The following is a 55,903-nucleotide window of genomic DNA, read 5'->3' as shown; positions in this document are numbered from 1 at the left end:
TCCGGCTATCCGCCGGAGCTCAACCTGCTGGTCAAGGCGGTCGTGGTGCTCGCGGTGCTGCTGGCGCAATCGCCCCGGCTCGGCGATCTCTCGCGCTTCACGGCGCGCTGGCGGAGGACCAAGCCATGAGGGCATCAACCTCTATCGCCATCACCGCGTTCGTGCTGATTGCCGGCTTTGCGCTTTGCGCCCTGCAATTCCCGAACATCGCCTCGACGCGGGTCGTCGCCAATCTGCTCACCGACAACGCCTTCCTCGGTATCGTCGCGGCCGGCATGACCTTCGTCATCATCTCCGGCGGCATCGACCTGTCGGTCGGCTCGGTGATCGGCTTCACCACCGTGTTCGTGGCGCTTGCGGTCGAGCGCTGGGGCATCCCGCCGCTCGCCGCCTTCGCGCTGGTGCTCGTGCTGTGCGCGCTGTTCGGGGCGGCGATGGGCGCCGTCATCCACGTCTTCGACCTGCCGCCCTTCATCGTGACGCTCGCGGGCATGTTTTTGGCGCGCGGGGTCAGCTTCCTGCTGTCGACCGAGTCGATTCCGATCACGGCGCCGATCTACAGCGCCGTCTCGGATTTCGCGATCAGGCTTCCAGGCGGCGGGCGGCTGACCGCGGTCGCGATCGCGATGCTGGCGGTCCTGGTGCTCAGCGCCTTCCTGCTGCACCTGACCCGGTTCGGCGCCAACGTCTATGCGCTCGGTGGCAGCCGCGCGGCGACGGCCCTGATGGGCATTCCCGTGGGACCGATGACGGTCCGCATCTATATGCTGTCGAGCGTGCTCGCAGGGTTCGCCGGCATCGTCTTCTCCTTCTATACGGCGGCCGGCTATTCCCTTTCGGCGGTCGGAGTCGAGCTCGACACCATCGCGGCGGTGGTGATCGGCGGAACCTTGTTGACGGGCGGGCAGGGCTCCGTCATCGGCACCTTCCTCGGCGTGCTGATCCAGGGCATGATCCAGACCTACATCAATTTCGACGGTACGCTGTCGAGCTGGTGGACCAAGATCGCCACGGGGGTTCTGTTGTTCGTTTTCATTGCGCTGCAGCAAGGTCTGATGGCGCTCGCGCGCCGCTCGTCCGTCAAGACGGTGGGGGCGAGGACATGACCTCGCACATCGTCGTCATTCCCACCCGGCGGGCCCACTCCAACCATGCCGAGGTTGCCCGCAGCATCGGTATCGACATCATCTCCGGTCGCTATGCGGCCGGCGCGCGGTTGCCGAGTGACGCCGAGATGACGGCGATGTTTGGCGTGTCGCGTCCGGTGCTGCGCGAGAGCGTCAAGACGCTGGTGGCCAAGGGGCTGCTGACGACCAAGGCACGGGTCGGCACGGTGGTGCGCGACCGCTCGGACTGGAACATGTTCGATCCGGACGTGCTGGCGTGGCATCTCGATGCTGGGATCGACAAGCGCTTCCTTGCCGATCTCGCCGAGATCAGGCTCGCAATCGAGCCGCGCGCTGCCGCGCTCGCCGCTGAACGGCGCAGCGAGGACGATCTCGTCGCCATGAGCAAGGCCATGGCGCTGATGGAGCGTGAGCCGTCGACCTCGGTCGCCTTCGCCGAAGCCGACCTCGCCCTGCACATCGCGATCGCCAACGCCTCGGGCAATCCCTTCATGCGCTCGATCGGCGCGGTGATCGAAGCCGCGCTGCGTGCCTCGTTCGTCCTGAGCGCGCCGGTCGAGACTGCCGATCGCGACACCGTGCTGGTCTGGCATCAGCGCATCATCGACGCGATCGCCGCTGGAGACCCCGAGGCCGCCTCCGAAGCCATGATTGAAGTCATCTACAACGGCCGGCGGCGCCACGCGCTATCGGCCGCACGATCGGACCAGAAATGAGCAACGACAACGAGAAGAAGGTGCTGCGCAGCCAGGCGTGGTTCGGCCGCCAGGACAAGATGGGCTTCTATTACCGCTCATTCTTGAAGAACAGCGGCACGCCGCAGGACCGGTTCGAGGGCCGTCCGGTCATCGGCATCTGCAACACCTGGTCGGAGCTGACGCCCTGCAACGGGCATTTCCGCGTCATTGCCGAACATGTCCGCCAGGGCGTGCTCGACGCCGGCGGCTACCCGCTCGAATTCCCGGTCTCCTCGCTCGGCGAGGTGACGATGCGCCCCACCGCGATGCTGTTCCGCAACCTCGCCTCGATGGATGTCGAGGAGGCGATCCGCGCGCATCCGCTCGATGGCGTCGTGCTGTTGATGGGCTGCGACAAGACCACGCCGGCGCTCTTGATGGGCGCGGCCTCGGCGGATCTTCCGACCATCGGCGTGTCGGGCGGGCCGCAGCTGCGCGGCGTCTATCGCGGCCAGATCATCGGCTCCGGCACCAACATCATCTCGATGAGCGAGCAACTGCGTGCCGGCGAGATCACGCTGGCCGAATTCCACGAGGCCGAAGCGGCGATGAACCGCTCCGCCGGCAGCTGCATGACGATGGGCACGGCGTCGACCATGGCTTCGATGGTCGAGGCGCTCGGCATCGGCCTGCCCGAGAACGCAGCGATCCCCGCCGCCGACGCGCGCCGCAATCTGCTCGCGCGCATGGCCGGGCGCCGCATCGTCGAGATGGTGGCCGAGGATCTCAAGCCGTCGGACATCCTGACGCGACATGCGTTCGAGAATGCGATCCGCACCTTGGCTGCGATCGGCGGCTCGACCAATGCGGTGGTGCATCTGCTCGCCATCGCCGGCCGCGTCGGCGTCGAACTGACATTGGACGATTTCGACCGGCTGTCCCGCGACGTGCATTGCCTGGTCGACCTGATGCCGTCTGGGCGCTTCCTGATGGAGGACTTCTACTACGCCGGTGGCCTGCCGGCGGTGCTGCGTGCGCTCGGCGAGCGCGGCCTGCTGCACAAGGAGGCCCGCACCATCAACGGCAAGAGCTTGTGGGACAACGTCGCCGCGGCGCCGAACTGGAACAAGGACGTCATCACGCCGTTCGAGACACCGTTCAAGCCGGAAGGCGGCATCGCGATCCTCTCCGGCAATCTCGCGCCGAATGGCGCCGTCATCAAGCCGTCGGCGGCCTCGCCGGAACTGATGAAGCACACCGGCCGCGCCGTCGTGTTCGAGAGCGTCGAGGAGATGCATGACGCGGTCGACGACGACACGCTCGACATCGACGCCTCCTGCATCATGGTGCTGAAGAACTGCGGGCCAAAGGGCTATCCCGGCATGGCCGAGGTCGGCAACATGCCGCTGCCGGCCAAGCTGCTGCGCCAGGGCGTGCGCGACATGATCCGCATCTCGGATGCGCGCATGTCGGGCACCGCCTATGGTACCGTCGTCCTGCATGTCGCCCCGGAAGCCACCGTCGGCGGGCCGCTGGCGCTGGTCAAGAACGGCGACATGATCACGCTCGACGTCGCCGCCCGCGCGCTGCATCTGCATGTCAGCGACGAGGAGCTGGCGACGCGCCGCGCCGCCTGGACGCCGCCCGAGCCGCATGCGGCGCGCGGCTATCAGAAGCTCTACATCGATCACGTGCTGCAGGCCGATCGTGGCGTCGATTTCGATTTTCTCGTTGGCCGCAGCGGCTCGCCCGTGCCGCGCGACAATCATTAGAGGTGCCGCATGACCGCTTCCTCCAGAAAGCTCTACAAGGGCGTCTTTCCGGTCGCGCCGACCGTCTTCGATGCTGACGGTCGCCTCGACCTCGAGGGCCAGAAGCGCGCGATCGACTTCATGATCGACGCCGGCTCGCACGGCATCTGTATCCTCGCCAACTTCTCCGAGCAGTTCGTGCTGACCGATGACGAGCGCGATCTGGTCATGACGACAGTGCTGGAGCATGTCGCCGGCCGCGTGCCGATCATCGTCACCACCACGCATTTCTCGACCTTCGTCTGCGCCGAGCGCTCGCGCCGGGCGCAGGACAAGGGCGCCGCCATGGTCATGGTGATGCCGCCCTATCACGGTGCCACCTTCCGGGTGCCGGACGCCTCGATCTACGAATTCTATCGCGGCGTCTCCGACGCGATCTCGATTCCGATCATGGTGCAGGACGCGCCGGTCGCGGGCACGCCGCTGTCGGTGCCGCTGCTTGTGCGCATGGCCAAGGAGATCGAGAACCTCGCTTATTTCAAGGTCGAGGTGCCGCGCGCGGCCGACAAGCTGCGCGCGCTGATCGAGGCCGGCGGTGCCGCGATCGAGGGGCCGTGGGACGGCGAGGAGGCGATCACCTTGATGGCCGATCTCGATGCCGGCGCCACCGGTGCGATGACCGGCGGCGGCTATCCCGACGGCATCCGCCAGATCATCGATCCCTATTTTGCGGGGGACCGTGACGCCGCGGCCGCGGCCTATGAGCGCTGGCTGCCGCTGATCAACTACGAGAACAGGCAGTGCGGCCTTGCGACCTGCAAGATCCTGATGAAGGAGGGCGGCGTGATCCGTCACGACACCTTGCGCAGCCCGCAGCCGGCGATCCATCCGGCGACGCAGAAGGGCCTGATCGACATTGCGCGCCGGCTCGATCCGGTCGTGCTGCGCTGGGGACGCTGAGATGAGCGAGCTTCGTGTCGCCATCGTCGGCTTCGGCAAGATCGCGCGGGATCAGCACGTCCCGGCGATCGCCGCCACCGATGGCGTGACCTTGACGGCGGTTGCGAGCCGCAACGCCTCGCTGCCCGGCCTGCCGCATTTCGGCACGATCGAGGAGCTGCTGCGCGACGGTCCCGAGATCGACGCGGTTGCTTTGTGCACGCCGCCGCAGGTGCGCCGCGCGCAGGCGCTCGCCGCGCTCGAGGCCGGCAAGCATGTGATGCTGGAGAAGCCGCCGGGTGCCGCCGTCAGCGAGCTCGATCCGCTGATTGCGCTCGCCGCCGCAAAGGGACGCACGCTGTTTGCGACCTGGCATTCGCGCTACGCGCCCGCGGTCGAGCCGGCACGGCAGTGGTTGTCGTCGCGCCACATCCGCAGCGTGCGGATCGACTGGAAGGAGGACGTGCGCGTCTGGCATCCGGGGCAGGGATGGATCTGGGAGCCGGGCGGTCTCGGCGTGTTCGATCCCGGCATCAACGCGCTGTCGATCCTGACCCGCATCCTGCCCGAGCCGGTGTTCGTGACCGAGGCGGAGCTGTCGTTTCCGTCCAACCGTCAGGCCCCGATCGCGGCCAACCTGTCGCTGACCACGGCGGGCGATCTGCCGATCGCGGCCGAATTCGACTTCCGCCAGACCGGGCCGCAGAGCTGGGACATCCGGATCGAGACCGACGCAGGGCAGCTGAAGCTGTCGCTGGGCGGCGCGCGCATGACCGCCGACGACCAGCTGATGGTCGACGAGAAGGAACGCGAATATCCCGGTCTCTATCGCCGCTTCGTCGAGCTCGCCGGGACCGGCGCGAGCGACGTCGATCTGGCGCCGCTACGGCTGGTGGCCGACGCCTTCCTGCTCGGCCGCCGCCAGTTCGTCGAGCCGTTCGAGGACTAAAGCCATGGCAGTCGAGGCGCGGATCATCAGGGACGTGTTTGGGAGCCTGCCGGACGGCCGCGAGGTCGAGCGCGTGACGTTGCTTGGCGCCGGTGGTTTCGAAGCGCGCATCATCACCTATGGCGCGGCGCTGCAGGCGTTGATGGTGCCGGACGCGCAGGGCGGCGTTGACGACGTCGTGCTCGGTCATGACGACCTGCTCAGCTATCTCAAGTTCCGCAACTATTTCGGCGCGACGGTCGGGCGCTACGCCAATCGCATCGCCAAGGCGCGCTTCGTGCTCGACGGCCAGGACGTGCGCCTGGAGGCCAATGACGGCGCGCACGCGCTGCATGGCGGCCCCGACGGCTTCGACCGCAAGCTCTGGCAGATCGTCGCCAGCGAGGGTGGTGCACAGCCTTCCGTCACGATGCTCTATGTCAGTCCGGACGGCGAGGCGAACTATCCGGGCCGGCTCGATGTCCGCGTCACCTACCAGGTGACCGGACCGACGGAATTGTCCGTCACCTTCAGCGCCCGGACGACGCGCGCGACGATCGTCAACCTGACCAATCACAGCTTCTTCAATCTCGACGGGCTCTCGGCCGGTACCGGCATTCTCGATCACCAGCTGACGCTCGCCGCCGACAGCTATCTCGCCATCGATGAGACGGCGATTCCGCTTCAAGGATCGCCGCATGCCGTTGCGGGCACGCCGTTCGATTTCTGCGAGGCGCATGCGGTCGGCGCGCGCATCCGGGCCGACGATCCGCAGATCAAATGCGGCCGCGGCTACGATCATAACTTCTGTCTGCGCGCGGGAGCAGGCGTGCGCCTCGCGGCACGGCTGGAATCGCCGCGCTCCGGCCGGGTCATGGAGCTGCTCACCGACCAGCCGGGCTTGCAGGTCTATACCGGCAACTATCTCGACGCGACGATCAGCGGCAAGGGACGGACCTACCGGCAATCCGACGCGATCTGCCTGGAACCGCAGGTGTGGCCGGATGCGCCGAATCGGCCGGATTTTCCGACCGCGCGCCTGTTGCCGGACGAGGTCTATCGCCACGAGACCGTATATCGCTTCTCGACCGCGGGAGGGGCTGCATGATGGAGCAGGTGCCGACCACGATCCTCTGCGCCGAGCGCTGCCATCTCGGCGAGGGGCCGACCTATGATCCCCAGACCGACTCCGCCTGGTGGTTCGACATCCGCGAAGGCCTGCTGTTCGAGGCCACCATCGCCAGCGGCGAGGTCCGCCGCCACGCCCTCGGGCGGATGGCGAGCGCGCTCGGCCGCATCGATGCCAACAGGCAGCTGATCGTGGCCGAGGATGGACTCTATATCCGCACCATCGCGGACGGCGCGCTGTCGCTGTATCTGCCGCTCGAGGCCGACAATCCGGCGACGCGGTCGAACGACTCGCGCGTCCATCCCTCCGGCACGTTCTGGATCGGCACCATGGGCCGCAAGGCCGAGTGCGGCCTGGGCGCGATCTACGCGCTGCATCGCGGCGAGATCATCAGGCTGTTCCCCAACGTCACCATTCCCAATGCAATCTGCTTCTCGCCGGATGGCTCTATCGGCTATTTCGCCGACACCGACGAGAACGTGCTCTACCGCGTCGCGCTCGACCCGGAGACGGGCTTGCCGCGCGGCGAGCCGGAGGTGCTGCTGCGCCATGCCGGCGTCGGCGGGCTCGACGGCGCCGTCGTCGATGCCGAGGGCCGGATCTGGAACGCGCGTTGGGGCGGTGGTTGCGTCGACGTCTATAGCCCGCAGGGCGAGCATCTGCGCTGCATCGCCGTGCCGGCCAGCCAGGCGAGTTGCCCGGCTTTCGTCGGCTCCGACCTGTCGCGCCTGCTCGTCACCTCGGCCTGGCAGGACATGGACGAGGCAGCCAAGGCGGCCGACCCCGGCCATGGCCAAACCTTTCTGCTGGATGTCGGATCCCGCGGCCGCGCTGAGCCCGACGTCAAGCTCTCCACCTGAGAGGAGGAACAATCAGTCAAGCGTCGTTCAGCCTAACAGCTATCTGGTATCGAGATACGCAATCGCGTATTCATTGTCCAAATTTGAAAATCCAAAGGGAGTGTAAACATGCTGAAGATGAAGACCATCATGGCCGCCGCACTGGCCGGCCTCGGCGCCGTGGCGCTGTCCGGCGCCGCAATGGCCCAGAGCAAGGGGGCCGTCGGCATCGCGATGCCGACCAAGTCCTCGGCGCGCTGGATCGATGACGGCAATAACATTGTGAAGGTGCTGAAGGATCGCGGCTACACCACCGACCTGCAATATGCCGAGGACGACATCCCGAACCAGCTCTCGCAGGTCGAGAACATGGTTACCAAGGGCGCCAAGGTGCTGGTCATCGCGGCGATCGACGGCACCACGCTGTCGGACGTGCTGAAGCAGGCCAAGGCCAAGGGCATCACCGTGATCGCCTATGACCGCCTGATCCGCGATACGCCGAACCTCGACTATTACGCGACCTTCGACAACTTCCAGGTCGGCGTGCTGCAGGCGCAATCGATCGTGGACAAGCTCGGCCTGAAGGACGGCAAGGGGCCGTTCAACATCGAACTGTTCGGCGGCTCGCCGGACGACAACAATGCCTACTTCTTCTACAACGGCGCGATGTCGGTGCTGCAGCCCTATCTCGACTCCGGCAAGCTCGTGGTCGCTTCCGGCCAGAAGGGCATGGACAAGGTCGCGACCCTGCGCTGGGACGGTGCGACCGCCCAGGCCCGCATGGACAACCTGCTCAGCGCCTATTACGGCAACAAGCGTGTCGACGCGGTGCTGTCGCCCTATGACGGCCTCTCGATCGGCATCATCTCGTCCCTGAAGGGCGTCGGCTATGGCAGCGGCAACCAGCCGATGCCGATCATCTCCGGCCAGGATGCCGAAGTGCCGTCGGTCAAGGCGATCCTGCGCGGCGACCAGTTCTCGACCATCTTCAAGGACACCCGCGACCTCGCCAAGGTGACCGCCGACATGGTCGATGCGTCGCTGAGCGGCAAGGAAGTGCAGGTCAACGATACCAAGACCTACAACAACGGCGTCAAGGTCGTCCCGGCCTATCTGCTGAAGCCGGTCGTGGTCGACAAGAGCAATTGGGAGAAGGTCCTGATCGAAGGCGGCTACTACAAGAAGTCGCAGGTCGAGTGAGCGCAATCGGCCGGCGAGCGCAGCCATGCGCTCGCCGGCCACTCTCATCCAGGACAGTTCCAGTGTTGCGGGATACAAGGCGATGACGGCAATCCTTGAGATGCGCAGCGTCAGCAAGAGCTTCGTGGGCGTGCAGGCGCTCCGCGACGTCAGCTTTACGGTCGCGGCGGGCGAGATCCACGCCCTCGTCGGTGAGAACGGCGCCGGCAAGTCGACCCTGATGAAGGTGCTGAGCGGCGTCTATCCGCACGGCCGCTACGAGGGCCAGATCATTTTCGAGGGCGAGGAGCGGCGCTTCCGCGACATCAATGATTCCGAGGCGCTCGGCATCATCATCATCCACCAGGAACTCGCGCTGATCCCGCTGATGTCGATCGCCGAGAACATCTTCCTGTCGCATGCGCCACAGCGCTTCGGCGTGATCGATCGCGACGAGGTCTATCGGCGAACGCAACAATTGCTGGCCCAGGTCGGCCTGAAGGAATCGCCGGATACCCTGATCACCGATCTCGGCGTCGGCAAGCAGCAACTGGTGGAGATCGCCAAGGCGCTGTCCAAGCGGGTCAAGCTCTTGATCCTGGACGAGCCGACCGCGAGCCTCAACGAGGCCGACAGCCAGGCGCTGCTCGATCGCCTCGTCACCTTCCGCGAACAAGGCATCTCCTCGATCCTGATCACCCACAAGCTCAATGAGGTGGCCCGCGTCGCTGACCGCATCACCGTGCTGCGCGACGGCCGCACGGTCGACAGCATCGACTGCCGCGCCGAGCCGGTCCTGGAGGATCGGATCATCAAGAGCATGGTCAATCGCGACATGGCGCACCGCTTCCCCGAACGGCAGCCGAAGATCGGCGAGCCCGTGTTCACGGTCGAAAACTGGTCGGTCTACCACCCGCAGCATTCCGACCGCCAAGTGATCAAGAACGTCGACTTCATGGTGCGCCGCGGCGAGATTGTCGGCATCGCCGGCTTGATGGGGGCGGGGCGCACCGAATTCGCCATGAGCCTGTTCGGCCGCTCCTGGGGCGTCAACATCACGGGTCGCGCGCGTCTCGAAGGCCATGACGTCCATCTCACCAGCGTGCCCGCCGCGATCGATGCCGGCCTCGCCTATGTCACCGAGGACCGCAAGCAGCTCGGCCTGATCCTGGCCGATGACGTCCGCAAGAACATCACGCTGGCGAGCCTGGCCCAGGTCGCTCCGAAAGGCGTGATCGACGACATCGCCGAGCTCAAGGCGGCGTCCGGTTACCGCGGCCGCATGCGGATCCGCTGCTCGGACGTCTACCAGGAGGCCGGCCAGCTCTCGGGCGGCAACCAGCAGAAGGTGGTGCTGTCGAAATGGCTGATGACCGATCCCAAGGTCTTGATCCTGGACGAGCCGACGCGCGGCATCGACGTTGGCGCAAAGTATGAGATTTACTGTATCATCCAGGAGCTCGCGGATGCCGGCCGGGGTGTTGTCGTGATCTCGTCCGAGATGCCGGAGCTGCTCGGGATCTGTGACCGCATCTGCGTGATGAATGACGGCGCCTTCGTCGGCGAGTTCGCCGGATCGGAGGCGACGCAGGAGAAGATCATGCGCGCCATCATGCGCAACGAAACCATCAAGAACCAGGAGACGGCCGCGTAAGCGGTCGGGAGGGCGCCAGCAATGACCGACAAGACGGTTTCACTCCCGGAGGAGAAGTCGCACGGCGGCTTCCTGAAGAACAATCTGCGCAGCTACGGCATGCTGCTGTCGCTGTTCGTCATCATGCTGTTCTTCCAGTTCATGACCGACGGCACCCTGCTGCAGCCGCTCAACCTCACCAACCTGGTGCTGCAGAACAGCTACATCGTCATCATGGCGCTGGGCATGCTTCTCGTGATCGTGACCGGCCATATCGACCTGTCGGTCGGCTCTGTTGCCGGCTTCGTGGGCGCCGTCGCGGCCGTGCTGATGGTGCGCTACCATATCGACTTTCCGCTCGCGATCATCGCCTGCCTGATCGTCGGCGGCGCGATCGGCGCCGCCCAGGGTTATTGGGTGGCGTATTTCGGCATTCCCTCCTTCATCGTCACGCTGGCCGGCATGCTTGTGTTCAAGGGGCTGGCGCTGGCGCTGCTGCAGGGACAGTCGGTCGGGCCGTTTCCGGGCACGTTCCAGAAGCTGTCCTCGGGCTTCATTCCGGAGCTGATTTCAGGCGCCGGCAATCTCAATCCGACGTCACTCGCGATTGGCGCGGTGCTGACCCTCATCCTGGTCTATGCCAGCATCAAGGGCCGTGCGCGCGAGGTGGAGCATGGCATCGAGGTCGAGCCCTTCGCCTTCTTCGCCGCGAAGAATGTCGTGCTCGCCGGCGCGCTGCTCTACTTCACCTATCTGATCGCGTCGCATCGCGGCCTGCCCAACGTGCTCGTCATCATGACCGCGCTGATCGCGCTCTACGGCTTCATGACGCGGCGCACCGTGGTGGGCCGGCAGATCTATGCCGTTGGCGGCAACGCCAAGGCCGCCAAGCTGTCGGGCATCAAGACCGAGCGACTCGTATTCCTGACCTTCGTCAACATGGGCGTGCTGGCCGCGCTGGCCGGGCTGATCTTCGCCGCACGCCTCAACACGGCCACGCCGAAAGCGGGCCTCGGCTTCGAGCTCGACGTCATCGCGGCCTGCTTCATCGGCGGCGCCTCCGCCTATGGCGGCGTCGGCCGCGTCGGTGGCGCTGTCATCGGCGCCATGATCATGGGCGTCATGAACAACGGCATGTCCATCCTCGGCATCGGCATCGACTACCAGCAGGTCATCAAGGGGCTGGTGCTGCTCGGGGCCGTCTGCATCGACGTCTACAACCAGCGCCGCTGAGTGCGGCGCGCAGCTCCCGGTGACGCTGTGAATTTCTTTGGCCGCGACTTTACGGCTCCCACCGCCGTCATTCCGGGCGCGCGTAGGGCGAGCCCGGAATCCATCTGTCGTCACGCTCTGCTGTAGAATGGATTCCGGGCTCGCCCTGCGGGTGCCCCGGAACGACGACGTCGAGTCCGTCCTCGACTACACCACGTGGAAATTCGACACGCTGTCATTGGCGAGCTGGGCGACCAGCTGCAGCTCCCAGTCGATATAGGCCTGCATCGCCGCGGTCGCGTTGTCGGTGCCTTCATAGGGCCGCTTGTAGACGTCGTCAGCAAGCGAGATCCACGCGTGCCGCTTCGTCTCCAACGCGTGGCCGGCAGCCGTCCACGCCCGCGTGCCGCCTGAGAGCACGCGAAGCTCGCGGCGCGTGGCAGTGCGCGCGTCAGTCAGCGCGAAGGCCGCCTCGGCACCGTCATCGCTGGTCAGCACGATTGCGCCATTGCCCGGCAGCTTGGCGAGATCGTCGGCAAAGCGCGACGCGAGCACGAAGTGTGCGCCCGGAATGTGCCCGGCCTTGTAGCCCGGACTGCGCGAGAGATCGAGGATCGTCCACGCGGCGGGATCAGCCGCGAGCTCCGCGACGCCGATCGCGGCGGCACCGACGTCGGGCAGCGGCGGCCGGCGCGGCGCGCGGCTCGCAGTCTCGGTCGGCGCCACCACGTCCGGGCCGACGATGGCGACATCCCAGCCCATCTGCTTCAGCCACGACGCCGTCATGCGCGCGCGCACGCCGTCGTCGTCGAACAGCACCAGGCGGGCGCCGCGGACGCCGACCCATTCGTCGGTCGCCTGCACCAGCTGGCCGCCCGGCGCCGACGCAAAGCCCGCGGGATGGCCGGCGGCATATTCCTCCGGCGTGCGCACGTCGAGGCAATACAGCGTGCGCGTCGCAGTTTCCGCCTGATATTGCGCCAACGTCGCATGGTCGAGCACGCCGACGCCGACACGCGCGGCCCACGCCTTGGCGTCGGCCAGCGCCGCCGCGTAGCTCGTCTGCGGTCGCTCCAGGACGCGTGCGGTCTTGCCACGCTCGACCTGGTGTCCGGCGAGCGTCCAGCCGATGGTGCCGTTGCGCAGCGCGTAGATCCGGTTCGGCAGCCCGGCATTAATCAGTGATTGCGTGCCGATGATCGAGCGCGTGCGTCCGGCGCAGTTGACGATGATCGTGGTGTCCGGCGACGGCGCGAGCTCGCGCGCCCGGAACGCCAGCTCGCCGCCGGGGACGCTGACCCCGCGCGGAATGCTCATGGTGCGGTATTCCTCGAAGCGGCGGGCATCGAGCACGACCAGATTGGACTCGCGCTCGATCAGCGCCTTGGCCTCATCCGCCGACAGCGACGGCGTGTGCCGGATCGCCTCCACCAGCTCACCGAACGCCTTGCTCGGCACGTTGACGTCGCGGAACACTTCGCCGACGCGGGCATAGCCCGACAGTCCGCCGTCGAGGATCGCGACGTCGGTATAGCCGAGTGCACGAATGCGCGGCACCGCGCGCGCGGCATGGCCCTCGCCGTCATCATAGACCACGACCGGAGCGGTCAGCCGTGGCACGAGGTCGAGGAGGCGTAGCTCGATCTGCGACAGCGGCAGCGACACGGCGAAGAACGGGTGCGACAGCGAGTAGGGCCCTTCCTCGCGGACGTCGAGCAGCGCCACTTCCTCGCCGGCGCGCCAGCGCCGCCGCAGCTCCGTCGGAGTCATGACGCGGAACTGGTCAGGCGGCGCCGCGGTCTGGCCAGAGGTTGGGGACGGTGTCATTCGAATATCCGGAGATGAAGTCCTTGGCGGTGCCGGTCTCCGAATCATACACCGCGCGGCGGATGCGGCCGATATTGCCGCCATAGACGTGGATGCTGATCGAGGAGCGGTCCGCCAGACCGTTGGAGATGGCGTGGATGTCGCCAATCTGTGGAGATACCGCCGCCGTTTGTCCAGCCCGGAGGCGCTCCGGCGGTGCTGCGTGCAACGTCCCGTCCGGTTGCCGCGCATGGCTGACCGAGAGTTCCTCGCCGCGCAGGACGCCGACGAGGCCCCAGACGCGATGATCGTGGATCGGCGTGCCCTGGCCAGGGCCCCACACGAAACTCACGATCGAGAAGCGCTCCAGCGGATCGGCATACAGCAGATATTGCCGGTAGCGGCCGCCGTCAGCCACGGCGTAGGCCTCGGGCAGCCAATCGTCATGCGCGACCAGCTCCTCGAGTTTCGGTGCGAGCGCGGCGAGCAGCACCGCCTCGCTGGTCGTGCTCGCGACCAGGCGTGCCGTCTCGGCGACGAAATCGCGCAGCCGTGCAATGTCAGTCATGTCGGGCTCGTGTCGGGATGCGAAGGATGCGGGTGGCGGACGGCGCCGACGTTTCGTTCACACGTGAGGACCGAGCATCGCGATATAGAACAGGTCCTCGTGCGACAGCTCGGCGGCCGGATGTTGGACGTCGATGTCGCGGGCGACTGTGCCGGCATCAGCACGCCGTTGCGGCAGCAAATGGCCGAGCCAGCCTCCGAACCACGAGACGTAGCGCACGATGACCTCCGCGCAGTTGCATCACGGCATGATTATCATGCCTCGACCGTCATCGAACAGAGCCGGGCGTGGCTGCGCATCAATTTGGCAGATCATGCCTGCTACAGCACGTCGTCGGCAAATTCCTTTTCCTTACCGTGCTGCGCGCGCGGCTCTGCTTCTCCAGCGCAAGCGCCGGCACCCGCTTCAGTGCCGTGCAGACGCTCCTGCCAGTGGGTGCGGAAGGCCATCCACGAGGCGTGATCCTGGAATGCGACCTCGGCGAACCACTCGACCGTGACGGCGCCGCTCGGCCAGTAGCGTTCCTGGTCATGCCAGCACACGACAGGCCAGCGCGGATTGCGGTAGGAGCGGCCGGTCTCGTCATGCAGCGACGGCCGGCCGAGATGATCGATCAGCCATGACATCACCTCGGGCAGGAACGTCGCCGCGAATGACACGCCGTGGCGGCCGAGGCGCTGCGGCATACGCATCACACGCTGGTCGATGATGGCGAAGGCCGGCGGCACCGCGCCGACATTGAACTGGCGGATCATCAGCAGGCGGAAGCCGCATTCGCAGAGCTCGGCGGGGACGGCATGGATCGCCGTCGGCTGAAGGGGAGCCGTCATGTTCATACCAGTGCTCCCTGCGCCTGTTCGAGCATGTGGTCGGTTGAAAGCGCCGCGCCGTCGCGCTGCACGATCGCGCCGAAATTCCCGGCAAGCGCGGCACACACCGCGAACGCGGCAGCCTCCTCGCGGGGATCGCCGCCCCATTTGAACGTCATCGCGACGTCGCGCGCGTCGGCCCGCGGCTCCGTGACGTCACTGAAGCGCAGGTCGAAGCCGGCGTCCTCGCCATCGAGCGTGCATGGCAGGTAGCCCGAGGTCCGCAGCGGCTGATAGGCGTCGTCGAGCGTCAGCGCGAAGGGGAGGCGGGCAATCGCCTGCTGCAACGCTGTGCGCGTCGGCACATCCGTGCGCTTCAGATAGGCGGTCAGAACGCGTGCCATCCCGTGTCTCCTCTCGGCATCTGCACGATGCTGGTCGCAGCGTGCAGATGGCCTGCGCGGAGACGGACATTTGGCCCGAATCCGACGCGACGAAAATCAACAATCTCCGACATTGCTGCCGGTCAGGGAGAGCAGATCAAATTTCGTGCCAGACGTGAGGAGATCAGTGGAGACTGTGGCCGTCCCGGTCGTCATCCGCAGACACGAGCTGCGCAATCGCACTGGATTGATGGTGGACCATCCGCCAGGCGCCGTCGACGCGCGTGAAGTGGTTGGCTGCGGCGAGCGCTGCGCCGTCCACCAGCTCGATGCACAGGACGTGGCCGTGGTCGCCGTCGACGATCGCGTGAGGCTCGGCGCAGACGATCTGCGGCCGCCCCGGATTGTTGAGGATGTCGCGCCAGCTGCCGATCACGGCGGCGCGGCCGACGATCGCCGACCAGCCCGGATGGATGCAGGAGATGCCGTCGCGATCCGCCCAGAGCGCCGCGAGCGCAGCGAAATCTCCTGCCGCGAAGGCTGCATAGAAGGCCGCATTGGCCGCCAGAATCTCGCTGTCGTCACTCATCGTGATGAGGTGAGCCAAGCCGGGGCGAAAATCAAGCAATGTTTGGAACCGCACATGTGGGGCGCTCGCGAAAGCTTGCAAGCTTCTTGCAAGAGCCATCCGAGGCGCCATCGCAACGCATCAGCCGAGGTCCTGTCATGCTCGAAACGGCCATTGTCGGAGGTGGATTGTGCGGAATAGCACTCGCGCGCAGCCTGCAGCAGCGCGGCGGCACGTTCGCCTTGTTCGAAGCCCGACATCGGCTGGGTGGGCGTGTCCTGTCGGCCAAGAGCACGGCCGGGCTCGCGCTCGACCTCGGCCCCACCTGGTTCTGGCCCGACACCCAGCCGCTGCTGGCGGGTCTGATCGCTGAGCTTGGCTTGCCTGATTTTGCCCAGCACGATGACGGCACGGTTCTTCACCTCAAAGAGGCGGACAAGACGGCCGAGCAGATCAGCGGCCCACCCATTCATCAGGGCGCGCGCCGGCTGTCAGGCGGCATGACGAAGTTGATCGAGACGTTGGCGCGCGACCTGCCGCAGTCGTTCATCCATCTCGGCCATGAGCTGACGCGCATCGTCGATTGCGGTACCCATGTGCGGCTGGTCTTCGCCACAGCCACGGAATCGGTCGCGATCGAGGTTAAGCGCGCCGTGCTCGCGCTGCCGCCGCGGTTGCTGCTCGATCACGTCGGCTTCTTTCCGGAGCTCGACGAGGCGACCTGCGAGGCGATGCGCAATGCCGAGACCTGGATGGCGGCGCAGGCCAAGGTCGTGATCGCCTATGACCAGGCGCATTGGCGCGACAAGGGCCAGTCCGGCAATGCCTTCGTCAGTCACGAGCAGGCCGTTGTCGGCGAGATCTTCGATGCCTGCGATGTCGGCGGCGACCGCGCCGCGCTCGGCGGTTTCCTCGCCTTCCCGCCGGATCTGCGCGAAGCCTTCACTGTCGGCCTGCCGTTGCTGATGGACAGCCAGATGGTGCAGCTGTTCGGCGCGGCGCTGGACGGCGGCGAGCAGCACTATCAGGATTGGGCGACCGAGCGCTTCACCTGCAGCGCGCTGGATCGCACCACGCCGCGCGGCGAGCACAGCGAGATCGCCAATCCGATGCTGCGGCGGGCGCTGTGGGACGGGCGGCTGCATCTCGGCGGTGCCGAGACCGCGAGCCACGCAGCCGGCTATCTCGAAGGTGCGCTCAATGCCGCCAGGCGCATCGAGCGCGCGCTCGCCCGCACGGCGACCGAGAGCACAGGGGCACGCGCAGCAACTTCGGTCGGCGAGGGACTGTCGGGCAATGACGCGAGCCTGGCCTGGTTCGGCTCCTGGGTCGCCGCCCAGCGCGATGCGGCGTTCGACGACTACCGGCATCGGCTGAACCGCAGTCTCGCCACCCAGCAGCGCGAGCAACTGACGCAGCTGGCCATTCTCGGCGCGACCGAGCAGGTGTTCGCTGCGGCGCTGCAGGTGCTGGATGCGCTGACCTTCGACATGCGCGACGTCGCCGTCGAGCGCGGGCGCTCCGCACTGACGCCGGAGATTCAGAAGCCGTTCCGCGATGTCATGCAGTCGCTGCTCGACGACGCCATCGCCTTCAACCGCACCTCCTGCGCGCTGTCGAACTTTCCGCACGAGCACAAGCCGTCGAAGGACTATGTGCAGACGATCCTGCGCGACATCGCCGCGGCCTGGCAGGAGTTCTCGCTTGCTGCCAACCGCATGCTGCTGGCCAAGGCGGACCCCGCGATGCGCCAGCCGACGGGGGTGTCGTAGTGAGGCGCGCGACAACGCCTTTTCGACGTCAGGTGGCCTCATGGTTCGAGACGCGCCGCATGCGGCGCTCCTCACCATGAGGGTCTTAGATCTTGCCGTTAATTCAGCCCTCATCCTGAGGAGCCCGCCTTTGGCGGGCGTCTCGAAGGATGGGCCAAGAAAAGATACAAGTGACGACCGATGAAGCTGCAGATCGAACGGCCGACCATCGAGGCGATGGCGGCAGCCTTCCCGCACCTCGCCTCGCTCAAGGAGCAACTCCGCTTCGGCGACAAGGTCGAGGTCAACCTCGCGCAACTCGCGAGCGCCGAGCTCGACTTCCTGCGCAATAGCTATCAGAAGGCCGGACCCGAATGGCATGCCCGCGCCGCCCATATCGCGACCCTGCAGCGCGCCTTCAACGACTCCGGTACGCGCTTTTCCGAGCATGAGCTGGAATCGGTGCTGCCGGCGATCGCGCGTTATCTGATCGCTGATGCCATCCGCGGCTGGATGTTCACCGCCAATGTCGCCAGCCGGCCGCTGCCTTATGTGGTGACCCGGCTCGACTACACCGCGCCGTCGAATGACGAGTCCGGCCGCGTCTTCATCGAGCTCAAGGCCAATGCCAAGGGCTCGATCACGACATCAACGCTGCGCATCTCCACAGGCGACATTGTCGGCAAGACCGTGGCCGAGATCTTCGCCGCCAAGGGCTTCCTGAAGGAGACGCCGGAGCTGATCTCAGCCTATGACGAGACCGCCGAGCGCTACTTCGCCTGGCGCGGCCGCTACGGTGCGCAGTTCTCCGGCCGCGGCATCGGCTTCTTCGCCGACGATCCGAACTCCTCGCATCGCGACATGGACTGGTCGCGCAAGGACGTCATCGTGCTGTCGTCGGGCGGCGGCAGCGCGCGCCTCGTCAACGACGAGGGCATTTTGACCGAGCGCGCGCTGACGCTCGAAGTCACCGGCGACATTCTCGGGCAGTATCTGCGCAAGGCGGCCAAGAGCAATCTCTACGACGCCGAGCAGGAGGTCGAGCAATCCAAGGCTGCGATCCCGAAGGGCATCTTCTGCCGTATCCCCGTGCATCCCTACATGCTGATGTTCCATCTCGACCTGCACCATTATTTGTGGGTGCATGCCGACGACATGATGCCCTATGCGTATCAGCCCGAGTTGAAGCAGAAGCTGGTCCTGCCCGAGGAGCAGACCGACCTGATCGATATCCTGACCGCCGAGATGGACCTGCTGATGGACGACATCGTCGCCGGCAAATCGGGCGGAACGACTGTGCTGTGCGCAGGTCCTCCGGGCGTCGGCAAGACGTTGACGGCGGAGGTCTATGCCGAGATCATCGGCCGGCCGCTCTACCGGGTGCATTCCGGCCAGCTCGGACTCAACGTCGCGGCGATGGAGAGCGCCTTGAAGGACGCGCTGACGCGGGCGCAGCGCTGGGGCGCGGTCATGCTGATCGACGAGGCGGATGTCTACATCAAGCGCCGCGAGGACGACATGACAATGAACGCCGTCGTCGGCGTGTTCCTGCGGGTGCTCGAATATTTCAACGGGCTGCTGTTCCTGACCACCAACCGCATCGACGACATCGATGAAGCCATCGTGTCGCGCTGCATCGCGCTGATCAAGTTCCAGGCGCCGGACGCCGCGGCGCGTGGGCGGATCTGGCGGGTGATGTGCGAGCAGTTCGGGCTGAAAGTCGAGGCGGCACTAGTTGAGCTGCTGGTGGAGACGTTTCCGGGCGCCTCGGGACGCGACATCAAGGGGCTGGCAAAGCTGGTCGCCAAATATTGTCACCACAAGAGTGTGCGGCCGACGATCGAGGTCTTCCGGCGCTGTGCGATCTTCCGCGGCATCGACCTCGGTGATCACGACCTGCTGCCGGAGGCGGCGGAGTAAAACCCATTAGTCGGCGGAGGTGAGTCGAATTCTATCCGCGCATCGCTCCTTGAGCGGTCGCGACGCATCTCTCCACACGTCATTCCGGGGCGCGCGAAGCGCGAGCCCGGAATCCATAACCACAGGCAGCCGTGATGCGGGAGGCATGGATTCCGGGCTCCCGCTCGGCACGACGCCGACGCGTGGCGTCGACGTCGCGCCTCCCGGGCCCCGGAATGACGATGGGGAAAGAGCGCGGCGGATCAATGGGCGCTGGAATGCGCAGAGCTATTCTCCCGCCTGTCCCAGCGTTGCTGGATTGTAGCCTTCCTCGCGCAGCACCCGTTGCACGACCGGCCGCGCCAGCATGCGGCGGTAGTGCGCGAGCAGGTTGGCCGGCATTGGAATGCCGATCTTGTCGGCCCAGAACTCGACATAGAACAGGATCGGATCGGCGACACTGAACTCGCCGCCGAGATAGGGCTGCTCACCGAGCATCTTGTTCAGGATCGCAAAGCCCTTCACGACGATGTTGCGGCCGAGCGCGCGGACGGACTCCTGATCGGCCTCATCGCGGCTGAAGGTCGGGGTGGCGAAGATGCGCGCGAAGCCGTGGCCGTGCACGGTGCCGGCGATGTAGGTCATGGTCTCGAGTAGCCGTGTCTCGGTCTCGACGTCATCAGGCCAGAGCTTCGCCCGCGGCCGCGAGCGGCCGAGCCAATAGGCGATCGCAGGCACCTCGGTCAGCACGCTGCCGTCGCCGCGCACCAACGCTGGGATCGTCGCTTTCGGGTTGATCGCGACATAGTCCGGCTTGAAATTGTCGCCGGCCGGGAGGTTGACGATGTACGCCTCGAACACCTCCTCGAGCTCTTCGAGAATGATGTGGATGCCGGTCGAGCACGATCCCGGCGTCATGTAGAACTTCATCGCGGCCATCATTGTCTCCAAGCCGACACTATGCGCACGCCGTCGCCGTACACGGCACACTTCATGCAAGGATCGGGACAGTTTCGAGAGTGACGCGCCGTGGCTCGACAATTCGGGCCGCTGCCGTCAGATTTGCGACAGGAGACGTCATCACGGTCCCGCTGCTCCCGTCGCGCTGTTGAGGGAGCGCCGCACATGACGGAACGTGAGCCGGAAGTCTTCGTGATCTGTCCGACCACGAGCATCGCGCCGGGGGAGGCGATGGCGTTCAGCCTGTCGCGGTTCGGTGACAATGGCGAGGCGCGGCCATTTCCGATCGTGATCATCCATACGGCGTCAGGCGGTTTCGCCGGCTACGTCAACAGCTGCCCTCACGAGGGCAAGTGGTTGAACATCGGCAGCGGCCAGTTCTTCAATGCCGACCGGACGCAGCTGCGCTGTGGCCGTCACGGGGCGACGTTCGAGATCGACACCGGCCTGTGCACCGGCGGCGCCTGCGAAGGCCAGAGTCTCGAGCCGATCGCGCTCGCCGTCATCGATGGCGAGATCTGCCTGTGCGGCGTCGCGCTGGTCGAGGACAACAGCTTTCCCGAGTCCTTCGATGATCTCGACGAGACCATGGAAATCATGATCCATCCGGATTGAGGGTGACGTTCATGATTCTGGAGCAGCCTGCCCGTTTCTCGTAGAGCTGCTCTCCTCCAAATAGGATGTAAGCTGCTGAGGCTCGGGCGCTCTGCTCCCTCTCCCCGTGAAGAACGGGGAGAGGGAGCGCAGCGTCTGTGCCGCGACGGTTCATGTGTTCTTCTCATCCACCGGCGCTGAATCAATCGAGACTTGTCGAGGAATTCTGGATCGCTTCGTTGCGCTCGCAATGACGCTGGCGCGATGACCTGTGCTTAGAACCCATCCGCCTTCTTGCCCCAGGGATGGCTGCCGGGGACCAGCGGCGCCTTGATGCCGGCCTTCTCGACATCGGCTGTGGTCTTGAATAGCGTCGCCTCGTGCACCAGCGCGCCGTTCTTGGTGGTCACCGCGACATAACGCGCGCCTGTGTCGATGTCGCACAGATAGCCGCCGCCGGGATCTCCGGCGCTGCGGAGATTGCCGTCCCAATCCACAAAGAAGCCTTCACTCGACATGTCGCTCTCCATCTTGTCGTTGATTCAGGTCTCGGGCTGATCGGCGACCAGCTGCGCGTAGGCGCTCTCGACGATGGCCCGGCAATGCAGCAGGCGTTGATGCTCGGCCTTGCCGATGCTGACCGTCTTGCCGCCATCGTCGGGGATGGCCGTCGCCGCCTGCAGTGCGTCGAACAGCGCCTTCTCGAGCTGATAGATGCGCTCGCTGGCACGCTCCAGATAGGGAATGGGATTGGCGCGGACATTGGCCTCGTGCAGCGCGTCGAGACTGAGCAGCGTGCGGAAGCGGCGCTCGACCTGGCGCTGCCGGATCCCGAAATCGTGCTCGATGATCGTCACGGCCGGATCTCGGGTGCCGGCGTGGTCGGGGCTGCCGCCTTGGCCGCGCGGCGCAGCAGCGTGAGGCATTCGAGCGAGGCGGCCATGTCGAGCGCGGTGAAGCCGTCGAGCGTTTCGGTGCTGATATCTGCGCCCTTGGCGAGCAGATGCGCGACGACCTCGGCCTTGCCGGATGAGGATGCGTACATCAGCGCGGTGGCGCCGTTGTCGTTGGGGTTGTCGATGTCGATGCCGGCCTCGACCAGCGCGTCGATGGCGTCGAGGTGATGGCCGACGCAGGCGAGCCACAGCGCATTGTTGCCGTCTGCGTTTCTTGCTGCGATCGCGGCGCCCGCAGCGAGCAGATCGCGGATCACGGTGACGTTGCCGAGATGCGCGGCCTTCATCAGCGGCGTGGTGCGGTTGGCGATGGTGGCGTCGAAATCATCGGCGGGAAAGCCCTGTATGGCGAGCCACGCCGCCAGCTCTGGACTGATTGCAGCCGAGCCGTTGCGTGCGGGAAATCGCTGTCGCCACGCCTCATAGCCGCCGTCCAGGCTGTACACCTCCGTGAAGCCCAAATCGGCGAACGTCTGTGCATATTCCTGGCTGGCATTACCGTGATAGCAGTAGATCAGGATCGCCGTCCGTCTGGTCGTACCAGTGATCAGCTCGGAGAGATTGCGCTGGGTGAGATGCTGCGCGCCGGCAATGTGCGCTTCGTTGAACGAAGCTTGATCGCGGACGTCGAAGCGCAGGACGTCGTCGCGCTGCAGGATGTCAGCGGCCCGACTGACGTCGATGCGCTGGAATGGGATGCGCGGTCTCATGGCAGGACTCCCGCTTCGTTGCGCGTACGGCCCGGATAGGCCGGTTGTGTCGTGATGCGATCATCGGTCAGCGGACGGCCGACGGTGAATTGATAAAGCGTCTGGAAATCGGCCGTGACGATACCGAGCATCTCATGCACGGACTCGTCGAAGAAGCAGCCAATGCCGGTGCCGCGCAGGCCCGAGGCCTCGGCCTCTAGGTAGAGCACCTGCCCGATCAGGCCGGCCTCCCAATGCAGCTGGCGATAGCGCCATGGATTGTCGCTGACGAGAGGCGCGAACTCGGCCAGCATCGCCACCGCAAAGCAGCTGTCGCCGGCGATCGCCTGGTGACAGCTCGCGGTGCGGATCACGCCGCGACTGTCGGTCGGGAGCAGATGAAACAATGGCAGATGATCAGGAGCGCCCTCGACCCGCTGCCAGTCGAAGTCGGGACGGAGTGCGCGCCGCAGGTCGGCCTCTGCATTGTCGCTGCGTGGCAGCGCATAAAGCCCGGGCGTGAGGCCGTCGATACGGTGGACGAACAGCAGCGGATGCAGCCGTGTTGCGAATGGCCACGTAGTCCAAGGCGTAGTGGTACGGGGCAACAGCGTGTCCAGCATCTGATGGAATGCGGTGCGATCCATCGTGAACTTGGCATCGAAGCGCTGCGCGCTGCGGCGATTGAGAATGAGTTCGGTCGCGCGCGCCTGTGATCGGGACGGCAGGGCTGGCGGGGATGGCGCGGCGGGAACGACGTCATGTCCTTCGCCGGCCGTCGCGGCGCTCACCTCGGAAATGACAGGCCAGCGATAGAGCGGATGGCGGTCGAGCCGGTTGGCCTGTCCCTTCCATTCGTCGGCGATCGTGGCGGGACGCGGCAGCTCCGGGCGTGTGGGCGTCGCGATATCACGCGGCGAGATCGCCAGCAGCACGTCGGCATCCTCGGCCTCGACACCGGCAAAGTCGCCCGTGCGGTCCAGGCCCATGATGGCCGCAAGCGCAGCGCTGTCGATGCCGTCGATGACACGGGCGTGCCAGCCCAGCGCGGCGGCGGCGTAGCTGATGGCGCCGAGCGCGTGACCGAGGTCGAGCTGGCAATAGCGGAATGCGCGCTCGCCATATTTCCAGGCCTCGCGCCAGTGGATCGAGGACAGGCCGAGCCACAGCAGCGGCTGCCCGGTTGGCGAGGCGTCGCGCCGGCAGCGCCGCTCCAACACGTGATCCCGGCTCAGGTAGTGATAGACGCCATCAGTGAGACCAGCGATGCTCTCGCTGATGACATAGGCCTCGGTCGGATGCAGATTGCCACTCGAGGGATTGCAGCGCAGCGCCCAGCGGTCCGGGCCGTATTCCTTCCAGGCTGCAAGCCCGAACGACAATTCCAGCAGCAGTGCGACATTGTCGATGGTGAACGGTTGGATTGGCGCCGTGCCGTCGCAGGCCTCGGCAAAACTCGCAGCGAGACGATCCGAGGTCAGAGGCAGATTGACGCGTGGGCTGCCCGCGAATTCGCGGAACGGATTGGGCTGCGCATCCCAGTCCAGCGTCTCCGGCCCGGCGGCATAGCGCTTCAGGCTATGCTTGGTGCGCACGTGATAGGCGAGTGCTATGTCGGCGGCGGCGGGGAGCTCTGCCGCGCTGGACGGTGACACGAACATGGTTCCTCACAAGGCGCGTGAGTTCGCGCATGTTGGATGGTCGCTTGGCGACCGGATGCGACTGAGCAAATTCCGTTCCGAAGAGCTGTGACTACCTGCCCAGCGTCATTCCGGGATGCGCCCACTTGGGCGCAGGCCCGGAATCCATGACCACGGCTGGTGGATATGGATTCCGGGCTCGCCGCTGCGCGTCGCCCCGGAATGACGCGTGGAAGCAGCTTGCGCGCTTCGTCGAATGTGGAGGCGGGCGGGCGGCGTGGCCGCGCAGATCGTGTGCGAATCCGGACAGAGCCATCCGACTCTGTCCGTTTTTCGACATCAATGCCGGTGCGCGCTGCGCGACGTATTGGTCTCGATCAGCGCGGCGACCTTGGCCGCGATCGAAACCCACGCCTGATGCGCGTCGATCTTGTGGCCCAATTTGAAGCTGTCCGCCATGCGCGCCGCGAATGCGGGCCCGTCGGTGCCGTGCTGCTCCGCGATGATCCACGCGGTCTGCCACAGATCGGTCTCGGTGGTCACGGCCAATCGCCTGTTACAAATCCAGCACCAGCCGGTCGCCCTTGGCGCGCGACACGCAGGGCAGGAAGTATCCTTCGCCGCGTTGCGCGGCAGACAGACGCTTGTCGCGATGATCGATCTCGCCGTCGACGACCCTGGTCTTGCAGGTGCCGCACATCCCCTGCTCGCAGGAGGTCGCGATCTTGACGCCATTCTCTTCGAGGAATGCGGTGACGGTCTTATCGCCGGGAATCTTGAAGGTCGCGCCGGTGCTCTTGATGGTGACGTCGAACACCTTGTCGAGCAGCGCGGCGGCGGCCTTCGCGGTGAAGCGCTCGACATGAACGCGCTCTTCCGCAAAGCCCTTCTGCTTGGCCAGCGCGAGGATCGGGTCCATCCACCAGTCGACGCCGCAGATGAACAGCTGGGTGTCGTCGGGCCGGTCGGCGAACAGATCTGCCGGCTTCAGCAACTGATTGTCCTCGCTGGATTCCTTATAGTACTTGGTGTTCTCGGCGAAGGACGAGGCCGCGATGGTGCCGCGGAATGAATCCGGCGACATCAGTGCGAACACGTAGTGCAGCTCGAACGGAATGTTCTTGGCCTTCAGCGTGTCGGCGATGGACAGGATCGGCGTGACGCCGATGCCGCGCGCCACGAGCAGCGCGCGCTTGGTGTCCTTTGGAATCTTGAAGCGGTTGCGCGGGCGGCTGACCTGCAGCCGATCGCCTTCATTGATGTCGAGATGCAGCGCCTTGGAGCCGCCGCGGCTGTTGCCGTCCTTCCACACGCCGATGCAGTAGCGGTTGCGCTCGGAGGCGCTGTTCAGCAGCGAATATTGCCGTGTCAGCCCGTTCGGCAGGGTGACATCGATATGGCTGCCGGGGGTGAATCCGGGCAGCGGCTGATCGTCTGCCGGGACGAGTTCGAATGAGGCCATGTTGTGGGCCTCGGTGGCCTTCCTGGCCACGACGACCGTGTGCAGGGCGTCGGACATCTGACAACTCCATCGTGCCAACCCGCTGAGACGGAGGCGATGCAAGGAGAGGGCCAGATCCGTGATGGCTCCTGTCGGAGCCGGCCCTTGGGCCGGCGCCTGATATCTGCAACGAGAGGCCGCCCCGCGGCGTCAGCCCCAGATATGTTGCATGGCGTGGTGGTGATGGTCGACCACGGTCGACGAATGCGATGCCGCCGTAGTGTGCGTGGACGCCGAGCTGTGGGCCGTGGCGGTTCCGTTGTGATGATGATGCGAGCTGTGCGTCGTCGTCTTCGTCGCCGTCGCTGTGGTGTTCGCAGCGGTACTCGCCGCTGTGGTCGTCGTCGTGCCACCCGTTGTTTTGGTCGTCCCCCCGCTGGAGGCCGTCGTGCCCGATGTCGTGGTGCTCGCGGTCGTCGCGCCTCCGGTGCCGTTGGCGATGTTGGGCGTGGCGGTGACCTTCGTCGTCCCCTGCGCGAGGCCGTTGACCGAGGTCGCGGTGGCGACGGTCGTCGCCGAGCCGACATAGGTGGCGCCGCCGATCGCGATGTTGTTGCCGCTGACGTCCATGGCGTCGGCTACGAAGCCTTGGCCTGCGGCCGTGAGCGCCGCGAGGTCCGACGTGAGCGTGGTGCCGGTGTCACCGTTGAGGATGCCCTGAAGCGCCTTGATGGCGGTGGTGGAGTCCGCCTGGAGCGTGCCGTTGTTCAATTCGTTGTCGAACCGACCCTGGAATACGGCGCCCTGGGCTGCGTCGAAGCTGGCGCCGAAATTGTTGTAGTTCTCGATCTGGGTGATCAGTGCCTGGCTGGCCGTCCCGGTTCCGTTGACGATCGCCGCCAGTTGCGCATTGATCGTGTTGGCCTCGGCGACGAAGGTGGCCCAGAAATTGGTCTGCGCCTGGTTGTCCTGAAATTTGGTGACGGTGCCCGAAAGGCCGCCTGCGTCCTCGGCGAAGCCGCCGGTGTGGCCCGGATTGCCGTTGCCGCCGGCGGCTGTGTTCAGCGCGGTGTCGTTCTGGACGATGTCGATGATGTCGAGCAGGTTGTCCGCGGTGCCGCGCAGGGCGGTGGTGTTTCCGGTCGCGGCGGCGGCGTCATATTTGGTGAGCTGCAGGTTGACCTGATTGAGCACAGTCTGGAGGTGGAGCGTGGTGGCCGCCGCAGCATTGGCGGTTTCGCCCGCTTCGATCTGCGCCAGCATGGTCTTGTTGTTGAGAATCGCGGTGATGCCGGATGCGACCGCCGTGAGATCCGTGGTGATTTCGGTCAGATTGGCCGCGTTGATGTCGCCGGAGGCCAGGGACACGACGGCGTTGAACACTTCGCCGACCGACTTCAGGCTCGTGCCGGCCGTGGCCGCGGCGAGCGTCGTCGCATCATCGGCGCCTGCCGGAAGGTTCTGGAAGGCGACGTCGGTGGCGCCGGTGTTGGCGGTGAAGGTGACGTTGTTGAGTGCGGCGGACAGATGGGCGTCGTTGTTGATCTCCGACAGGATCTCCGTCTGCAACGCATGAATCGTCTGCGAGGCAGCAGACATCGTCGTCGCATTCGTGGTCTGCGCTGCGGCCGTCAGCAGCGTGCTTAATTGAGTCTGGATGTTGGTCAGGACAGCCGTATCGGTCGAATTCAACGTGAAGGTCTGGCCTCCGATCGTCAGTTCGCCGGGATTGGCGAGGATCGCGGCGATATCGTTCTGCACGGCGTGGATGTCCGTCGTGTAGCTCGACAGGAACGTGTTCGAATTGCCGCTGCCCTGACCGCCGGAATAGAGTCCCAGCGAGATGCGGACCGCGTCGTTGAAGACGACGCCGGCCTGAACCAGATCGGTCGACAGGTTGAGCGCACTTGCGCGCGTGAGCAGGTTGGACGTGCCATTTGCAAGCGCAGTCGCATTGAAGTTGGTTGCCATTCGATCGTCTCCTCTGGCTCTACGGCTGTCGCGACGGGCCTTGCCGAGCAGGCAATGGATCGGCGAGCGCCTGCATCGAGCGGATGCGAGGACGCGTTCGCGGCGCGTGTCGTGACGTGCTGCAGCGTGTAGCGATGCAATCGGGCCGCGCGCCGCTGCGAAGTCGTCGTCGCGCGGGCAGGCGGCGCGCTTTCCAGTCTGTTTGTTTCTGCGGGGCGAGCAGAAATGTTTGTTGGCCGAGGAACGCTGCGGCGTTCTGTCGCAGGTTTGCCTAGCAGCGTTCGCGCATGAGGGAGCCGTGCTGCATGATGCAAATCGTTCGCAGAAATATTTCTTAACTAACAAGTCGAGCTGCGCGGTGATCGCGGCGTGATCGGTGCGGAACGTGAACTAACAGCCGTTCGCGGCGAGGCGGGCGCCGCCGTTACCCGGGCGCGCCAAGGCCGGATTTGCCGTGCAGCTATTGGCTGCTTGCATGGACCGCCGATTGGATGTATGAGCATCGCCCGTTTCAACCCAGCGCGTTCAACGCGAGAGGCCATCAGCCATGTCAAGTCCACTGTGCGCGACACGATCCGTGCCGACGCCCGCAGTGCGTCCGGCTGACCGTCACTCCATCATGTTGAACGACCATGGCCAAGTCATTGATCCATCGCCGGCAGGAGGCCGAGCGCGCGCGGGTTGAAGCCTATCAGCTGACGCTGCGCCGCGTCGCGCGGCCAACGCGTCCGCCGCCGGACCTGCACAATGCGATCCGCGAGGCCCAGGCCGGCTTCACCGCCGACATCATTCGTGCTCCCGAAGCGTGGAAGCCGCAGCTGAAGACGCGCGACGCCGCGCGCCTGCGCCTGGGGGCTGCGCGTCATCTGTTCGCGCGCTACAAGGTGGCCGCGCATCTCGAGCAGATCTGGATCGACGCGGTCGGGCTCGGCCACGACGAGATCAGCTTGCGCAAGCGCTGGTACATCGTGGCCGCCAGCGGCGGCTCGTTGTACAAGGCCGGCGCGTCGGCCTGGCTGTCGCGCAAGGAGGTTCATGCCTTCCTCAATCCGCTCGGTCAGGTCGGTTTCGACGAGGCGATCTGGCAGGCGATCGCGCGCTCCTACACGGACGATCCGGCCATCGTGACGCGGATCGCACGGTCCAGGATCGCGCGGACGCCGCGCGGCGAGCTCGCGTTCTGGCGAGAGGCGGCGCAGTTCTTCTGCGCGCAGCCGACGACAGGCGAGGAGATCGATGATCTCTGCGACTACATCGCCCACCGTCGCCGGCGCGAGCGAACGTTCAGCCTCAAGGGACGGTCGCTTGCGGCGCTGCGCCGGCTGATGAACGAGTGGCATCGCGACCTCGCGGTGATCGCCCGCATTGAAGCCGCGCGACGGCGGGCCGAGATGGCGCATCGCACGGAGACGCAGGCGGCCGTGGCCGCTGCGCATTGGCCGGGCGCATCGCTTGCGGAGTGGTCGTGGAGCCCGTCAGCCAAGGCGGGCGCGAAGCGTGACGACTATGTCATCACGCAGCTGCGGACCGCCGAGGACCTCGTCGCCGAGTCTCGGGCGATGCGCCACTGCGTCGCGAGCTATGCCAGCAGGTGCATCGCCGGCTACGCCTCGATCTGGTCGCTGCGGCACCAGCACGGCACCAGGACGGAGCGGCTGCTGACGATCGAGCTGGATCGCCAGCATCGTGCGGTGCAGGTGCGCGGCTTCGCCAACCGCGTGGCTCATCCTGACGAGCGCAAGATCCTGGAGCGCTGGGCCAAGGCGCGCGGGATCAACCTGCCGGAGATATGACCTGCGCCGCCCTTGTCGGCGGCGCAGGTCGCGACGTGTCCAGGGCGCGACCGCAACGACGTTTCGGCGGTTGGACAATGATGCTAGCGTGCACGGATCGTTTCCCGTGATGGACGAACGGCCCAAGATGAAATGGCGGATCGAGGACATTCCGGTATTCCATGCCGTGGTGGCGACCGGCGGCATGACCGGCGCGTCGCGATCCCTGGGCATGCCGAAATCCTCGGTCAGCAAGTCGGTTGCCAGGCTCGAGCAGGACCTCGGCCTCCGGCTGTTCGACCGCAACTCGCGGCGCGTCCGCGTCACGCGCGAGGGCGAGCTGTTCTTCCAGCAATGCCAGAAGATCCTCGACCAGGTGTCGGAGGCCGATGCGGTCATGACCGGGCTGGTTGGCGTTCCAAACGGCCGGCTGTCGGTGGCGCTGCCGCCGGCGTTCTGTGAGGAGATCCTGGCGCCCAAGCTTGCGGAATTCCATCGCCGCTATCCGCTCATCGAGCTCGACGTCGAGGCGACCACGCGCGCCATCGACATGCTCGCCGACCGCTTCGACATCGCTGTCGTCGTCGGCGTGCAGGAGGATTCCGAGCTGGCGCAGAAGGTGCTGATCGGCGGCCGCCTGATCTGGGTGACCAGCCCGGCCTATCTGTCAGCGCACGATATCGGCGACGACGTCCGAGCGCTCGAAAGTCATCTCATGATCTGCGAGCGACGCTACGGCGATCGGGCGCTGATGATCAAGCAGCATGGTCATCTCGTGCGCTTCGACGTCGGGCCACGCGTCGCCCGCATCAACAATCCGCTGGCGGTGCGCCGTGCCGTCGTGCACGGCGCCGGCGTCTCGTTCCTGCCGGAGCATTATTGCGCCGAGCTGCTCGGGGAAGGCCTGCTCGTCGAGATCGGCACGGAGGTCGTGTTCGACACCCGCGCCGCGCAACTGACCGCGATCTTCCCGAGCCGCAAGCTGATCTCGTCGCGGGCGCGCGCCTTCCTGGATTTTCTCGAGGAGATTTGCACCGGGCCGCGCGTACCCTGATCCGTCAGACGGTAAATGTGCCGTCCGCCAGGCTCAAGGGAGCCGATGGAACGATGGCGGCAATGGCTCTCGCACCAGTTTGCTCAGATCGAGGGTTTCGCCGCTGTCGGCAATGTCCGAGAACAGCACCTCGATGAAGGGATACTGACGGTTGGATGTGATCCCGCGCTGGTATTTCTTGCTCACGATCCGCTTGAGCGCTGCAAGGTTCAGTTTTCCCAGCGCATTGTACTGGCCGCGGAACAGGCTCTGCCGTCCGCCCGTATGTTCGATCGACTCGGCCCAGACGTCCATCACCTTCCGGCTGATGAATGCCTCGACGGCCAAAGCGCCATCCTGGGCGAGCAGGTGCAATCCGTCCATCGTATGCGGCTGCTCGTCGACGCGAAATTGGCTCAGTGACATCGGAGATCCTCCTCTGTTGTCGTGCATCGGCAGTCTCGTCGGAGCGTTGAGAGCGGCGATCGGTGCGTCCAACGTGTAGGAGAAGCCCGACGACGCATAGTTCAACTGCACCTTGCCCCTGATCTGTGTGCCGAGCGTTTCGATCAGCCGTGTCCCGAAGCTTCGGCTGGCGGGCTGTCGAACGGCCGGGCCGTGCTTTTCGGTCCAGGCGAAGTGCACGTTCTGCGTCTGTCGATCGACGGTCCAAAGCAGATCGACACGCCCCTCCGGCACGGAGAGCGCGCCGAATTTCAGGGCGTTCGTGCACAGCTCATTGAGTGTCATCGCAATGGCGACGACGGCATCCGGCGTCACCAGGACATCGGGTCCGGAGATCGAAAACCGTGATTCATCGGGAGTGTCGAAGGCCTGGATGGAACTGCGGATCACCGTGCCGAGATCGGCGCTGGACAATTTCGCCTGCAGGAGGAGATCGTGCGCATGTCCGAGCGCTAGCAGGCGGCCGGAGATGGCATGCCGCGCGCCCTCGGCTTCCGGCAGGTTGCGAAGGCTCTGGGAGACAATGGCGTTGACGGTCGCGAGCGTGTTCTTGATGCGGTGGTGCAGTTCCTCGAGAATCAGCTTCTGCAGCCTGCCGACCGCTTCGCGCTCTCTCGCTTCGATCTCAGCCTTCTTGGACCGTGTCTTTGCATCGCTCTCGGCCTCGGCGAGGAGACGTTTCAGGCTGCGAATCTCTGCAGTCAGAAAGTCCCCGTCCGTAACGGCGCCGTGCGGAGGCGGCTCTGTGGTGAGATGGACTTCGAGCATGTGCTGATTGTCCCTGCATCGGATGCCGCGATCGGAGCCTCGGCGGTCGCGTGAGAGCAGACCAGCGCCCGGCCGTCACTTCACCGGCAGGCTGAGCGTCCCGCTGAAGTGCGTGAGGAGCTCAGCGGCGTTCGCGAGGATCTTGGCCGCCTTCATCGCCGCTCCGCGTTCGCCGCCAGGTTGCATCCGCTCGGCTTTCTCCAGCGCGTTCTCCGCCTTGATGGTGAGCGCCGCGGCCAGCGACAACGGATCCCGCTGCGCCGGCTTGGAGGAACTGTTGGCCTGGACAGGCAGCGGCCCGCTGCGGGCGGCTACCATTGAACCAGCACCGCAGTGACGATCAGCAATCCAAAAGAGATCGGCACGAGAACAGGAGGCGCCATCCACTCGCGAGTACTGGATATCGCAGTCTCAGACTTGGAGGTGTCAGATTTCGAGCTATTCAACATGCGGTCCGCCTTCCTGATCGCGGCGGGAGCGCAATGCTCTCAGTCACCGATGGCAGCCGGGAGACGCGCGGTGATCATCAACATATGGTGCGCGCGGACGCATTTAGCGAGGCCGGCTGAAAACTATTTGCCAAACGAGAAGGTTGCATCCGCTTCCCGGTGTCGCCAGCTGCAGGCCGGCAGACCGGTCTGTCTCGACATCGACACTTTGAAGCGATCCTGCGCGAAACGGTTCGAAGGCCGCAGATTGCTCGGCGGCCTTCGAGGTGTCTGCCTCGATGTTTGGTCAGTAGCGGCCGGTCCCGATGCCGACGCTCACGCCGGGTGCGCGGATGCCGACGCCGCCGCGGTCGTCCCGATCGCGCCGCTCCATATGGCGCTCGCGAGGCCCATACCGATGCTCCTCGCGGATGACGACATGGCGGCCGCGGTCTTCGCGCCAGCAGCGGCCGTTCTCGTTGCAGACCATGCGAACCTGCTGAATATGGCTTTCGGGGACGATCGATGCACCGGCCGAGAGCGGGGCAGCGGAGGCCGCTGCAGCCATCAATGTGCTCGCTGCGGCTGCGAGAGTGATCGTAAGTGCCTTCATGGCCATGACATGTCTCCGTGTGGGGGGAATTGCGTCATGGAGCCAATCGGCTCGCAGTCCTATGGTTCCCTCGGCGGCGGCATTTCGTTTCAGCCCCAAGGCTCACCCCAAGGCTCCCATCAAGGCTCCCGCGCCGAACGGTCGCTCGCGGGGCCGCCTCGTCGAGATCGGCAGGAACGTCGTATTCGACCTGCGCGGACACGATTGAGCTTGCTCGTCCCGCGATTGCCAGGGTTGCCGATGACTCTTGCGAGGAAGCGGTCTAAGGAGCGCGGCTCGTGAATTGAAGCGTCAGGCGAGAGGTGGGCCGCCATGAGTTTACGTGAGCAGTGGGAAACGCAGGCCGGCCAGTGGCTCGCCTGGGCAAGGACGCCGGGTCACGACAGCTTCTGGCGTCACCATTGCGAGCAGTTCAGTCGATTGCTCCCGCCTGCTGGCGCGCTCACGCTCGACCTCGGCTGCGGCGAGGGCCGGCTGTCCCGGCACCTCACATCCGAGGGGCACAAGATGGTTGGCGTCGATGCGTCGCCGTTCCTGATCGCCGCGGCCCGAACGGCCGATCCCGCGATCGATGTTGTTCGCGCCGATGCGGCTGCGCTGCCGCTTGCCGATGGCTGCGTGGATCTGGCGATCGCCTTCATGGCGCTGCAGGACGTCGATGCGATGCCGGCCGCGGTGCGCGAGCTCGCGCGGGTGCTGAGGCCAGGCGGCCGATTCTGCATGGCGATCGTCCATCCGCTCAATTCTGCCGGACGGTTCGAAAGCCTGGCGTCGGATGCGCCTTTTGTCATCAAGGGGAGCTACCTGGAGTCCTTCATGTTCAGCGATGCGATCGAACGCGACGGGCTGAGCATGATCTTCCACAGCGCGCATCGCCCGCTGCGGAGCTATTTCGCCGCGTTGGAGGAAGCAGGATTCCTGATCGAGGCGCTGCGCGAGCCGACCATTCCCGAGGAGACCATCACCCGCGACAGCAGCCGGCGCTGGCTGCGCGTGCCGCTGTTCCTGCATCTGCGCTGCCTGCGCCCGTGACGCCGGAGCGCGGCGATGCTGCGCTCCGGCTGGCAAGGGTCATCCCCGCCGCGCGGCCTCGATCGCGGCGACGTCGATCTTCTTCATCGTCATCATCGCGGCGAAGGCGCGCTTGGCCTCGGCTCCGCCGGCGGCCATCGCGTCGGTCAGCGCGCGCGGCGTGATCTGCCAGGAGAGGCCCCATCTGTCCTTGCACCAGCCGCACTGGCTTTCCGTCCCGCCATTGCCGACGATGGCGTTCCAGTAGCGGTCGGTTTCGGCCTGGTCGTCAGTCGCGATCTGGAACGAGAAGGATTCGTTGTGGGAGAACACGGGGCCGCCATTGAGGCCGAGGCAGGGGATGCCACACACCGTGAATTGCACCGTCAGTACGTCACCTGCTTTGCCGGACGGATAGTCGCCCGGCGCGCGGTGCACGGCCGTCACGTGGCTGTCAGGAAACAACTCGGCATAGAACCGCGCGGCCGCCTCGGCGTCCTTGTCGAACCACAGACAGATCGTGTTCTTGTTCGTCGGCATCGCAGGGGTCCTCTCCAGTCCGGGTGCAGGCCACGCTTCAACCTTTGATAGGCGGCCATTTGGGTGTGCTCAAGCCGGCTCGTATCGATCCGGCTGACCCAAGGACGGTCCGCATGCGCACATCCCGACACGACGGTCGGCGTTTCCAGCAGATTTTTTTCAGGTGGTCTGCAGCGGTTCGGTTCCGTTACCAGTCAACGGTTGTGGTTTTGGCGCAGCCATATCGTATAGACTCGTCGTGAGGCTTGGCGCCGCGGGTCCAGCGGCTGGGGGAATTGCATGAAAGCCATGACGCGTGCTGCAGCACGTCCGTCCGTGAGAGCGGCGGCGCTCGTCCTGCTGGCATTCGTTTTCGCAGCCGGAAGCGCCGCCGAGGCGGCGTTCGATTACGCCCGCTACAAGGAAACCAGCCTCGACGATCTCATGGCGCTGCCTCGCCCGGCCAAGGGCGTCGATATCCGCGACGGTGCGCCGTTCAAGCTCGAGGTGACGCTTGCAGACGCCGGCGGTGCCTGTTCGGCTGATGTGCTGAAGAAATCGATGGTGATGTCCGGCTTCACCAAGGAGCAGATCGACGCGCTCGGCGTCTCCCATTGCATCAAGGTGCGCTCGGGCAAGGGGCAGGAGCTCAAGGTCTTCGTCCAGGACATCCTCTATGGCTTCCTGCCGCGCGAGGTCCCGGTCGGCGGCAAGCTGACGCTCTACGCCATCCACGTGTTCACCTCCACGGACGGCCCCGGTCTTCTCGTCAATGAATTCCAGACCGCGCAACCGGCAGTGCAGGCGAAGCCGCAATCCGAGACCGAGATGGCGTCATGCGGCTGCTGGACGCTGCGCGATCATCCCGGCATCGACATGGCCTCCGACAAGGAGGGGACGCCGGTCGCCGTGATGCACGACGGCGTTGTCGTCAAGGTCGAGCAGAGCGAGCAGGCGCCCGCAGACCTTCCCATCATCGGAGGCTGCGGCCGCTATGTCGTGCTTAAGCACAGTTATCCGAATGGGGCCGTTGTCTTTACCCGCTACGCCCATCTCGGCCGTGTCGTCGATGCGATGGGGCAGGTGCCTGCCGTTGGCGCGCGCATCAAGACCGGCGAGAAGATTGGCGAAGTCGGCCCGAGCAAGACCTTGCACTTCGAGCTGCGGCCCGTCGCGCAGGGCAACGCCACGGCGGATCCGGCCTGGGCCAGGCAATATGGCGAGATGGCCGACATGGAATGGTCGCGCTACGAGCCGGTCGATCCGCAGAAGTTCGATGCGGCCGCCTTTGGTGGCCTGGGCAAGGGCAGGAAATAGGCTGCAACATGAGTGAGAACGTGACGCGCGCGGGAACGGCGTTGTTGTTGCTGGTCGCCGCGGTGCTGCTGGCGTCGCGCGGGCCGGCCGCCATTGCGCAATCCGCCGCGCCTGCGCAAGGCCTGCCGGCAGACCTGAAGGACCTGCGCGGCGAATGGAAGCGGGCCGGCGCCGGGTTCGGCTGCAAGGTCGTTCCTCCAAGACAACTGTCTCAGGAGCTGCTGCTCGCGGTGATGGCGCGCGCCTGCCAGCGCCTCGGACCGCTCGTTGTCGGCGATGCGGCCAGCACCGCCGCGGGCGCGCTCGGGCCGCCGCACCGGACGTTGAAGCAGCCGCGGGACCAGGTCGCCTGGATCTATTTCATCGGGCAGCGTGAGCGCTATCCGTATTTCGTCGTCACCGTGGCGGCCGACAAGATCGTCGCGCTGCAGGTGACCGGCGAGGCTGCCGCGCCCGGCTATGAGTTCAGCCAGGTCGCGCTCGGGGCCTCCAAGGATGATCTGGTTGCCGTGTTCGGCCAGCCCAGCCATTTCGAGCCGAGCGACCTGAAGGATGTCGAGCTCTGGACCTACCCCCCGCATCCCTTCTCCTTCGAGCTCAAGGGCGGGCGTGTGATCTCGATCCGGGTGCGTCAGCCGTGAGCTGATCGACGGTGATGGGGGGAGGCGAGCGCGTGGCGCCAGTCGCCTCGCGCGCTCGTCGGTCCCTGCGTCACGAAATTTCTGTTGCTGTTTTTCAGAAATCGTGCTTATCTATCGCCAACCCGCCTCGTGCAGAGGGACGTACGCGTCGTCACGAAACGTTGAGGTGGGCTGCGATGGACGTGATGGCTGTGCCGACGAGCGCAGTGGTTACGTACGGCGAAGTCGTGTGGTCCTGGCCTCTCGACGCTGAGGTCAAGTTCGCGAGTGATGCTTTGGCGGCTCGCGCGGGCGATGGGGGCAAGAAAGCCGATCCCCAGGGAGAGCACGAAGGACACCGTTAAAACCGTTGCGCGGGGAAGGCCGGGTCTGTCCGGCTGTACCTGTGGTACCTGCCGCCTGCATTCTTTTGAGCAGGCGGGCCACGGGCCTCAGCCGAGGTCCGGCCTTCCCCGCGCCCTCTCGTTGTTCAGGAGGGGCATGATCGATGCATCACCCGGGCACGATGTGCTGCGGGAAGGTGAGGTCGTGTCTCGATGACGAAGACGCCAACCAGAGTCTCATTGTCGTCCCGGACAAGCGCGCGGCACGCGCGCGCAGATCCGGGATCCATAACCCCAGGGAGACGTTCGAGGCACGATGGTCGATCATTTTCGACCAGCCACATCCGCCGGGACGACACCGAATGTTGAGCGCGTTTTGGACTTCATCACCAGCAATGTGAGTTTTGCAGCGTTGCCCGGATCCATGTACCAAGCGGTACGAAAGCATCGCCGACCGTCGTGTTGGTGCATGCGTAACTTGTGAGGCGGACGTGGTCGATATCATTCGATCGAAGAGTCTCGACGTCTTCAGCGCAACGCAATCGCACGAGAGCCGCAATCTCTGCGCGCGCAGGTCAGTCGCAGATGGCGGCGTTCTGATCGATACGCCGGAACGCTCTGACGCAATCTGTTGTGACCTGATGTGCAGCAGCGTCCGTGTCGTCACGGCCGCTGTTGCCTGGGATTCTGATCGTGGTTGTTCGCAACTGCCCAACTGCTCAGTACCTGGCAACGAGGGCGCCGGGCCAGTTGAAATGGTAGTTGACGCCGACTCGCACGATATTGTCGATCAGGTGCGTGCTCTGATAGGTGCAGCATCCACTCGACGTGAACTGGAAATAATTGTGCTTGCCGAGGTCGGCATAGAGATATTCGACCTTGGCGGACCAGGACGGCGCGAACCCCCATTCGACGCCGGCGCCTGCGGTCCACCCGCTGAAGGTGTGGGTCTCTGTGGCGGCGTTCGCCGAGGCGACCGTGCTGTATTCATTGATACGCAGGTCGGCGAAGGCGCCGCCGGCCGTGCCGTACAGAAGCACGGTGTCTGTCACGGCATAGCCGACCCGGCCGCGGATTGTCGCCAGCCAGTTCTGGCCCAGCGATTCGCGAAAGGTGGCGCTAAACGGCGGCACGAGTGCCGATGTTCCGGAAATGGTGGACCAGGATCCGTCGCCCTCGATGCCGAACACCCACTGGTTGACTTGGTAGTTGCACCCGAGGGTGCCACCGACCAGGCCGCCGCTGAAATCCGTCGCACTCTTCGGCGTGCCAGTGGGGATCGCTGCCGGAAGGCCATTGTTGGTGCCGAGACCGACCGAGCGTGTATGACCCCAAGCGCCGCCACCCTCGATACCGGCGTAGCAGCCGCTCCAATTATAGGTGGTCGCGGCGACCGGCGGTGCCTTCGTATAGATCTTCGGACTGAGGTCAGCTGCGAGAACCGGCGCAGCTATGGACATCAGCCCGACCACGGAGAGTCCGAAAAGAGATGTCCAGCGGCGCATTGTGAATATCCCATGTTGAGAAGGGGGCGATATTTTGAATTGTATTTTATCTCATACACCACCTCGAGTCGGTGTCTTGCCGGTTTCCGATATTTCGTCCAGCTGTTGCCGAGAAAGCACAGGCGGGCGGGGGGGGGCGTCGACCCCGGCTGCTCGCAAGCTTCCGTTACGCGCCGCGGGCAGCAAGCGCTTGTCTTGCTTCTGGTTGGCGAAGGCGCCGACCAATTTCCCATCGTCATTCCGGACAAGCGCGTGAAACGCGCGCAGGCCCAGGACGACACCGAGGCTGAGGCGCGTGTCCCGACGGCTTTTGCCGCGGCCGCCGGATCCATGTACCCAGCAGCCGACAACGAAAGAGGAATGCCGATATGACCAAGACCGCCGCCGAGATCGAGGACGACCGTCAGATCCGCGAGCTGCTGCAGAACTGGGCGATCTGGCGCGACGCCGGCGACTGGGAGCGCTTCCGCACGGTGTGGCATCTGGACGGGCGGATGATGGCGACGTGGACGCAAGGGACCGGCGACGAGTTCATCGAGATCAGCAAGTCGGCCTGGGCCAAGGGCGTCAACATCCTGCACTTTCTCGGCGGCATCTCGGTCGATCTCGCGGGCCAACGCGCGATCTCCCAGACCAAGATGACGATCTCGCAGCGCGCCGAGGTCGAAGGCGTTGTTTGCGACGTGCTGTGCACGGGGCGCTTCTACGACTTCCTCGAGAAGCGCGCCGGCAAATGGGGCATCGTGCTGCGCCAGCCGATCTACGAGAAGGACCGCATGGATCCGGTCACGCCGGGCGCAGTGCCGGCGCTCGATCGCGCGCTGCTCGAGCAGTTTCCGGTCGGCTACCGCCACCTCGCTTATTTGCAGACGCGCATTGGCTACACGGTCAAGCGCGACATGCCCGGGTTGAAGGGGCCGGAGGTCGACGCGCTGTATGCGCGCGGCGCCGCGTGGCTTCACGGCGAGCCGCTGTGATCGTCGGACCCCGTCACGCAAGTGTCTCAGCTGGCGGGGGCGCGGCATGTGCTTTCGCCGTGTGCCCGGTCGTCTGATCCACCGCACCTCGGGTTCCGTTACCAGCCGGAGGACGCCCGGAATCGAGCGGCGGCCGGCCGTGATGACCGCGGAGGAATCGACACAAGCGTTTGAATCATTGAGGATTTTCCGTCAGCCTCAGGCTCTCCTCGGACAACCGCCGACTGGCGCTAAGGATGAGTTTCTGTATACAGGATAGGCAAAATTATACCCGAATAAGCTGGAACTTGCGCCTGGCTGGCCATTCGTTGTATACAATGAGTAGTTGGAAGTATACCGACACGAGGACACGCCATGGCCGCTTCTTTTCCAATGAATGCCTGGTACGCCGCCGCCTGGGACGCCGAGGTCAAGCAGGCCCTGCTGCCTCGCACCATCTGCGGCAAGCATGTGGTGATGTATCGCAAGGCCGACGGCACCATCGCCGCGCTCGAAGATGCCTGCTGGCATCGGCTGGTGCCGCTGTCCAAGGGCCGGCTCGAAGGCGATACCCTGGTCTGCGGCTATCACGGGCTGAAGTTCAATCCGCAGGGCCGCTGCACCTTCATGCCCTCGCAGGAGACCATCAATCCATCGGCCTGCGTGCGCGCCTATCCGGCGGTGGAGCGTCATCGCTTCATCTGGCTGTGGATGGGCGATCCGGCGCTGGCCGATCCCGTCACGATTCCCGACATGCACTGGAATCACGATCCCGCCTGGGCCGGCGACGGCAAGACCATTCACGTCAATTGCGACTACCGCCTGGTGGTCGACAATCTGATGGACCTGACGCACGAGACCTTCGTGCACGGCTCGTCGATCGGTAATGAAGCAGTGGCGGAAGCGCCGTTCGACGTCACCCATGGCGAGCGCACCGCGACCGTGACGCGCTGGATGCGCGGCATCGAGCCGCCGCCGTTCTGGGCCAAGCAGCTCGGCAAGGAAGGCCTGGTCGATCGCTGGCAGATCATCCGCTTCGAGGCGCCGTGCACGGTTGCGATCGACGTCGGCGTCGCGCCGACCGGCACGGGAGCGCCGGAAGGCGACCGCTCGCAGGGCGTCAACGGCATGGTGCTCAACACCATCACGCCGGAGACCGAGCGCAGCTGCCACTATTTCTGGGCGTTCGCCCGCAACTACCAGCTCGCCGAGCAGCGGCTGACGACGGAAATTCGCGAGGGCGTGTCGGGCATCTTCCGCGAGGATGAGCTGATCCTGGAAGCGCAGCAGCGTGCGATGGACGAGAATCCGGGACGCGTTTTCTACAATCTCAACATCGATGCAGGCGCAATGTGGGCGCGGCGGATCATCGACCGGATGATCGCACGCGAAACGCCGCTGCGCGAAGCCGCGGAGTAACCGGAATGGCTGAGCGTGACAGCGAGCGATCGATCTCGCAGACGGTTCGTGCGCAGCTCACCTTGCGCGATCTGATCCTGACCGGCGCATTGCGACCGGGCGAGCGCATCTCGGAGCTGCAGGCGGTGGAGGCGGCCGGCGTCTCGCGCACGCCGGTGCGCATGGCGCTGGTGCGGCTCGAAGAGGAGGGGCTGCTGGAGGCCATTCCGTCCGGCGGCTTCATGGTGAAATCGTTCTCCGAGCGGGACGTGCTCGACTCCATCGAGGTGCGCGGGACGATGGAAGGCCTGGCGGCGCGGCTCGCCGCCGAGCGCGGCGTGTCCGTGCGCGACACCGAGCCGATGCGCGAATGCCTCGCCCAGATCGACGAGCTGATCGCGCCGGCCGAGCTCTCGTTCGACGCGTTCTCGTCCTACGTGGCGCTCAATGCGCGTTTCCACGCCCTGCTGGCCGAGTTGTCGCGCAGTGCGCCTGTCATCCGGCAGGTCGATCGCGCCAGCGCGCTGCCGTTCGCATCGCCCAGCGGCTTCGTGATGGCACAGTCGGCATTGCCCGAGGCGCGACATATCCTGGTGGTGGCTCAGGAGCATCACCGCATCGTGGTCGATGCGATCGAGAACCGTGAGGGCGCGCGCGCCGAGGCGATCATGCGCGAGCACGCCCGCCTCGCCGCCCGCAATCTGCGGCTTGCGGTCAGGGCGCGCGGTCCGATGGACCTGGTGCCGGCGGCCGTGCTGATCAGGACGCAGGCCACGAGCTGAGGAGACGATCATGCGCTTCCAGGACAACTGGTCGACCGCGACCCTGGTCTCGACACGGGACCTCGCGCCGGGAATCCGGGAATTCATCCTGCGTCCCGACAACCATGTCTGTGCGCCCTACGCCGTCGGCAGCCATCTCAAGCTCAGCGTTCTCGTCGGCGGCCAGCCGGACGTGCGCTCCTATTCGCTGGTCGGCGAAGCCGAGCCGCAGGGCTATCGGATCGCAGTCCGTCTCGCCGAGGATTCACGCGGCGGGTCGCGTTATCTGTGGTCGCTGCAGCCCGGCGCGCGGGTGGACGTGACGAGCCCGACCTCGCTGTTGCAGGTCGATTGGCAGCGCCCGCAATATTGTCTCGTCGCCGGCGGCATCGGCATCACGCCGCTGCTCGGCGCGGCGCAGGCCCTGATGCGCAAGGGCGCCGACGTCTCGCTGCATTACGCGGTGCGCTCGCGGCGCGATGCCGCCTATGTCGAGGAGCTGTCGACGCTGCTCGGCGAACGTCTCACGGTGTACGCCGCCGACGAGTCGCGGCGGCTCGATCTGGCGCAGCTGTTCTCCGGACTGTCCGGTGGCGCCACCGTGCTGCTCTGCGGTCCGATGCGGATGCTGGATGCGGCGCGCAGTGCGTGGTCCGGCTGCGGCCGCGCGCCGACCGACCTCAGCTACGAGACCTTCGGCTCGAGCGGCCGCCTCGCCGCCGAGCCGTTCAAGGTGCGGCTGCGCGGCAGTCGTGAGGAGATCATCGTGCCGCGCGATCGCTCCATGCTCGACGTGCTCAACGCGGCGGGCCACGAGGTGATGGCCGACTGCCGGCGCGGCGAGTGCGGCGTCTGCGCAATCGACGTGGTCGAGGTCGAGGGCGAGATCGATCATCGCGACGTGTTCTTCAGCGCGGAGCAGAAGCACGAGAACCGCAAGCTCTGCACCTGCGTCTCGCGCGCTCATGGCGTGGTCACGGTCGACACGCTGGAGCGTACCGACGCGTAGCGGGCGTATGGTCTGGCTGCGTGCGCTTGCCGCGGCGAGGTTCTGCGCGAGACGAGACCAGCGGTCCTACTTGTCGGACAGGCTGACCGGAGTTGTCGCCTGCGGCGCGGTCGAGGACTTCCGGCCGTTCTGCTCGGCTGCCAGGGCCTCTCGTGCGGCCTTGAGGCGCGCGTCGGTCTTCTTGTCGGCCAGCAGCGCGTCGGTCAGGTTCGCGTCGGCGATGTGGGCCGCTTCGGCCGCGGCCCTGGCGGCGGCGATGGTCGCCAGAGCGGGGTTGGTCTTCGCCAGCGCGTCTGCGGCGTTGCGGTCGGACACGGCCTTCTCGTTGGCCGCCAAGGCGACGTCGAGATTGGCGTCGGCGATCTTCTCGGCGGCTTCCGCGGCCGCCAGCGCCGCCGCGGCGGGGCTGACCGGTGCGCGGGGCTTTGCCATGCGCTCGGCGGCTTGCGGCTTGGCGCTGAACTGAGCGGGAGGAGCGGGTTGCGGTGGTGTGGACGGGGCGGGGCGCTGGATGGCGGGAGGCTGCAGCGCCGGCATGGTGGGCACCAATTCCAGCGGCACCATCCGCGCAAACGAGCTTCGCGCGTCACGCAGCAGGTCGCTCATGACATCGATCGAATCGGCTCTCGCCATGTCGCCCAGCGCCGCGCAGCCGAGCAGCGCGGCGACTGCGAAGGTGACGTTCTTCGGCATAACGCAGTCGGCCATCCGATCCTCCTGTCCGATGGGATCGGCTCAGCCGGTCCTCGGCGTTCACCGGCTGCCTTATGCCGGGAATGGGGTGTTTGGGTGGCTTCGCCGCACAAGATGCTGCCCGAAATCCGCCGCATCTGCCGCCTTTGCGGACGGCTGTTCGCAGTTGTCTGCCGTGACGGCCTGTCAGGCGAGCTCCTCGCGCACGTGCGCCGCGGCCGCGCACATCGCCTTGAGCTTGCCGAAGGCGGTCGCGCGCGGCAGGTACTTCATGCCGCAGTCCGGCGCGATGACGAGCCGCTCCGGCGACACCACCTTGAGGCCGCTGCGGATGCGTTCGGCGATGACCGCGACCGGCTCGACCTCGGGATCGCCGAGATCGAGCACGCCGAGCACGATGGTCTTGGCCGAGAGATCTTTCAGGACCCCGAGGTCGAGCCGCGGCTGCGCCGCCTCGATGGAGATCTGGTCCGCGCGGCACTCGGCAAGCTCGGTCAGGAAGGGGTACCCGGTCGGCTTGCTCGAGCCGGGGACGATGGCCGCATATCCGAAGCAGACGTGAACGATGGTGGGCACCGTGATCTGATCGAGCGCCCGGTTGATGGCCTTCACCGCATAGCGCCGCGCCGCTTGCGGGTTGTTGCGGACCCAGGGCTCGTCGAGCTGGATCACGTCAGCGCCGGCCCGCTGCAGGTCGCGCATCTCGGCATTCACGACCTCGGCAAAGGCCATCGCAAGCGCCTCGTCGTCGCCGTAGAAGTCGTCCTGCGCCTGCTGGCTCAGGGTGAAGGGGCCGGGCAAGGTGATCTTGGCGGCACGATGGGTGTTGCGGCGGAGAAATTCCATGTCGCGGCGTTCGATCGGATGAAGTCGCCGGATCGGACCGACGATCCGCGGCACCGGCGTCTTGATCCCGGAGGGCGAAATGATGATGGCGGGATTATCCGCATCGATGCCGTCGAGCGCGGTGGCAAAGCGGTTGGAGTAGCTCTCGCGGCGGATCTCCCCATCCGTCACGATATCGATGCCGGCATGTTCCATGTCGTGGATCGCGATGATGGTGGCGTCGTCCTGGGCATCGTCGAGCAGCGGCCGCTGAATGCGCCAGAGACCCTGCAGGCGGATCCGCGGAACCGACTTCGAGAGCATCGCGCGATCGACCAGCCAATCCGGCTGCGGATAGCTTCCGACCACGGTGGTCGGCAGGAGATATCGAGGCAGGTTCACCACTAATGTCCTCCCGCAGTCCGACTCGCTTTGATAGCATCCTAACAGACGGCGCGCTCGGCGCGGGATCTGCAAGAGGATCCTGTCGACATAGGCGGATCGCGTTATCTGCGCCCTTGTGCATCTTTTCAGCCGTAGAGCGGTTGTCCACTCGACAAAGGCTAGCGTTTCGTCCGTCTTTGGTCCGTCATGAAAATGGGTCGTATTTTCCGCAGTTTGCTGGGTCGACGAGACCGTCGATCGCAGAGCCGGCAAATGGGCAGCACGACGGGATGACGTGTTCTGATAGGATCGGACGCACGGCGTCGCCACTGCAGGTCCGAAGGCTATGTCATTCTCACGAGGCGACATGACAGTGCGACACATTCTCACTCTCAACGCGGGCTCGTCCTCGATCAAATTCGCGCTGTTCGAAGGCGAGACGGAGCCCGCCGAATGTGTGCGCGGCCAAATCGAGGGACTTGGTACCATAGCCCCTCATCTCGAAGCGGAACGGAACGGCGCCAAGATTGCCGATGAACGACTCGATCCGGCGCGGGCTGCTGATCATGAAACGGCTCTCGGTGTCGTGCTCGCAGTTCTGGAACGGGTTATCGGCAGAACGGCTGTCGAAGCCGTCGGCCACAGGATCGTCCATGGCGGCATCGAATTTACGCGGCCGGTCGTGCTCGATCAGGTCAGCTTGGAAAAGCTGGACAGGCTCAATCCACTCGCGCCGCTGCACCAGCCTCATAACCTCTCCGGCGTTCGCGCCGCGCATCGTGCCTTCCCCGATGCGCTCCAGGTCGGATGTTTCGACACTGCTTTCCATCGCTCGCACCCCTGGGTGAATGACACCTATGCCTTGCCGCGTGAGTTCTACGACGAAGGCGTTCGTCGCTACGGCTTTCATGGGCTGTCCTACGAATACGTCGTCGCACGCATGAAGGAGACCGCGCCGCTCTACGAGCAGGGGCGGGTCGTCGTGATGCATCTTGGCAATGGCGCTTCGATGTGTGCGATCCGCGACGGTCAGAGCATCGGCTCGTCGATGGGATTCACCGCACTCGATGGCCTGCCGATGGGCACGCGCTGCGGACAGCTGGATCCCGGCGTTGTCCTCTATCTGCTGCAGGAAAAGGGAATGACGCCGCAGGCGATCACCGATCTCCTGTACACGCGCTCCGGTCTGAAGGGACTCTCGGGTCTGTCGCAGGACATGCGCGAACTGGAGGCGGCCGGAACACCAGAGGCCGAGCAGGCGATCGCCTATTTCGTCGATCGTATCAGGCGCGAGCTCGGTGCGATGGCTGCGGTCCTGTCGGGCCTCGATGCCGTGGTGTTCTGCGGCGGAATCGGCGAGCATGCTTGGCGCATTCGTGCGCGGGTCTGCGACGGCTTCGATTGGCTCGGCATCGAGCTCGACGATGCCAGGAATCGCGCGGGTGACGGCGTGATCTCGTCGGACCGCTCGCGTGCGCGCGTGTTCGTCGTCAATACGAACGAAGAGATGATGATTGCGCGGCATACGGCTCGGCTGCTGGGGGAGCAGAGCAACCTCTGACTCGGCCGAACAAGTCTGCCGAAATCGCGCTTGCAAGTCCCGCCGTTTTGGTATCTCCAGGGTGGAAGAACAAGAGGAGCCGGTGGGGAAACGATGGACGGCAGCACGGCGTTGCGTGAGGCGGAGCTGGAGTTCGATTACGTCGTGGTCGGGGCTGGCTCGGCCGGTTGCGTTCTCGCCAATCGTCTGAGCAGCGACGGCAGGCACAAGGTGCTGCTGCTCGAAGCCGGTCCGAAGGACACCAACATCTGGATTCACGTCCCGCTCGGCTACGGCAAGCTGTTCAAGGAAAAGACCGTCAACTGGATGTACCAGACCGAGCCGGAGCCTGGGCTCGACGGTCGCTCCGTGTTCCAGCCGCGCGGCAAGGTGCTCGGCGGCTCCAGCTCGATCAACGGCCTGCTCTATGTCCGCGGTCAGCACGAGGACTATGACCGCTGGCGCCAGCGCGGCAATGTCGGCTGGGGCCATGACGACGTGCTGCCCTATTTCAAGCGGGCGGAAAATCAGTCCCGCGGCGCCGATGACTTCCACGGCGGCGACGGCCCGCTGCCGGTGTCGGATTGGCGGCACGAGGATCCGCTTTCTGAAGCCTTCGTGAAGGCGGCGGTCGAGGCCGGTCTGCCCTTCAACGCCGATTTCAATGGCGCCAGCCAGGAAGGCGCGGGGTTCTTCCAGACCACCACCCGGCGTGGCCGGCGCGCCAGCAGCGCAGTGTCCTACCTGCGGCCGGCGCTCGGCCGTAGCAATCTCCATGTCGAGACAGATGCGCTGGCCCAGCGCATCCTGTTCGAGGGGCGGCGGGCGAGTGGTGTGACGTTTAGCCAGCGTGGCCGGATGCGGACTGCGCGCGCCCGCAAGGAAATCCTCGTGTCGAGCGGCGCCTACAATTCGCCGCAACTGCTGCAGCTGTCCGGCGTCGGCCCGGGTGAGCTGCTGAGGCAGCACGGCATCGACGTGGTGCTCGATGCGCCCGGCGTCGGGAGCGACCTGCAGGACCATCTCCAGGTGCGCATCGTCATGCGCTGTAGCCAGCGCATCACGCTGAACGACATCGTCAATCACCCCGTGCGCAGGGTGTTGGCCGGAGCGCGCTACGCCGCCTTTCGTAAGGGTCCGCTCACGATCGCCGCCGGCACGGCGGGCGTCTTCTTCAAGACCGATCCGCGGCTCGCGAGCCCGGACATCCAGATCCATTTCATCCCGTTCTCGACCGACAAGATGGGCGAGAAACTGCACACCTTCTCTGGCTTCACGGCCTCGGTCTGCCAGCTCCGGCCCGAAAGCCGCGGCTCGCTCCGGATCAGGAGCGCCGACCCGGCGGCACCGCCGGAGATCCGTATCAACTATCTCGCCAGCGAAACCGACCGGCGGGCCAATATCGACGGCCTCCGGATCTTGCGGAAAATCCTGGCGGCGCCCGCCCTGAAGCCGTATGTCTCGGACGAAGCCTATCCGGGATCCAAGGTCGTGAGCGACGACGACATTCTGGCCTATTGCCGGCAGACCGGCAGCACGATCTATCATCCGACCTCGACCTGCCGGATGGGGACGGATGCTCTGGCCGTCGTCGATCAACGCCTGCGCGTGCGCGGTATTGACGGGCTGCGCGTGGTCGACGCTTCGATCATGCCGGACCTGGTTTCGGGCAACACCAACGCGCCGGTCATCATGATCGCCGAGAAGGCATCCGACATGATCTTGCAGGACGCGCGCTGACCTAGGAATGACCTCGTGACACGTTTCCGGATCGGCACCCGCAAGAGCACGATGGCGTTGGCGCAGACGGAGGAGATCGCGCGCCGGCTGCAGGCCTCGATACCCTCGCTCGACATCGAGATCGTCAAATTCGAGACATCAGGCGATTCCGACCAGACCAGCAAGCTGCTGACCCACGGCGGCAAGGGCGGCGCGTTCGTCGCCGAGATCCGCCGCGCCATGCTGGACGGCAAGCTGCATGCGGCGATGCATTCGCTGAAGGACATGCCCGGCAACGAGGAGACGCCCGGCCTCGTTGTCGCGGCGCTGCTGTCGCGCGATCCGCCCGGCGACGTGCTGGTGTTGCGGCGGGGCCTGTCGCTGGACGAATTCCGCAAGGATGGCGGCAAGGGTTTCAAGATCGGCACCAATGCCGTGCGCCGGGCGGCCTATGCGCGGCGGTTGTTTCCGCAGGCCGAACTGATCCATTTCCGCGGCGCCGCCGATACCCGTATCCGCAAGCTCGACAGCGGCGAGCTGCAGCGGCTGCCGGACGGCGGCGCGGTCGGACCGGCCGATGCGTTGATCATGGCGCGGTCCGGACTCGAGCGGGTCGGCCTCGCCGACCGCGCCTCGTTCGACTTTCCGGCCGCCGACATGTTGCCCGCGGTCGGGCAGGGCATCGTCGCGGTCGAGTGCCCCGCATCCGATTGGGAGACGCGGCGCATCCTTGCGACCATCGACGACGCGGCGGCGCGCACCTGCGCGGACGCAGAGCGCGAGGTGCTGTGGGTGCTCAACGGCCACTGCAACTCGCCGATCGCGGGCTTTGCGACCATCGACGGCGCGCAGATGACGCTGACCGCGTCGGTGCTCGACGAAGACGGCGGCCGCTTCATCGAGGCGCAGCGTTCGGCGCCCGCCGATCGCCCGCGTGAGCTTGGCCGGGCGGTCGGACTCGAGCTGCTCGCCAATGGCGCGGCCGAGCTGATCGAGCGCAGCCGGCCGCGTTAGTCTGTCATCCCTTGTAGGCGCGGACACGCGCGAGCATCTGCTCGACATGGGCGATCGGTGTCTCCGGCAGGATGCCGTGGCCGAGATTGAAGATGTGTCGGCCGCCGGCATAGCTCGCCAGCACGTCGTCAACGGCCTGGTCGAGCGCGGCACCTCCGGTGATCAGCGCCAGCGGATCGAGATTGCCCTGCACGGCGACCTTGCTCTGCACCCGCTCGCGCACCAGCCCAGGCTCCGCCGTCCAGTCGATGCTGACGGCATCGACGCCGGTCTCGGTGACGTAGCCCGGCAGCAACGCACCGGCGCCGCGCGGAAAACCGATGATCTTGGCATCCGGCCGCGCCTTGCGCACACCCTCGATGATGCGCCGCGTGGGGGCGACCGACCAGCGCGCGAACTCGCGCGGCGACAGCACGCCGGCCCAGGTGTCGAAGATCTGCAGCGCGTCCGCACCGGCCTCCAGCTGCTTCAGGAGATAGGCGATCGAGCTGTCGACCAGCGCATCGATGATCTTGCTGAACGCGTCGGGATGCCGATAGGCCAGCATTCGCGCCGGCCCCTGATCAGGCGTGCCCTGGCCTGCGACCATGTAGGTCGCAACCGTCCACGGCGCACCGCAGAACCCGATCAGTGCAGTGCGGGGTGATAGCTCCGCCCGCACGCGGCGCAGCGCCTCGAACACCGGCTCGAGCTTGGAGAGGTCGGCCTGTGCGGACAGCGTTGCGATCTTCTCGGGCGTATCGAGCGGATCGAGCCGCGGCCCTTCGCCGACCTCGAAGCGGACGCCGCGACCGAGCGCATATGGAATGACCAGAATATCGGAAAAGATGATCGCCGCATCGAAGCCGAAGCGGCGGATCGGCTGCAGGGTCACTTCGGCCGCGAGGTCCGGGTTGAAGCAGAGATCGAGAAAGCCGCCGGCTTTGGCCCTGACTTCGCGGTATTCCGGCAGGTAGCGGCCGGCCTGGCGCATCATCCAGACCGGAGGCACGCTTTGCCGCTGGCCGGCCAGCACGTCGATGAAAGGCTTATTCACGGGAGGCTGACTCACGCTGGGGGCTCCGTACTGGTCGGGAACAGTTTACCGCCCGTGATACATGGGGTCGCGGTTCCGGCCAAGGTCATATCCGCCGCAGCTCCTCGGGGAACAGGTGTTCCGAAGCTGCGTTGTCCACCCACAGGGAGACCGATCATGGCTGAGAAATTCGACCCGGCGCCGCATGACAAGCATGCGGCCGACCCGCGCGAAGCTGCCCGTCTCGATGGGAAAGCGGCGACGCAGCTCGACAAGGGACTGATGGATACGTTTCCCGCGTCTGATCCGGTGAGCCTGCAGCAGCCGTCGACGACGCGCGTGAAAGCACACGAAGCCGATGCCGTCGGACAACACGCATCGTCGCTGTGGGAGAAGGTGCGCTCCGTCTTCGTACGCTGAACTATCAACTCGAATAGTTTGACCTGCGCGTTCGCGCCGCTGCTGAGTCCCGTAATTGTACGGCTGTTGCCGTAGTCTTACGGAACGCGCGGAGGCGCTTACCGCAGTGCCCATTTCAGAGATAAATAAGATGTCCATGGGACGCTGGCGTCGGCTGGAGTGTCCCGCAGAATGGACGTTGGTGCGACCCGAGCAGACCTGAGCCGCCGGCCCATGTGGGCGGCTGGCTTTCTCGCGCTCGTCTGCAGCGCCATCCTGGCATTCAGCGGTTGGAGCGAATGGGAATCGCGCAACAACGAGCTGCGCAATGCCGAAATCGAGCTCAGCAATCTCGCCCGCTCGCTGACACAGCATGTGGAGGATACGTTCGAGCTGGCGGATTCGCTGCTCAGGGGCGTGGTGACCGCGCTGGAGAGGGACGACGGAAAGCCCGGTGCAATCGAACGGATTCAGGCATTCCTGAAGGCAAGAAAAGCGAACCTCGGACGGGTCAGAGGGCTGTTCGCCTATGACGAAAACGGCAACTGGCTCGCGACGACCGAAGACGTCGTTCTCTCCAACTACAATAATTCCGACCGCGATTACTTCGAGCACCACGCGAAGTCGGCCGACCGTTCGCTGCTGATCGGCCGCCCCGTGCGGAGCAAGGCGGGAGGGCAATGGGTCATCACGCTGTCGCGACGTTGGAGCCATGCCGACGGTCGGTTTGGCGGTGTCGTGGCGGCGACCATCGACGTCGCCTATTTCGCCCAGTTCTACCGGCAATTCGCTGTCGGCCAGGAGGGCATGATCAGTCTGATGAGCCGCGACGGAGCAGTGCTTGCAGACAACTCCGAACCGGATCCGCAAGTTCTCGGACGTCCGATCCTCGAAACGATTCCCTATCATCCCGCATCGGGCGTCTTGCACTTTCCGCGCAGTGGCGAGAGCTCCGAGCGCATCGGGTTCTATCAGCACGCGCAGCGTTACCCGTTCCTGGTGCTGACGACGCGCACGCAGGAGGATGTCCTGGCGCGGTGGAAGCGCGACGCGCTTGTTCGTCTCGCGGTGCTGGTCGGCCTCGTCGCCCTGGTCGTCGCGATCGGCGTCTTCCTGGTGAAGCAGCTGCTGCAGCGACAGCGTCTCGCTCTGGCGCTCGCCGCCAAGGAGGAGAATTTCCGGCTCCTCGCCGAAGGCTCCAGCGATATCGTCACCCGCATCGAGCTGGACGAATGCATCGGCTACGTTTCGCCGTCCACCATGCGCGTTCTGGGCTGGCATCCATCGCAGCTCCTGGGCAAGCGCGCGCTTTCCGGCGTGAATCCGCTGGATCGTCCACAGCTGCAGGAAATCCTCGATCAGCTCAGGAAAGGCGCCGTCGACGAAGCGCGGGCGACCTACCGCATGCGGCGCCGGGACAAATCGGAGATCTGGGTCGAGGCCACCATCCGCGCCACGCGCAGCCCGGACGGCGAGATCGACGGCTTCGTCGCAGTCACGCGCGACGTGACGCAGCAGAAGACGCTGCAGGGCCGGCTCGAGACGCTCGCGATCGAGGACGGTCTCACCGGACTCGCCAACCGCCGCCGCTTCGACGAGCGGCTGCTGGAGGAGTGGGGCAGGGCCTATCGCGACAAGACGTCGCTGGCGCTGCTGATGATCGACATCGACCACTTCAAGGCCTTCAACGATACCTATGGTCATCCCGCCGGCGATGAGTGCCTGCACACGATCGCGGCCATCCTCGCCGACGAGGCGCAGCGCAGCTCGGACCTCGCGGCCCGCTACGGCGGCGAGGAGTTTGCCATCCTGCTGCCGAACACCGACGCCGCGGGATGTGTGCGGCTCGGCGAGCGCATCAGGCGGGCCCTGCACGAGGTGGGCATCGTCCACCGGCACAACCCGTCGGGGATCGTGACGGCGAGCCTCGGCGGCGCCGTCTGCCGCCCGGGCTTCGAGCGCTCGGCCGGACCGGCCTCGCTGATCGATGTCGCCGACAGCGCGCTCTACGCGGCGAAGGATGGCGGTCGCGACCGCATGGTCATGGCCGGCGAAGTGATCAGTCTGCCGTCCGGCACGGCGCCGGCCACCGTTCCGGCATGAGATCGCCGGCCTGCGCTCAATAGTGCGGCGGCAGTTCGTTGCGCGGCCCGTCCGCATTGCTTCCCGCCTCTTCGAGCCGCTCACCGAGCAGGGCGATCTGCCGCTTCAACGCGTCGATCGCGCGCCATTGCGCCGTGATGGTCTGGTTCAACGTCTCGATCGTATCGTCCTGGAACATCAGCCGCGCCTCCAGGGTGTCGATCCGTTCGCTCAATTCCCGGTTCGACTGCTCAGAACTGCTCATCGCTCGCCCCTTTCGGATGTCCTGCCTTCGCGCCCGCGGCGTGCTCCCGCAGGCCGTGACCAAGCGCCACACGTTCGTCGAAGACGAAACAGCCGCCGCGCCAGCGGCTCTCGGCTTCCGGGATCTCTTCGAGGTATTTGAGGATGCCGCCCTTCAGATGGTAGACTTCGGAAAATCCACGCGCGAGCAGCAGCGCGCTCGCCTTCTCGCAGCGAATGCCGCCCGTGCAGAACATCGCGATCGCCTTGTGCTTCGCCGGATCGAGTGTGCGGGCGGCAAAATCCTTGAACTGGCCGAAGCTTGCGATACCGGGATCGACCGCGCCCTCGAACGTGCCGAGGGCAACCTCGAACGCATTTCTGGTATCGAGCAGTAGCGTATCGGGCGAGTCGATCAGCGCGTTCCAATCGGCGGGACTGACATAGGTCCCGACCTGCCGGTTCGGATCGGCCGCGGGATCTCCCAGGGTGACGATCTCCCGTTTCAACCGGACCTTGAGGCGCTGGAACGGCATCGTCGCGGCACGCGAGAATTTCAGCTCGAGATTGTCCAGGCGGCCCGTGAACAGCGAGCCATGGCGCAACTCGTCCACCAGCGCGGCGACGGCCTCGGCGGACCCGGCCACCGTACCGTTGATGCCCTCCTCGGCCAGCAGGATGCTGCCCTTGATGCCGCGCTCCGCGCAGACGGCGTGGAGCGGCGCGCGCAGGGAGCGGAAATCCGGCAGCGCGACGAACTGATAGAAGGCAGCGACGGTCAGGTCCATGCGGCCGTTTAGCAGCAGACCTGACCATAGAAAAGCTGGTATCCCCGGGCATTGCCGAGCCCGGAAAGAATGTGCCATGTAGCCGGTCAGCAAGGGCATTCCGGCCCCCGCACGATCACGCAGCGAGCAACGATGAGAAGTTTCCACTTCCCCGGCAGGTCCACGGTCCACGCCCAGAACGGAATGATCGCAACCTCGCACCCGCAGGCCGCGCTGGCCGGGATCGAGGTGCTGCGCGCCGGCGGCACCGCTGCGGACGCGGCGGTGGCCGCCTGCGCCCTGCTCGGGGTGATCGAGCCGCAATCGACCGGGATCGGCGGCGACTGCTTCGCGCTGGTGCAGCCCAAGGGCGAGGGCCGGATCACGGCCTATAACGGCTCGGGCCGGGCGCCGATGGCTGCGACCGTGGACTGGTATCTCGAGCGCAAGATCCATTCGGTGCCGCTGACGTCGGCCCATGCCGTGTCCGTCCCCGGCGCGATCGATGCCTGGGACCGCATCCTGCGCGACCATGGCCGGCTCGGCCTCGACCGGCTGCTGCAGCCCGCGATCCGCGCCGCGGAGGACGGCTACGTGGTGGCGCCGCGCGTCGGCTTCGACTGGAACAATCAGTTCGAGAAGCTCAAGAACGGCACCAACACCGCGCGCTATCTGCTGCCGCATGGCAGGCCGGCCGCGGTCGGCGACGTGATCCGCCAGCCCGAACTGGCGCAGACGCTGCGCATCATCGCCAAGGAGGGGCCGAAGGGCTTCTACACCGGCGCGGTCGCGGAGGACATGGTGCAGACCCTGCGCGGCATCGGCGGCCTGCATGCGCTGGAGGATTTCGCCAACCACCAGACCGAAGTCACCGCGCCGATCGGCACCACCTACAAGGACCATGACGTCTGGCAGTGCCCGCCGAACGGACCGGGCATCACGATGCTGGTGATGCTCAACATCCTCTCGCGTTTTGACCTGACCCGGATCGCGCCGCTCAGCATCGAGCGCTTCCATCTCGAGGCCGAGGCCGCGCGCATCGCCTACATGATGCGCGAGCAGCATATCGGCGACCCCGAGCACATGACGATCGAGGTCGCGAGCATCCTCGCCAAGGAATTCGCCGACGAATACGTGTCGCAGATCAGCCTCGACAAGCTGCTCGACCTGCCCAGCGTCGCGCCGCCGATGAACCCGGAGACGGTGTACATCACGGTGGTCGACCGCGACCGCAACGTATGCTCCTTCATCAATTCGATCGCGCATTCCTTCGGCTCGGCCATCGTCTCCAACCAGACCGGCGTGCTGCTGCAGAACCGCGCCGGCGGCTTCCGCATCCAGCCCGATCATCCGAACTGCATCGGCCCGGGCAAGCGTCCGCTGCACACCATCATTCCGGCGCTGGCCACCAAGGCCGGGCGGGCCCAGATGTCGTTCGGCGTCATGGGCGGGCAGTACCAGCCGGTCGGCCAGACCCACGTGCTGACCAACATCCTCGATTACGGCTGCGACGTGCAGGAGGCGATCGATATGGCGCGCGGGCTGCACTACGAGGGTGTCTATCAGCTCGAGGACGGCGTTCCGGCCGAGGTGGTCGAAGGGCTGGAGAAGATCGGCCACAAGACGTCGAAGGTGATGTCGCCGCTCGGCGGCGGCCAGGCGATCTGGATCGACTGGGACAAGGGCACGCTCACCGGCGGCTCCGATCCGCGCAAGGACGGCTGCGCGCTGGGGTATTGAGGCGGCAGGGTTCATTCCTGCTCTCGTCGTCGCACGCGATGTTGCCGTAGGGTGGGCAAAGGCGCGCATGCGACACTGCATGCGTCATGCTGCTCTCTCTCGCGCGCCGTGCCCACCATTCTGACGATGAGTCCGCCACCCGACGGTGGGCACGCGACCGCCCTGCGGGCGGCCGCTTTGCCCACCCTACGCGACCTCGCTGCATCAACACACCGCTGTCGTCCCGGCCTTGAGCCGGGACCCATAACCCCAGGGAGCGGTTCGAGGCAGGCTCGTAGCAGCACCTCGCGCATCACGTCCGCCGCGGCGTATGGGTCCCGGGTCGGCGCCGCAACGCGCTGTCGCGCGTCGCGGCTTGCCCGGGACGACAGCGGGGGTGAGGCGGATTCACGTCTCAAACAGCCAAGTCATAACCATCAAGGTCGTATCAATCAGCAGCGTCACATCAATCGGCGGGGATATGTACGCGGACATGAGCGCGCATTCTCGCGGCAAGTGATGCCCGAGTGATGCATCATCGTGTCCCTCGCGAGAATGCAGAGGGCGCAGGGAATGCCGGGTGAAGGCCTCACCCATGGCCCGCCTGCGTAAAAGAATGCAGGCGGCAGGTACCACAGGTGCTGCCGATCAACCGGCATTCCCTGCGCGACGGTCTTCACGCTTATACGCAGTCTCCCTGGTGCGCCGGGCTTGTTGGCCACCATCATCCGCGCGGCGCGTCAGCGCCGACACGAACTTGATACCAGCATCGGGGTATCAGGACGCTGCGACTTCACGTCCGCAAGACGTCGTTCGTCCGCATGCCCATTTAAGAGCCTGCTGCGACCTCTCGCGGCCATCGCCTCCCCGCCTCGCGTGTCGTGACGATCGCGCGCAACGCCCCTCCGCAGTGAGGCGGGATGGCGAGAGATGATCATGATTTCCGAAAAAGCGCAAGATGTTTATTTTTTTCAGAAACTGAATGGGCTGTCCTGCTAATGGTGGATGAGTGACTTCGTCCCCTGGGCAGGGACCCGTGTGAGCAAACGATCTTTGCAGACTTCCGGGCTCGCACCCCGGCGCCGATGCACCCCTTCCCATCCCGCAGGCGAGGCGATGGATAGCAGATGCCGGCCGTTTGACGCAGGCTGGTCACCGGCGCCGCCATGCGCTAAACCGCCGGCTCCGTGAACAAGCAGAGGCAGTCCGAGCATGCGGCGTCCGATCGATCGAAGAGTTGCGCTGATGGCGGCGGCGTCTGCCGCGGCCGGTGCCGTGCTGGGCTCTCATGCAGCTTCGGCACAGTCCAGTTCCGCCAAACCGACAGGAAAGATCATGACAACTCCCTCCGGACTGCAGATCATCGACACCAAGGAAGGCACCGGCGCCACGCCGTCGCGCGGCCAGACCTGCGTGATGCACTACACCGGCTGGCTCTATGACAACGGTCAGAAGGGCAAGAAATTCGACTCGTCGGTCGATCGCAACGAGCCGTTCGAATTCCCGATCGGGATGAAGCGCGTGATTGCCGGATG

54 protein-coding genes and 1 pseudogene (2 of these 55 running past the window's edge) are annotated in these 55,903 nt (G+C 65.6%); 30 read left to right on the top strand and 25 right to left on the bottom strand.

The window, feature by feature from the left end; translation table 11 throughout:
- From LQG66_RS14975 to mmsB, 11 genes are all read left to right on the top strand, one after another.
- Positions 1-129, top strand: the final stretch of a protein-coding gene (locus LQG66_RS14975; protein WP_231326974.1) for an ABC transporter permease. It extends 864 nt beyond the left edge of the window; the window shows 129 of its 993 coding nt (coding positions 865-993); its start codon lies beyond the left edge, outside the window; the stop codon is at positions 127-129.
- Positions 126-1,106 (top strand): galactofuranose ABC transporter, permease protein YjfF, encoded by a 981-nt coding sequence (gene yjfF, locus LQG66_RS14970; RefSeq protein WP_231326973.1) that lies wholly within the window; start codon positions 126-128, stop codon positions 1,104-1,106. The genes LQG66_RS14975 and yjfF overlap by 4 nt, the downstream gene beginning before the upstream one ends.
- Positions 1,103-1,843, top strand: a complete 741-nt coding sequence (locus tag LQG66_RS14965; RefSeq protein WP_231326972.1) for a FadR/GntR family transcriptional regulator — start codon at positions 1,103-1,105, stop codon at positions 1,841-1,843. The genes yjfF and LQG66_RS14965 overlap by 4 nt, the downstream gene beginning before the upstream one ends.
- Positions 1,840-3,576: an IlvD/Edd family dehydratase gene (locus LQG66_RS14960; protein WP_231326971.1), complete on the top strand. Its 1,737-nt coding sequence runs from the start codon at positions 1,840-1,842 to the stop codon at positions 3,574-3,576. The genes LQG66_RS14965 and LQG66_RS14960 overlap by 4 nt, the downstream gene beginning before the upstream one ends.
- A gap of 9 nt (positions 3,577-3,585) precedes the next feature.
- A complete protein-coding gene (locus LQG66_RS14955; protein WP_231326970.1) occupies positions 3,586-4,515 on the top strand; it encodes a dihydrodipicolinate synthase family protein in 930 nt (309 codons plus the stop codon).
- 1 nt (position 4,516) lies between these two features.
- A complete protein-coding gene (locus tag LQG66_RS14950) occupies positions 4,517-5,443 on the top strand; it encodes a Gfo/Idh/MocA family protein (protein ID WP_231326969.1) in 927 nt (308 codons plus the stop codon).
- Positions 5,444-5,447: 4 nt separating this feature from the next.
- On the top strand, positions 5,448-6,530 hold the full coding sequence (locus LQG66_RS14945; RefSeq protein ID WP_231326968.1) for an aldose epimerase family protein: 1,083 nt from the start codon (positions 5,448-5,450) through the stop codon (positions 6,528-6,530).
- Positions 6,530-7,411 (top strand): SMP-30/gluconolactonase/LRE family protein, encoded by an 882-nt coding sequence (locus LQG66_RS14940; protein WP_231327793.1) that lies wholly within the window; start codon positions 6,530-6,532, stop codon positions 7,409-7,411. Before LQG66_RS14945 ends, LQG66_RS14940 begins: the two co-directional genes overlap by 1 nt.
- A 108-nt stretch (positions 7,412-7,519) precedes the next feature.
- Positions 7,520-8,590, top strand: coding sequence for a multiple monosaccharide ABC transporter substrate-binding protein (gene chvE / locus LQG66_RS14935; RefSeq protein ID WP_305879327.1), 1,071 nt, complete (start codon positions 7,520-7,522; stop codon positions 8,588-8,590).
- An 82-nt stretch (positions 8,591-8,672) separates the two neighbouring features.
- Positions 8,673-10,223 (top strand): multiple monosaccharide ABC transporter ATP-binding protein, encoded by a 1,551-nt coding sequence (gene mmsA, locus LQG66_RS14930; RefSeq protein WP_231326967.1) that lies wholly within the window; start codon positions 8,673-8,675, stop codon positions 10,221-10,223.
- Positions 10,224-10,244: 21 nt separating this feature from the next.
- Complete coding sequence (gene mmsB, locus LQG66_RS14925) at positions 10,245-11,435, top strand: multiple monosaccharide ABC transporter permease (RefSeq protein WP_231326966.1); 1,191 nt, start codon at positions 10,245-10,247, stop codon at positions 11,433-11,435.
- A gap of 186 nt (positions 11,436-11,621) precedes the next feature.
- On the opposite strand, the gene LQG66_RS14920 is transcribed toward mmsB, so the two are convergent.
- The 6 genes from LQG66_RS14920 to LQG66_RS14895 all read right to left on the bottom strand — a co-directional run bounded on the left by LQG66_RS14920 (position 11,622) and on the right by LQG66_RS14895 (position 15,569).
- Positions 11,622-13,241 (bottom strand): rhodanese-like domain-containing protein, encoded by a 1,620-nt coding sequence (locus tag LQG66_RS14920; RefSeq protein ID WP_231326965.1) that lies wholly within the window; start codon positions 13,239-13,241, stop codon positions 11,622-11,624.
- Positions 13,198-13,788 (bottom strand): cysteine dioxygenase family protein, encoded by a 591-nt coding sequence (locus tag LQG66_RS14915; protein ID WP_231326964.1) that lies wholly within the window; start codon positions 13,786-13,788, stop codon positions 13,198-13,200. Before LQG66_RS14915 ends, LQG66_RS14920 begins: the two co-directional genes overlap by 44 nt.
- Positions 13,789-13,845: 57 nt before the next feature.
- Positions 13,846-14,007: a hypothetical protein gene (locus LQG66_RS14910; protein WP_231326963.1), complete on the bottom strand. Its 162-nt coding sequence runs from the start codon at positions 14,005-14,007 to the stop codon at positions 13,846-13,848.
- Between the two features lie 101 nt (positions 14,008-14,108).
- Positions 14,109-14,618: a hypothetical protein gene (locus LQG66_RS14905; RefSeq protein ID WP_231326962.1), complete on the bottom strand. Its 510-nt coding sequence runs from the start codon at positions 14,616-14,618 to the stop codon at positions 14,109-14,111.
- A 2-nt stretch (positions 14,619-14,620) separates the two neighbouring features.
- Positions 14,621-15,001, bottom strand: a complete 381-nt coding sequence (locus tag LQG66_RS14900; RefSeq protein WP_231326961.1) for a hypothetical protein — start codon at positions 14,999-15,001, stop codon at positions 14,621-14,623.
- A gap of 163 nt (positions 15,002-15,164) precedes the next feature.
- Positions 15,165-15,569, bottom strand: a complete 405-nt coding sequence (locus tag LQG66_RS14895) for a nuclear transport factor 2 family protein (protein ID WP_231326960.1) — start codon at positions 15,567-15,569, stop codon at positions 15,165-15,167.
- A gap of 137 nt (positions 15,570-15,706) precedes the next feature.
- Here LQG66_RS14895 and LQG66_RS14890 point away from each other — a divergent pair, with 137 nt between their 5' ends.
- On the top strand, positions 15,707-17,320 hold the full coding sequence (locus LQG66_RS14890; protein ID WP_231326959.1) for a flavin monoamine oxidase family protein: 1,614 nt from the start codon (positions 15,707-15,709) through the stop codon (positions 17,318-17,320).
- Between the two features lie 180 nt (positions 17,321-17,500).
- A complete protein-coding gene (locus tag LQG66_RS14885; RefSeq protein ID WP_231326958.1) occupies positions 17,501-19,219 on the top strand; it encodes an ATP-binding protein in 1,719 nt (572 codons plus the stop codon).
- Positions 19,220-19,486: 267 nt separating this feature from the next.
- On the opposite strand, the gene LQG66_RS14880 is transcribed toward LQG66_RS14885, so the two are convergent.
- Positions 19,487-20,128: a glutathione S-transferase family protein gene (locus LQG66_RS14880; protein WP_231327791.1), complete on the bottom strand. Its 642-nt coding sequence runs from the start codon at positions 20,126-20,128 to the stop codon at positions 19,487-19,489.
- A 195-nt stretch (positions 20,129-20,323) separates the two neighbouring features.
- Here LQG66_RS14880 and LQG66_RS14875 point away from each other — a divergent pair, with 195 nt between their 5' ends.
- Complete coding sequence (locus LQG66_RS14875) at positions 20,324-20,773, top strand: Rieske (2Fe-2S) protein (protein WP_231326957.1); 450 nt, start codon at positions 20,324-20,326, stop codon at positions 20,771-20,773.
- A 254-nt stretch (positions 20,774-21,027) separates the two neighbouring features.
- On the opposite strand, the gene LQG66_RS14870 is transcribed toward LQG66_RS14875, so the two are convergent.
- From LQG66_RS14870 to LQG66_RS14840, 7 genes are all read right to left on the bottom strand, one after another.
- A complete protein-coding gene (locus LQG66_RS14870; RefSeq protein WP_231326956.1) occupies positions 21,028-21,270 on the bottom strand; it encodes a hypothetical protein in 243 nt (80 codons plus the stop codon).
- Between the two features lie 24 nt (positions 21,271-21,294).
- Positions 21,295-21,609 carry a hypothetical protein gene (locus LQG66_RS14865; protein WP_231326955.1) on the bottom strand — a complete coding sequence of 105 codons (315 nt, stop codon included), beginning with the start codon at positions 21,607-21,609 and terminating at the stop codon, positions 21,295-21,297.
- Positions 21,606-22,418: an ankyrin repeat domain-containing protein gene (locus tag LQG66_RS14860; RefSeq protein WP_231326954.1), complete on the bottom strand. Its 813-nt coding sequence runs from the start codon at positions 22,416-22,418 to the stop codon at positions 21,606-21,608. Before LQG66_RS14860 ends, LQG66_RS14865 begins: the two co-directional genes overlap by 4 nt.
- Complete coding sequence (locus LQG66_RS14855; RefSeq protein ID WP_231326953.1) at positions 22,415-24,058, bottom strand: nitroreductase family protein; 1,644 nt, start codon at positions 24,056-24,058, stop codon at positions 22,415-22,417. Before LQG66_RS14855 ends, LQG66_RS14860 begins: the two co-directional genes overlap by 4 nt.
- 318 nt (positions 24,059-24,376) lie before the next feature.
- Positions 24,377-24,580, bottom strand: coding sequence for a hypothetical protein (locus LQG66_RS14850; RefSeq protein ID WP_231326952.1), 204 nt, complete (start codon positions 24,578-24,580; stop codon positions 24,377-24,379).
- Between the two features lie 13 nt (positions 24,581-24,593).
- Positions 24,594-25,556, bottom strand: coding sequence for a PDR/VanB family oxidoreductase (locus tag LQG66_RS14845; protein ID WP_231326951.1), 963 nt, complete (start codon positions 25,554-25,556; stop codon positions 24,594-24,596).
- Positions 25,557-25,688: 132 nt separating this feature from the next.
- On the bottom strand, positions 25,689-27,449 hold the full coding sequence (locus LQG66_RS14840) for a hypothetical protein (RefSeq protein ID WP_231326950.1): 1,761 nt from the start codon (positions 27,447-27,449) through the stop codon (positions 25,689-25,691).
- 632 nt (positions 27,450-28,081) lie between these two features.
- Between LQG66_RS14840 and LQG66_RS14835 the strand changes: the two genes are divergently transcribed.
- Both LQG66_RS14835 and LQG66_RS14830 read left to right on the top strand, forming a co-directional pair.
- Positions 28,082-29,242 (top strand): PcfJ domain-containing protein, encoded by a 1,161-nt coding sequence (locus LQG66_RS14835; protein ID WP_231326949.1) that lies wholly within the window; start codon positions 28,082-28,084, stop codon positions 29,240-29,242.
- 109 nt (positions 29,243-29,351) lie between these two features.
- Positions 29,352-30,275, top strand: coding sequence for a LysR family transcriptional regulator (locus LQG66_RS14830; RefSeq protein WP_231326948.1), 924 nt, complete (start codon positions 29,352-29,354; stop codon positions 30,273-30,275).
- A 33-nt stretch (positions 30,276-30,308) separates the two neighbouring features.
- Here the strand turns inward: LQG66_RS14830 and LQG66_RS14825 are convergent, their stop codons facing one another.
- From LQG66_RS14825 to LQG66_RS14810, 4 genes and pseudogenes are all read right to left on the bottom strand, one after another.
- Positions 30,309-30,680, bottom strand: a complete 372-nt coding sequence (locus LQG66_RS14825) for a signal transduction histidine kinase (RefSeq protein WP_231327790.1) — start codon at positions 30,678-30,680, stop codon at positions 30,309-30,311.
- Between the two features lie 372 nt (positions 30,681-31,052).
- Positions 31,053-31,487, bottom strand: a pseudogene (locus LQG66_RS37410) (HWE histidine kinase domain-containing protein); the annotation flags it as partial.
- 75 nt (positions 31,488-31,562) lie between these two features.
- Positions 31,563-31,805 carry a hypothetical protein gene (locus LQG66_RS14815; RefSeq protein WP_231326947.1) on the bottom strand — a complete coding sequence of 81 codons (243 nt, stop codon included), beginning with the start codon at positions 31,803-31,805 and terminating at the stop codon, positions 31,563-31,565.
- 417 nt (positions 31,806-32,222) lie between these two features.
- A complete protein-coding gene (locus LQG66_RS14810; RefSeq protein ID WP_231327789.1) occupies positions 32,223-32,528 on the bottom strand; it encodes a hypothetical protein in 306 nt (101 codons plus the stop codon).
- A 312-nt stretch (positions 32,529-32,840) separates the two neighbouring features.
- On the opposite strand from LQG66_RS14810, the gene LQG66_RS14805 reads away from it, so the two are divergent.
- Positions 32,841-33,560: a class I SAM-dependent methyltransferase gene (locus LQG66_RS14805; RefSeq protein WP_231326946.1), complete on the top strand. Its 720-nt coding sequence runs from the start codon at positions 32,841-32,843 to the stop codon at positions 33,558-33,560.
- 39 nt (positions 33,561-33,599) lie between these two features.
- Here the strand turns inward: LQG66_RS14805 and LQG66_RS14800 are convergent, their stop codons facing one another.
- Positions 33,600-34,079, bottom strand: a complete 480-nt coding sequence (locus LQG66_RS14800; RefSeq protein ID WP_231326945.1) for a VOC family protein — start codon at positions 34,077-34,079, stop codon at positions 33,600-33,602.
- Between the two features lie 279 nt (positions 34,080-34,358).
- Here LQG66_RS14800 and LQG66_RS14795 point away from each other — a divergent pair, with 279 nt between their 5' ends.
- Together LQG66_RS14795 and LQG66_RS14790 are read left to right on the top strand one after the other, a co-directional pair.
- A complete protein-coding gene (locus LQG66_RS14795) occupies positions 34,359-35,375 on the top strand; it encodes a M23 family metallopeptidase (protein WP_231326944.1) in 1,017 nt (338 codons plus the stop codon).
- A gap of 8 nt (positions 35,376-35,383) precedes the next feature.
- The gene (locus LQG66_RS14790) at positions 35,384-36,016 is read left to right on the top strand and encodes a DUF2845 domain-containing protein (protein WP_231326943.1); all 633 of its coding nucleotides are present in this window, start codon (positions 35,384-35,386) and stop codon (positions 36,014-36,016) included.
- Between the two features lie 1,042 nt (positions 36,017-37,058).
- Here the strand turns inward: LQG66_RS14790 and LQG66_RS14785 are convergent.
- Positions 37,059-37,844 carry an outer membrane protein gene (locus LQG66_RS14785; protein ID WP_231326942.1) on the bottom strand — a complete coding sequence of 262 codons (786 nt, stop codon included), beginning with the start codon at positions 37,842-37,844 and terminating at the stop codon, positions 37,059-37,061.
- Positions 37,845-38,212: 368 nt separating this feature from the next.
- Here LQG66_RS14785 and LQG66_RS14780 point away from each other — a divergent pair, with 368 nt between their 5' ends.
- From LQG66_RS14780 to LQG66_RS14765, 4 genes are all read left to right on the top strand, one after another.
- Entirely contained in the window at positions 38,213-38,821 is a 609-nt protein-coding gene (locus tag LQG66_RS14780; RefSeq protein WP_231326941.1) for a nuclear transport factor 2 family protein, read from the top strand.
- 354 nt (positions 38,822-39,175) lie between these two features.
- Positions 39,176-40,219 carry an aromatic ring-hydroxylating dioxygenase subunit alpha gene (locus LQG66_RS14775; protein WP_231326940.1) on the top strand — a complete coding sequence of 348 codons (1,044 nt, stop codon included), beginning with the start codon at positions 39,176-39,178 and terminating at the stop codon, positions 40,217-40,219.
- 5 nt (positions 40,220-40,224) lie between these two features.
- Positions 40,225-40,980, top strand: coding sequence for a GntR family transcriptional regulator (locus LQG66_RS14770; protein ID WP_231326939.1), 756 nt, complete (start codon positions 40,225-40,227; stop codon positions 40,978-40,980).
- A gap of 10 nt (positions 40,981-40,990) precedes the next feature.
- Positions 40,991-41,968, top strand: coding sequence for a PDR/VanB family oxidoreductase (locus LQG66_RS14765; protein ID WP_231326938.1), 978 nt, complete (start codon positions 40,991-40,993; stop codon positions 41,966-41,968).
- Between the two features lie 66 nt (positions 41,969-42,034).
- Here the strand turns inward: LQG66_RS14765 and LQG66_RS14760 are convergent, their stop codons facing one another.
- Both LQG66_RS14760 and LQG66_RS14755 read right to left on the bottom strand, forming a co-directional pair.
- Complete coding sequence (locus LQG66_RS14760) at positions 42,035-42,676, bottom strand: hypothetical protein (protein WP_231326937.1); 642 nt, start codon at positions 42,674-42,676, stop codon at positions 42,035-42,037.
- A 171-nt stretch (positions 42,677-42,847) separates the two neighbouring features.
- Positions 42,848-43,882, bottom strand: a complete 1,035-nt coding sequence (locus LQG66_RS14755) for a cobalamin-independent methionine synthase II family protein (RefSeq protein WP_231327788.1) — start codon at positions 43,880-43,882, stop codon at positions 42,848-42,850.
- A gap of 355 nt (positions 43,883-44,237) precedes the next feature.
- Here LQG66_RS14755 and LQG66_RS14750 point away from each other — a divergent pair, with 355 nt between their 5' ends.
- From LQG66_RS14750 to hemC, 3 genes are all read left to right on the top strand, one after another.
- On the top strand, positions 44,238-45,431 hold the full coding sequence (locus tag LQG66_RS14750; RefSeq protein ID WP_231326936.1) for an acetate/propionate family kinase: 1,194 nt from the start codon (positions 44,238-44,240) through the stop codon (positions 45,429-45,431).
- A gap of 93 nt (positions 45,432-45,524) precedes the next feature.
- Entirely contained in the window at positions 45,525-47,150 is a 1,626-nt protein-coding gene (locus tag LQG66_RS14745) for a GMC family oxidoreductase (protein WP_231326935.1), read from the top strand.
- Between the two features lie 15 nt (positions 47,151-47,165).
- Positions 47,166-48,143 carry a hydroxymethylbilane synthase gene (hemC, locus tag LQG66_RS14740; RefSeq protein WP_256460620.1) on the top strand — a complete coding sequence of 326 codons (978 nt, stop codon included), beginning with the start codon at positions 47,166-47,168 and terminating at the stop codon, positions 48,141-48,143.
- Between the two features lie 4 nt (positions 48,144-48,147).
- Here hemC and hemE read toward each other — a convergent pair whose 3' ends face one another.
- Complete coding sequence (hemE, locus tag LQG66_RS14735; protein WP_231326934.1) at positions 48,148-49,179, bottom strand: uroporphyrinogen decarboxylase; 1,032 nt, start codon at positions 49,177-49,179, stop codon at positions 48,148-48,150.
- Positions 49,180-49,335: 156 nt separating this feature from the next.
- Between hemE and LQG66_RS14730 the strand changes: the two genes are divergently transcribed.
- Positions 49,336-49,578: a hypothetical protein gene (locus LQG66_RS14730; protein ID WP_231326933.1), complete on the top strand. Its 243-nt coding sequence runs from the start codon at positions 49,336-49,338 to the stop codon at positions 49,576-49,578.
- Between the two features lie 171 nt (positions 49,579-49,749).
- Positions 49,750-51,660, top strand: coding sequence for a diguanylate cyclase (locus LQG66_RS14725; RefSeq protein ID WP_231326932.1), 1,911 nt, complete (start codon positions 49,750-49,752; stop codon positions 51,658-51,660).
- A 16-nt stretch (positions 51,661-51,676) separates the two neighbouring features.
- On the opposite strand, the gene LQG66_RS14720 is transcribed toward LQG66_RS14725, so the two are convergent.
- Together LQG66_RS14720 and trhO are read right to left on the bottom strand one after the other, a co-directional pair.
- Positions 51,677-51,904: a SlyX family protein gene (locus LQG66_RS14720; RefSeq protein ID WP_231326931.1), complete on the bottom strand. Its 228-nt coding sequence runs from the start codon at positions 51,902-51,904 to the stop codon at positions 51,677-51,679.
- Positions 51,891-52,670, bottom strand: a complete 780-nt coding sequence (gene trhO / locus LQG66_RS14715; RefSeq protein WP_231326930.1) for an oxygen-dependent tRNA uridine(34) hydroxylase TrhO — start codon at positions 52,668-52,670, stop codon at positions 51,891-51,893. Before trhO ends, LQG66_RS14720 begins: the two co-directional genes overlap by 14 nt.
- A 132-nt stretch (positions 52,671-52,802) precedes the next feature.
- Here trhO and ggt point away from each other — a divergent pair, with 132 nt between their 5' ends.
- Positions 52,803-54,389, top strand: a complete 1,587-nt coding sequence (ggt, locus tag LQG66_RS14710; protein ID WP_231326929.1) for a gamma-glutamyltransferase — start codon at positions 52,803-52,805, stop codon at positions 54,387-54,389.
- 1,191 nt (positions 54,390-55,580) lie between these two features.
- A protein-coding gene (locus tag LQG66_RS14705; RefSeq protein ID WP_231326928.1) for an FKBP-type peptidyl-prolyl cis-trans isomerase crosses the window boundary here: on the top strand, positions 55,581-55,903 show its 5' portion. The gene runs 148 nt beyond the window's last position; 323 of the gene's 471 nt are visible here — the first part of the coding sequence; its start codon is at positions 55,581-55,583; its stop codon lies beyond the right edge, outside the window.

This window comes from Bradyrhizobium ontarionense, from assembly GCF_021088345.1.
In the GTDB taxonomy this organism is placed as follows: domain Bacteria; phylum Pseudomonadota; class Alphaproteobacteria; order Rhizobiales; family Xanthobacteraceae; genus Bradyrhizobium; species Bradyrhizobium ontarionense.
Note: the sequence above shows the minus strand (reverse complement) of the source record. Positions and strands in the feature narration are given on the sequence as shown.

Excerpts from the sequence above, each read along its gene's own strand:
- yjfF (WP_231326973.1), top strand. The coding sequence starts at position 126 with ATGAGGGCATCAACCTCTATCGCCATCACCGCGTTCGTGCTGATTGCC.
- LQG66_RS14965 (WP_231326972.1), top strand. The coding sequence starts at position 1,103 with ATGACCTCGCACATCGTCGTCATTCCCACCCGGCGGGCCCACTCCAAC.
- LQG66_RS14960 (WP_231326971.1), top strand. The coding sequence starts at position 1,840 with ATGAGCAACGACAACGAGAAGAAGGTGCTGCGCAGCCAGGCGTGGTTC.
- LQG66_RS14955 (WP_231326970.1), top strand. The coding sequence starts at position 3,586 with ATGACCGCTTCCTCCAGAAAGCTCTACAAGGGCGTCTTTCCGGTCGCG.
- LQG66_RS14950 (WP_231326969.1), top strand. The coding sequence starts at position 4,517 with ATGAGCGAGCTTCGTGTCGCCATCGTCGGCTTCGGCAAGATCGCGCGG.
- LQG66_RS14945 (WP_231326968.1), top strand. The coding sequence starts at position 5,448 with ATGGCAGTCGAGGCGCGGATCATCAGGGACGTGTTTGGGAGCCTGCCG.
- LQG66_RS14940 (WP_231327793.1), top strand. The coding sequence starts at position 6,530 with ATGGAGCAGGTGCCGACCACGATCCTCTGCGCCGAGCGCTGCCATCTC.
- chvE (WP_305879327.1), top strand. The coding sequence starts at position 7,520 with ATGCTGAAGATGAAGACCATCATGGCCGCCGCACTGGCCGGCCTCGGC.
- mmsA (WP_231326967.1), top strand. The coding sequence starts at position 8,673 with ATGACGGCAATCCTTGAGATGCGCAGCGTCAGCAAGAGCTTCGTGGGC.
- mmsB (WP_231326966.1), top strand. The coding sequence starts at position 10,245 with ATGACCGACAAGACGGTTTCACTCCCGGAGGAGAAGTCGCACGGCGGC.
- LQG66_RS14920 (WP_231326965.1), bottom strand. The coding sequence starts at position 13,241 with ATGACACCGTCCCCAACCTCTGGCCAGACCGCGGCGCCGCCTGACCAG.
- LQG66_RS14915 (WP_231326964.1), bottom strand. The coding sequence starts at position 13,788 with ATGACTGACATTGCACGGCTGCGCGATTTCGTCGCCGAGACGGCACGC.
- LQG66_RS14905 (WP_231326962.1), bottom strand. The coding sequence starts at position 14,618 with ATGACGGCTCCCCTTCAGCCGACGGCGATCCATGCCGTCCCCGCCGAG.
- LQG66_RS14900 (WP_231326961.1), bottom strand. The coding sequence starts at position 15,001 with ATGGCACGCGTTCTGACCGCCTATCTGAAGCGCACGGATGTGCCGACG.
- LQG66_RS14895 (WP_231326960.1), bottom strand. The coding sequence starts at position 15,569 with ATGAGTGACGACAGCGAGATTCTGGCGGCCAATGCGGCCTTCTATGCA.
- LQG66_RS14890 (WP_231326959.1), top strand. The coding sequence starts at position 15,707 with ATGCTCGAAACGGCCATTGTCGGAGGTGGATTGTGCGGAATAGCACTC.
- LQG66_RS14885 (WP_231326958.1), top strand. The coding sequence starts at position 17,501 with ATGAAGCTGCAGATCGAACGGCCGACCATCGAGGCGATGGCGGCAGCC.
- LQG66_RS14880 (WP_231327791.1), bottom strand. The coding sequence starts at position 20,128 with ATGAAGTTCTACATGACGCCGGGATCGTGCTCGACCGGCATCCACATC.
- LQG66_RS14875 (WP_231326957.1), top strand. The coding sequence starts at position 20,324 with ATGACGGAACGTGAGCCGGAAGTCTTCGTGATCTGTCCGACCACGAGC.
- LQG66_RS14870 (WP_231326956.1), bottom strand. The coding sequence starts at position 21,270 with ATGTCGAGTGAAGGCTTCTTTGTGGATTGGGACGGCAATCTCCGCAGC.
- LQG66_RS14860 (WP_231326954.1), bottom strand. The coding sequence starts at position 22,418 with ATGAGACCGCGCATCCCATTCCAGCGCATCGACGTCAGTCGGGCCGCT.
- LQG66_RS14855 (WP_231326953.1), bottom strand. The coding sequence starts at position 24,058 with ATGTTCGTGTCACCGTCCAGCGCGGCAGAGCTCCCCGCCGCCGCCGAC.
- LQG66_RS14845 (WP_231326951.1), bottom strand. The coding sequence starts at position 25,556 with ATGTCCGACGCCCTGCACACGGTCGTCGTGGCCAGGAAGGCCACCGAG.
- LQG66_RS14840 (WP_231326950.1), bottom strand. The coding sequence starts at position 27,449 with ATGGCAACCAACTTCAATGCGACTGCGCTTGCAAATGGCACGTCCAAC.
- LQG66_RS14835 (WP_231326949.1), top strand. The coding sequence starts at position 28,082 with ATGGCCAAGTCATTGATCCATCGCCGGCAGGAGGCCGAGCGCGCGCGG.
- LQG66_RS14830 (WP_231326948.1), top strand. The coding sequence starts at position 29,352 with ATGGACGAACGGCCCAAGATGAAATGGCGGATCGAGGACATTCCGGTA.
- LQG66_RS14825 (WP_231327790.1), bottom strand. The coding sequence starts at position 30,680 with ATGTCACTGAGCCAATTTCGCGTCGACGAGCAGCCGCATACGATGGAC.
- LQG66_RS14815 (WP_231326947.1), bottom strand. The coding sequence starts at position 31,805 with ATGGTAGCCGCCCGCAGCGGGCCGCTGCCTGTCCAGGCCAACAGTTCC.
- LQG66_RS14810 (WP_231327789.1), bottom strand. The coding sequence starts at position 32,528 with ATGAAGGCACTTACGATCACTCTCGCAGCCGCAGCGAGCACATTGATG.
- LQG66_RS14805 (WP_231326946.1), top strand. The coding sequence starts at position 32,841 with ATGAGTTTACGTGAGCAGTGGGAAACGCAGGCCGGCCAGTGGCTCGCC.
- LQG66_RS14800 (WP_231326945.1), bottom strand. The coding sequence starts at position 34,079 with ATGCCGACGAACAAGAACACGATCTGTCTGTGGTTCGACAAGGACGCC.
- LQG66_RS14795 (WP_231326944.1), top strand. The coding sequence starts at position 34,359 with ATGAAAGCCATGACGCGTGCTGCAGCACGTCCGTCCGTGAGAGCGGCG.
- LQG66_RS14790 (WP_231326943.1), top strand. The coding sequence starts at position 35,384 with ATGAGTGAGAACGTGACGCGCGCGGGAACGGCGTTGTTGTTGCTGGTC.
- LQG66_RS14785 (WP_231326942.1), bottom strand. The coding sequence starts at position 37,844 with ATGCGCCGCTGGACATCTCTTTTCGGACTCTCCGTGGTCGGGCTGATG.
- LQG66_RS14780 (WP_231326941.1), top strand. The coding sequence starts at position 38,213 with ATGACCAAGACCGCCGCCGAGATCGAGGACGACCGTCAGATCCGCGAG.
- LQG66_RS14775 (WP_231326940.1), top strand. The coding sequence starts at position 39,176 with ATGGCCGCTTCTTTTCCAATGAATGCCTGGTACGCCGCCGCCTGGGAC.
- LQG66_RS14770 (WP_231326939.1), top strand. The coding sequence starts at position 40,225 with ATGGCTGAGCGTGACAGCGAGCGATCGATCTCGCAGACGGTTCGTGCG.
- LQG66_RS14765 (WP_231326938.1), top strand. The coding sequence starts at position 40,991 with ATGCGCTTCCAGGACAACTGGTCGACCGCGACCCTGGTCTCGACACGG.
- LQG66_RS14760 (WP_231326937.1), bottom strand. The coding sequence starts at position 42,676 with ATGGCCGACTGCGTTATGCCGAAGAACGTCACCTTCGCAGTCGCCGCG.
- LQG66_RS14750 (WP_231326936.1), top strand. The coding sequence starts at position 44,238 with ATGACAGTGCGACACATTCTCACTCTCAACGCGGGCTCGTCCTCGATC.
- LQG66_RS14745 (WP_231326935.1), top strand. The coding sequence starts at position 45,525 with ATGGACGGCAGCACGGCGTTGCGTGAGGCGGAGCTGGAGTTCGATTAC.
- LQG66_RS14730 (WP_231326933.1), top strand. The coding sequence starts at position 49,336 with ATGGCTGAGAAATTCGACCCGGCGCCGCATGACAAGCATGCGGCCGAC.
- LQG66_RS14725 (WP_231326932.1), top strand. The coding sequence starts at position 49,750 with ATGGACGTTGGTGCGACCCGAGCAGACCTGAGCCGCCGGCCCATGTGG.
- LQG66_RS14720 (WP_231326931.1), bottom strand. The coding sequence starts at position 51,904 with ATGAGCAGTTCTGAGCAGTCGAACCGGGAATTGAGCGAACGGATCGAC.
- trhO (WP_231326930.1), bottom strand. The coding sequence starts at position 52,670 with ATGGACCTGACCGTCGCTGCCTTCTATCAGTTCGTCGCGCTGCCGGAT.
- ggt (WP_231326929.1), top strand. The coding sequence starts at position 52,803 with ATGAGAAGTTTCCACTTCCCCGGCAGGTCCACGGTCCACGCCCAGAAC.